Origin of the sequence: Photobacterium carnosum (assembly GCF_002849605.1) — a bacterium.
Classification (GTDB): domain Bacteria; phylum Pseudomonadota; class Gammaproteobacteria; order Enterobacterales; family Vibrionaceae; genus Photobacterium; species Photobacterium carnosum.
Genome location: NZ_NPIB01000015.1, coordinates 1 through 57,671 on the forward strand (window position 1 = coordinate 1; position 57,671 = coordinate 57,671).

At 41.2% G+C, this 57,671-nt stretch carries 47 protein-coding genes, 2 tRNA genes, 2 rRNA genes and 1 riboswitch (1 of these 52 running past the window's edge); of the genes, 22 read left to right on the top strand and 29 right to left on the bottom strand.

The features are described 5' to 3' along the window. The 6 genes from CIK00_RS12510 to tamB all read left to right on the top strand — a co-directional run. A 23S ribosomal RNA gene (locus CIK00_RS12510) occupies positions 1 to 80 on the top strand; the annotation flags it as partial. 137 nt (positions 81 to 217) lie between these two features. Next, positions 218 to 333, top strand: a 5S ribosomal RNA gene (rrf, locus tag CIK00_RS12515). Between the two features lie 69 nt (positions 334 to 402). Further along, positions 403 to 479, top strand: a tRNA-Asp gene (locus tag CIK00_RS12520). A gap of 782 nt (positions 480 to 1,261) precedes the next feature. Continuing rightward, positions 1,262 to 1,366, top strand: a complete 105-nt coding sequence (locus CIK00_RS21540; protein WP_232604051.1) for a DUF1107 family protein — start codon at positions 1,262 to 1,264, stop codon at positions 1,364 to 1,366. Between the two features lie 477 nt (positions 1,367 to 1,843). Next, positions 1,844 to 3,568, top strand: a complete 1,725-nt coding sequence (tamA, locus tag CIK00_RS12530; protein WP_101769189.1) for an autotransporter assembly complex protein TamA — start codon at positions 1,844 to 1,846, stop codon at positions 3,566 to 3,568. Next, positions 3,565 to 7,326, top strand: a complete 3,762-nt coding sequence (gene tamB / locus CIK00_RS12535) for an autotransporter assembly complex protein TamB (protein WP_101769190.1) — start codon at positions 3,565 to 3,567, stop codon at positions 7,324 to 7,326. The genes tamA and tamB overlap by 4 nt, the downstream gene beginning before the upstream one ends. Before the next feature lie 78 nt (positions 7,327 to 7,404). Here the strand turns inward: tamB and CIK00_RS12540 are convergent, their stop codons facing one another. From CIK00_RS12540 to fbp, 3 genes are all read right to left on the bottom strand, one after another. Next, positions 7,405 to 7,788 (bottom strand): rhodanese-like domain-containing protein, encoded by a 384-nt coding sequence (locus CIK00_RS12540; RefSeq protein ID WP_101769191.1) that lies wholly within the window; start codon positions 7,786 to 7,788, stop codon positions 7,405 to 7,407. A gap of 12 nt (positions 7,789 to 7,800) precedes the next feature. After that, positions 7,801 to 8,328: an inorganic diphosphatase gene (ppa, locus tag CIK00_RS12545; protein ID WP_101769192.1), complete on the bottom strand. Its 528-nt coding sequence runs from the start codon at positions 8,326 to 8,328 to the stop codon at positions 7,801 to 7,803. Positions 8,329 to 8,494: 166 nt separating this feature from the next. Beyond that, a complete protein-coding gene (gene fbp, locus CIK00_RS12550) occupies positions 8,495 to 9,505 on the bottom strand; it encodes a class 1 fructose-bisphosphatase (protein ID WP_101769193.1) in 1,011 nt (336 codons plus the stop codon). A 196-nt stretch (positions 9,506 to 9,701) separates the two neighbouring features. Between fbp and mpl the strand changes: the two genes are divergently transcribed. Continuing rightward, entirely contained in the window at positions 9,702 to 11,057 is a 1,356-nt protein-coding gene (gene mpl / locus CIK00_RS12555) for a UDP-N-acetylmuramate:L-alanyl-gamma-D-glutamyl-meso-diaminopimelate ligase (RefSeq protein ID WP_101769194.1), read from the top strand. A gap of 11 nt (positions 11,058 to 11,068) precedes the next feature. After that, a complete protein-coding gene (locus CIK00_RS12560) occupies positions 11,069 to 11,692 on the top strand; it encodes a flavin prenyltransferase UbiX (protein ID WP_101769195.1) in 624 nt (207 codons plus the stop codon). Between the two features lie 107 nt (positions 11,693 to 11,799). Here CIK00_RS12560 and argR read toward each other — a convergent pair whose 3' ends face one another. Beyond that, on the bottom strand, positions 11,800 to 12,270 hold the full coding sequence (gene argR / locus CIK00_RS12565) for a transcriptional regulator ArgR (RefSeq protein WP_101769196.1): 471 nt from the start codon (positions 12,268 to 12,270) through the stop codon (positions 11,800 to 11,802). A gap of 394 nt (positions 12,271 to 12,664) precedes the next feature. Here argR and mdh point away from each other — a divergent pair, with 394 nt between their 5' ends. Further along, the gene (mdh, locus tag CIK00_RS12570) at positions 12,665 to 13,603 is read left to right on the top strand and encodes a malate dehydrogenase (RefSeq protein ID WP_101769197.1); all 939 of its coding nucleotides are present in this window, start codon (positions 12,665 to 12,667) and stop codon (positions 13,601 to 13,603) included. 72 nt (positions 13,604 to 13,675) lie between these two features. Here the strand turns inward: mdh and CIK00_RS12575 are convergent, their stop codons facing one another. Next, positions 13,676 to 13,867, bottom strand: a complete 192-nt coding sequence (locus tag CIK00_RS12575; RefSeq protein ID WP_101769198.1) for a hypothetical protein — start codon at positions 13,865 to 13,867, stop codon at positions 13,676 to 13,678. 148 nt (positions 13,868 to 14,015) lie between these two features. After that, a complete protein-coding gene (gene ispB / locus CIK00_RS12580) occupies positions 14,016 to 14,987 on the bottom strand; it encodes an octaprenyl diphosphate synthase (protein ID WP_101769199.1) in 972 nt (323 codons plus the stop codon). A gap of 278 nt (positions 14,988 to 15,265) precedes the next feature. Between ispB and rplU the strand changes: the two genes are divergently transcribed. The 7 genes from rplU to folA all read left to right on the top strand — a co-directional run bounded on the left by rplU (position 15,266) and on the right by folA (position 20,042). Then, positions 15,266 to 15,577 (top strand): 50S ribosomal protein L21, encoded by a 312-nt coding sequence (gene rplU, locus CIK00_RS12585; protein WP_045028003.1) that lies wholly within the window; start codon positions 15,266 to 15,268, stop codon positions 15,575 to 15,577. Between the two features lie 18 nt (positions 15,578 to 15,595). Beyond that, positions 15,596 to 15,853 (top strand): 50S ribosomal protein L27, encoded by a 258-nt coding sequence (gene rpmA, locus CIK00_RS12590; protein ID WP_036796188.1) that lies wholly within the window; start codon positions 15,596 to 15,598, stop codon positions 15,851 to 15,853. Positions 15,854 to 15,920: 67 nt separating this feature from the next. After that, a complete protein-coding gene (locus CIK00_RS12595; protein ID WP_101769200.1) occupies positions 15,921 to 16,847 on the top strand; it encodes a DMT family transporter in 927 nt (308 codons plus the stop codon). Positions 16,848 to 16,934: 87 nt separating this feature from the next. After that, complete coding sequence (gene cgtA, locus CIK00_RS12600; protein ID WP_101769201.1) at positions 16,935 to 18,110, top strand: Obg family GTPase CgtA; 1,176 nt, start codon at positions 16,935 to 16,937, stop codon at positions 18,108 to 18,110. A gap of 130 nt (positions 18,111 to 18,240) precedes the next feature. Then, entirely contained in the window at positions 18,241 to 19,044 is an 804-nt protein-coding gene (locus tag CIK00_RS12605; protein WP_167388553.1) for a threonine/serine exporter family protein, read from the top strand. Then, positions 19,041 to 19,505: a threonine/serine exporter family protein gene (locus CIK00_RS12610; RefSeq protein WP_101769202.1), complete on the top strand. Its 465-nt coding sequence runs from the start codon at positions 19,041 to 19,043 to the stop codon at positions 19,503 to 19,505. The genes CIK00_RS12605 and CIK00_RS12610 overlap by 4 nt, the downstream gene beginning before the upstream one ends. 51 nt (positions 19,506 to 19,556) lie before the next feature. Beyond that, positions 19,557 to 20,042, top strand: a complete 486-nt coding sequence (gene folA, locus CIK00_RS12615) for a type 3 dihydrofolate reductase (RefSeq protein ID WP_101769203.1) — start codon at positions 19,557 to 19,559, stop codon at positions 20,040 to 20,042. 65 nt (positions 20,043 to 20,107) lie between these two features. Here folA and CIK00_RS12620 read toward each other — a convergent pair whose 3' ends face one another. From CIK00_RS12620 to lptD, 6 genes are all read right to left on the bottom strand, one after another. After that, the gene (locus CIK00_RS12620) at positions 20,108 to 20,926 is read right to left on the bottom strand and encodes a symmetrical bis(5'-nucleosyl)-tetraphosphatase (protein ID WP_101769204.1); all 819 of its coding nucleotides are present in this window, start codon (positions 20,924 to 20,926) and stop codon (positions 20,108 to 20,110) included. 50 nt (positions 20,927 to 20,976) lie between these two features. Next, complete coding sequence (gene apaG / locus CIK00_RS12625) at positions 20,977 to 21,360, bottom strand: Co2+/Mg2+ efflux protein ApaG (RefSeq protein ID WP_101769205.1); 384 nt, start codon at positions 21,358 to 21,360, stop codon at positions 20,977 to 20,979. A gap of 134 nt (positions 21,361 to 21,494) precedes the next feature. Then, complete coding sequence (gene rsmA, locus CIK00_RS12630) at positions 21,495 to 22,316, bottom strand: 16S rRNA (adenine(1518)-N(6)/adenine(1519)-N(6))-dimethyltransferase RsmA (RefSeq protein ID WP_101769206.1); 822 nt, start codon at positions 22,314 to 22,316, stop codon at positions 21,495 to 21,497. After that, complete coding sequence (gene pdxA / locus CIK00_RS12635) at positions 22,313 to 23,305, bottom strand: 4-hydroxythreonine-4-phosphate dehydrogenase PdxA (RefSeq protein ID WP_101769269.1); 993 nt, start codon at positions 23,303 to 23,305, stop codon at positions 22,313 to 22,315. The genes rsmA and pdxA overlap by 4 nt, the downstream gene beginning before the upstream one ends. Positions 23,306 to 23,315: 10 nt before the next feature. Continuing rightward, positions 23,316 to 24,623, bottom strand: coding sequence for a peptidylprolyl isomerase SurA (gene surA / locus CIK00_RS12640; RefSeq protein WP_101769207.1), 1,308 nt, complete (start codon positions 24,621 to 24,623; stop codon positions 23,316 to 23,318). 47 nt (positions 24,624 to 24,670) lie between these two features. Further along, positions 24,671 to 27,070 (bottom strand): LPS assembly protein LptD, encoded by a 2,400-nt coding sequence (lptD, locus tag CIK00_RS12645; RefSeq protein WP_101769208.1) that lies wholly within the window; start codon positions 27,068 to 27,070, stop codon positions 24,671 to 24,673. Positions 27,071 to 27,240: 170 nt separating this feature from the next. On the opposite strand from lptD, the gene djlA reads away from it, so the two are divergent. Continuing rightward, positions 27,241 to 28,086: a co-chaperone DjlA gene (gene djlA / locus CIK00_RS12650; protein ID WP_101769209.1), complete on the top strand. Its 846-nt coding sequence runs from the start codon at positions 27,241 to 27,243 to the stop codon at positions 28,084 to 28,086. Positions 28,087 to 28,165: 79 nt separating this feature from the next. Here the strand turns inward: djlA and CIK00_RS12655 are convergent, their stop codons facing one another. Beyond that, a complete protein-coding gene (locus CIK00_RS12655; RefSeq protein WP_101769210.1) occupies positions 28,166 to 29,119 on the bottom strand; it encodes a D-2-hydroxyacid dehydrogenase in 954 nt (317 codons plus the stop codon). Between the two features lie 552 nt (positions 29,120 to 29,671). Continuing rightward, entirely contained in the window at positions 29,672 to 32,593 is a 2,922-nt protein-coding gene (gene rapA / locus CIK00_RS12665; RefSeq protein WP_101769211.1) for an RNA polymerase-associated protein RapA, read from the bottom strand. 341 nt (positions 32,594 to 32,934) lie between these two features. Here rapA and CIK00_RS12670 point away from each other — a divergent pair, with 341 nt between their 5' ends. Beyond that, the gene (locus CIK00_RS12670; protein ID WP_101769212.1) at positions 32,935 to 34,311 is read left to right on the top strand and encodes a PhoH family protein; all 1,377 of its coding nucleotides are present in this window, start codon (positions 32,935 to 32,937) and stop codon (positions 34,309 to 34,311) included. Positions 34,312 to 34,389: 78 nt separating this feature from the next. Here CIK00_RS12670 and thiQ read toward each other — a convergent pair whose 3' ends face one another. The 8 genes from thiQ to leuA form a co-directional block, all read right to left on the bottom strand. Then, a complete protein-coding gene (gene thiQ / locus CIK00_RS12675) occupies positions 34,390 to 35,112 on the bottom strand; it encodes a thiamine ABC transporter ATP-binding protein (protein ID WP_101769213.1) in 723 nt (240 codons plus the stop codon). After that, positions 35,105 to 36,712: a thiamine/thiamine pyrophosphate ABC transporter permease ThiP gene (thiP, locus tag CIK00_RS12680; protein ID WP_101769214.1), complete on the bottom strand. Its 1,608-nt coding sequence runs from the start codon at positions 36,710 to 36,712 to the stop codon at positions 35,105 to 35,107. Before thiP ends, thiQ begins: the two co-directional genes overlap by 8 nt. A gap of 12 nt (positions 36,713 to 36,724) precedes the next feature. Continuing rightward, complete coding sequence (thiB, locus tag CIK00_RS12685) at positions 36,725 to 37,687, bottom strand: thiamine ABC transporter substrate binding subunit (protein ID WP_101769270.1); 963 nt, start codon at positions 37,685 to 37,687, stop codon at positions 36,725 to 36,727. Positions 37,688 to 37,831: 144 nt separating this feature from the next. Further along, positions 37,832 to 37,948, bottom strand: a riboswitch (TPP riboswitch). A 28-nt stretch (positions 37,949 to 37,976) separates the two neighbouring features. Further along, positions 37,977 to 38,759 carry a DUF547 domain-containing protein gene (locus CIK00_RS12690; RefSeq protein WP_045036351.1) on the bottom strand — a complete coding sequence of 261 codons (783 nt, stop codon included), beginning with the start codon at positions 38,757 to 38,759 and terminating at the stop codon, positions 37,977 to 37,979. Positions 38,760 to 38,887: 128 nt separating this feature from the next. Next, positions 38,888 to 39,490 (bottom strand): 3-isopropylmalate dehydratase small subunit, encoded by a 603-nt coding sequence (gene leuD, locus CIK00_RS12695; protein WP_101769215.1) that lies wholly within the window; start codon positions 39,488 to 39,490, stop codon positions 38,888 to 38,890. Positions 39,491 to 39,503: 13 nt separating this feature from the next. Next, complete coding sequence (gene leuC / locus CIK00_RS12700) at positions 39,504 to 40,946, bottom strand: 3-isopropylmalate dehydratase large subunit (RefSeq protein WP_045036353.1); 1,443 nt, start codon at positions 40,944 to 40,946, stop codon at positions 39,504 to 39,506. Between the two features lie 11 nt (positions 40,947 to 40,957). Continuing rightward, positions 40,958 to 42,046, bottom strand: coding sequence for a 3-isopropylmalate dehydrogenase (leuB, locus tag CIK00_RS12705; protein ID WP_101769216.1), 1,089 nt, complete (start codon positions 42,044 to 42,046; stop codon positions 40,958 to 40,960). Positions 42,047 to 42,102: 56 nt separating this feature from the next. Further along, entirely contained in the window at positions 42,103 to 43,644 is a 1,542-nt protein-coding gene (leuA, locus tag CIK00_RS12710) for a 2-isopropylmalate synthase (protein WP_101769217.1), read from the bottom strand. 732 nt (positions 43,645 to 44,376) lie between these two features. On the opposite strand from leuA, the gene CIK00_RS12715 reads away from it, so the two are divergent. The 3 genes from CIK00_RS12715 (at position 44,377) to ilvN (ending at position 48,747) form a co-directional block, all read left to right on the top strand. Continuing rightward, positions 44,377 to 46,200, top strand: a complete 1,824-nt coding sequence (locus tag CIK00_RS12715; RefSeq protein WP_101769218.1) for an AMP-dependent synthetase/ligase — start codon at positions 44,377 to 44,379, stop codon at positions 46,198 to 46,200. Between the two features lie 331 nt (positions 46,201 to 46,531). Then, entirely contained in the window at positions 46,532 to 48,250 is a 1,719-nt protein-coding gene (locus CIK00_RS12720) for an acetolactate synthase 3 large subunit (RefSeq protein WP_101769219.1), read from the top strand. Further along, on the top strand, positions 48,250 to 48,747 hold the full coding sequence (ilvN, locus tag CIK00_RS12725; RefSeq protein ID WP_101769220.1) for an acetolactate synthase small subunit: 498 nt from the start codon (positions 48,250 to 48,252) through the stop codon (positions 48,745 to 48,747). Before CIK00_RS12720 ends, ilvN begins: the two co-directional genes overlap by 1 nt. 74 nt (positions 48,748 to 48,821) lie before the next feature. Here ilvN and CIK00_RS12730 read toward each other — a convergent pair whose 3' ends face one another. From CIK00_RS12730 to rpsU, 7 genes are all read right to left on the bottom strand, one after another. Continuing rightward, positions 48,822 to 49,445, bottom strand: a complete 624-nt coding sequence (locus CIK00_RS12730; RefSeq protein WP_101769221.1) for an FCD domain-containing protein — start codon at positions 49,443 to 49,445, stop codon at positions 48,822 to 48,824. Positions 49,446 to 49,824: 379 nt separating this feature from the next. Next, positions 49,825 to 51,237, bottom strand: a complete 1,413-nt coding sequence (gene pykF, locus CIK00_RS12735) for a pyruvate kinase PykF (protein WP_101769222.1) — start codon at positions 51,235 to 51,237, stop codon at positions 49,825 to 49,827. A gap of 507 nt (positions 51,238 to 51,744) precedes the next feature. Beyond that, a tRNA-Ile gene (locus tag CIK00_RS12740) sits at positions 51,745 to 51,820 on the bottom strand. 178 nt (positions 51,821 to 51,998) lie between these two features. Beyond that, positions 51,999 to 53,852, bottom strand: coding sequence for an RNA polymerase sigma factor RpoD (gene rpoD, locus CIK00_RS12745; RefSeq protein ID WP_101769223.1), 1,854 nt, complete (start codon positions 53,850 to 53,852; stop codon positions 51,999 to 52,001). 92 nt (positions 53,853 to 53,944) lie between these two features. After that, entirely contained in the window at positions 53,945 to 55,702 is a 1,758-nt protein-coding gene (dnaG, locus tag CIK00_RS12750; RefSeq protein ID WP_101769224.1) for a DNA primase, read from the bottom strand. A gap of 131 nt (positions 55,703 to 55,833) precedes the next feature. Beyond that, positions 55,834 to 56,277: a GatB/YqeY domain-containing protein gene (locus CIK00_RS12755; protein WP_101769225.1), complete on the bottom strand. Its 444-nt coding sequence runs from the start codon at positions 56,275 to 56,277 to the stop codon at positions 55,834 to 55,836. A gap of 31 nt (positions 56,278 to 56,308) precedes the next feature. Further along, entirely contained in the window at positions 56,309 to 56,524 is a 216-nt protein-coding gene (gene rpsU / locus CIK00_RS12760; RefSeq protein WP_005301411.1) for a 30S ribosomal protein S21, read from the bottom strand. A 248-nt stretch (positions 56,525 to 56,772) separates the two neighbouring features. Here rpsU and tsaD point away from each other — a divergent pair, with 248 nt between their 5' ends. Then, positions 56,773 to 57,671 carry the 5' portion of a tRNA (adenosine(37)-N6)-threonylcarbamoyltransferase complex transferase subunit TsaD gene (tsaD, locus tag CIK00_RS12765; RefSeq protein WP_101769226.1) on the top strand. 118 nt of this gene lie beyond the right edge of the window, so 899 of the gene's 1,017 nt are visible here — the first part of the coding sequence; it begins with the start codon at positions 56,773 to 56,775; the stop codon falls past the right edge of the window.

Genomic DNA, 57,671 nt, shown 5'->3' on the forward strand with positions numbered 1-57,671 from the left:
TACAACGTTGATAGGTCAGGTGTGTAAGTGCTGCGAGGCATTGAGCTAACTGATACTAATTGCCCGTGAGGCTTAACCATACAACACCCAAGGGGTTTTTCTTCTCTAAAGAGAAGAGACGGACTCTACAAACGCTTGAATGAGTGTGAGAACAACTAGTCAGATTTTTCCCAGATTGCTATTTATTGCCATAAGGCGATAAATAAAACAGAATTTGCTTGGCGACCATAGCATTATGGACCCACCTGATCCCATGCCGAACTCAGTAGTGAAACGTAATAGCGCCGATGGTAGTGTGGGGTCTCCCCATGTGAGAGTAGGACATTGCCAGGCTTTAATTTCGTTTTTATCTTTTTATAAAGATAGAGACAACAAGTTGCATTTATGCTGAATAGACACTGCGGAGTGGTAGTTCAGTTGGTTAGAATACCGGCCTGTCACGCCGGGGGTCGCGGGTTCGAATCCCGTCCACTCCGCCATTATTGAAGAAACCTGAATCGAAAGATTCAGGTTTTTTTTCGTCTATAGAAAATGGCTATCATAATGCTTATGCCGATCTGGAAAATCAACGGGTTAGGTTAATCTAATCTTTTGAATATATTTTAATGATACATATAGCCGATTTATTAAAGTGATTTTATGTAATACAGATTTTGATTTGCAAGATAGTGCTGTTGGGACCAGCTTCAAGCTTGTTCAATAGGATTAAGTTTAGGGGAATACGGTAGACGTTTAATGTTACTGAGATTATTAAACTGAGTTTCAATATTGTGTTGTTGATATTGATACTGTAATTATTGGCCGTTAATATATCGTTTAGTTAATAATTAGCCGGTATTAAGACTGATTAATTCAGTATGATCAAAATATTATACTAGAACGCGAGTATGAGTTTTGCTATTAGTTAGTGGCCGTTTTATGGGAATATTTTTTAATAAGGGCTATGTTATTGTTATTATGAAATACCTACTGACGATTAGATCCTTAATTAATAACGGCTACCATTAATATTTCTTAAGCAATAAATATAAATTTATTAGTGAATTTATTTATCTTTGTTCGTTACTTGTAACAAGCTATAGAATCGTGTTTTTTAATATTGTCATCACGGACTATGCACTTTTAATCGTAATATTTTACTTAATTCTCAGTTGATTTTATGTGGCAGATTGTTTGCATGTATTTATTAGTAATGACCCCTGTTTTACTTGTTATTATGTGAGGATATCTCAAGTTTATCGTCCTATTCAGGTGGCGAAATTTGTCGATTTTTTTTAAGGGGCGACTTTTTATTAATGGAATTAGTTGTTTTAAATTTGAATATGGGCGTTTGCTTTTACCTAATCGACAGATATTAAAGTGTTAAATCTACTATCTAAAGTGAATCAGGCACTTTCAATTATTATTGTTTAAATGAGGCTGATTTTACTGATAATACAACTACAACGGTAGGTTATGACTAATAAATTTTATGATAATAAGCATGAATCGGAATAAAATAAAACTTAGAGTAGTAATGGGTTTTTATTTTGCGATGCATATTGATAATTTTCATGTCCCTGTTAGGCTATATTTTTATATTATCTGAAAAATAGAGATAATTTAGCTAGAGTTATTTGATGGCTATGTAACACTTTAATTATGTAAGTTGTTTTTATGATCATCAGAAGAGCTGTTCGACTTTAAATAAATGAAACTAATAGAATGTGTTATTAATGATACATATTTGCAGTGAGTTATTTATTATTAATAATATTCGTAGCTATTGTTGGTATAGAGCGGCACCATTTGCCAAAATAGAAAATGTGAATGAATCTAAATTTTCCCAAGAAGCATAATTCGAATGAATAAAGTTTATCAATGGCTAGGTGTTGCATCTTTTGCCTTAGTATTATCAAGTCCGGTAATGGCGGCATCTCTTAAAGTTAAGGGATTAAACAGTAGCCTTGAAGATAATGTAGATGCCTATTTATCGGCTATTTCTAAAAATGACTATAGTAATACCTTACGCTTTCAAGAGCAGGTTAAATCTGAAATCAGTCAAGCATTACAAGCGCTAGGCTATTATCAGCTAACGTATGACTATCAGGTTAAAGGGAGTGGCAAAAAGACGGATATAATTGTTACTGTTGATGCTGGCCCTCGTACTCATATTAGCCAAAGTAATATTATTATTACTGGGGAGGCTAATAATGATCCTGCCTTTGTTTCATTATTAAAAAATAGCGGATTAGGCGTTGGAATGGCGCTTAATCAGGGTAAATATGAAGCCTTAAAATCAGCGTTACAAAGTCTGGCAGTGCGCCGCGGTTACTTTGACGCTGAGCTGAAAAGAAGTGAATTAGGTGTTATTCCTACCCGTAATGAAGCAATTATCACGATAGATTTTGACTCTGGACGCCGTTATACTTTTGGTGATACCAATTTTACAGGGAGTCAAATTAAGGATGAGCGCCTTCGTTCAATGATCCCATATACTAAAAATGAACCTTATTTAGCCTCTAAATTAGGGTTATATAATGAACGCTTATCTAACGTTGGCTGGTTTTCATCTATTTATGTTGGTGGAGATGTTACCAAGCGTAAGGATGATAAAATCCCGATTGAGGTTGCTTTAACTCCTCAAGTTAGAAATCAAATTGAAACGGGTATTGGTTTTTCAACTGATACGGGTCCGCGCTTAAAATTTAATTGGAAAAAACCTTGGGTCACCAGTAATGGTCACAGTTTTTACCTTAAATCCGAGATATCCAAAGAGCAGCCGAAACTTGAGGCTGCCTATAAAATCCCATTAGATGACGTCTTAAATAATTATTATCAAATTGTTGGTGGTATTCGTTACGTTGATAATCACGATACCATTAGTACTCAATTTGGTTTAGGGGTTGAACGCCACTGGAAGTTAACTTCTGGATGGGAGCGTACAGTTTCACTGCATTGGCTTAATGAAAAATATAAGCAGGGTGGTGATGAGAGTGGTACCTTCAATGTCTTCTTGCCAGGGCTTTCCTACAGTAAGAGTCAGTTTACTGGTGGTGTATTCCCAACGTCTGGTAGTAAGTATAATTTTTCCGTGGAATTTGCAGATAAATCGTTAGGTTCAAATACGAGCTTAATTCGTATACAAGCAAAATCGGCATGGATCCGCACCTTAAGTGAAAATCAACGAGGCCTTTTCCGTATTGCGGGAGGAGCTGTACTGGCAGATAACATTCGTGATATTCCACCATCGTTACGCTACTTTATTGGTGGTGATAATAGTATTCGAGGCTATGGCTATGAGTCTATTTCACCGCGTAATGATTTAGGTCGTATGGTCGGTGGCCAATATATGGCGACCAGCAGTATTGAGTACCAATACCGTTTATATGGCGATTGGTGGGGTGCATTATTTTATGATTATGGTTCGACATGGAATGACAACAAACCGGATTGGATGCGAGGTACTGGTTTCGGTGTTCGTTGGGCATCTCCCGTGGGTCCGGTTCGTATTGACTTTGCTTGGGGGCTTGATAAACCCGACAAGGATAAGTTTCAACTTCACTTTTCTTTAGGGCCTGAATTATGATCTGGGTGAAGCGCATATCCCTGACTATTTTAGCAATTTTATTGTTTTTAGTGATCACTATTGCAGTGATCTTATATACCCCAGCAGGGTTGAAATTTGCCAGTTGGGGAGCGCAAAAAGCGTTACCTGCGTTATCTATAGGTGATACTTCAGGCTCTCTATTACGTGGTTTTCAAGTCGATAATGTACGCTATCAAGACAGTAATATGAATTTAGCCGTTAAACAGTTAAATCTAACCTTGGATGATAGCTGTTTATTGACGCCTGAAATTTGTATTTCAGATGTAGGGGTTAATGGTGTTAAGTTTTCAATGCCAACATTGCCGCCAGCCACTGAGCCCGAGCAACCATCAAAACCGGTAACTGAAATCAGTCTGCCTATTCCCATTAAAGTTGATCACGTTACTTTAGATAATATTGATCTTGATATCTTATCGAATAAGGTGAATTGGCAACATTTCTCTACTGCCGCGACGGTTATTGGCAGCCATGTAACGTTAAAGCCGACGGATTGGGATAATATTAAGTTAGCACTTGCTCCTGCGGAAAAGCCTGTAAAATCGAAAGCAAAGCCAAAAGTAAATGTTAAGGCTAAATCTGATGCTACTGTTATCACGTTGCCTGATGTCGTATTACCAATGTCGTTTGATATTGAACGTTTTACTGTTAAAAATTTCGAATTAGAAGGTAAAACACCACAAAAAGTATCTTTACTTGAAGTGATAGCATCAGGAAAAGGGAGTGAAATTAACCTTAAAAAATTACAGCTTGATGCACCACAAGCGAATTTAAACGCGAAGGCACAAGTGACATTAGCGGGTGATTATCCTTTAACACTAAATGCTGATGCTAATATCGCAATGAAGCCGGTTAGTGGTCAAACACTGACGTTAAAAGCGAGTGGTTCATTACAAAAGCTCGTTATTGATGCGCAGCTTAAAGGCAAATTAGACGCTATTGTTAAAGGCAAGTTATCACCGCTAAAGGCTGATTTTCCATTTGATGTGGCAATCTCTAGCCAACATTTACAGTGGCCAATCGATAAGCCGGCTGAATTTACGGTTGATAAGACTATTATTGATGCGAAAGGCAGCTTGAACGGTTTTACATTTAATGCGAAAAGTAACATTAATGGTAAACCGATACCTGCTGTAATGTTTGCGCTTAATGGTAAAGGCGATCTTAATAAGGTTGACCTTTCATCATTAAAAATTAATACCTTGGGTGGTGTTATTTCTGGTAACGCAAAAGCGAGCTGGAAAGATTTAGTTAATTGGAGCGGGCAACTACAATTTTCTGATATTCAACCAGGTTTACAATGGCCAGCAGCGCAAGGCAATGTAAGTGGTAAGCTTGCGACTTCCGGTGGTTTAACCAAGCAAGGTGGTTGGTTTGTTAAATTGCCACAGTTGGCAGTTAACGGCACCATCATGAAACAAGCGTTAACGTTGGTTGGTAAGTTAGACGCATCTGATGCTAATGGTAAAGGTGACTTACTTCGAGTCAATACGCCAGGGCTAACATTAAAACATGGTCCGAATGGAATGGTGGTGAAAGGCCAGCTAGATAAAACATGGAATATGGTTGCTAATATTGATGCACCGAATTTATCTAAATCATTAAAAGGTCTTCATGGTGCTGTTAATGGTAATGTGATGTTATCGGGCAGTATGGCGACTCCGGATATTAAGCTTGATTTACAAGGTAATGATTTAGGTTGGCAACAGTTAGCAAGCTTAGCTTCGTTTGATCTTAAAGGTAATGTGACGCCTTTACCTGATATGAAGGCGGATGTTAGTTTGACCGCTGCGAAAGGTAAATATGGCACAACAACCCTTGATGATCTTAAGATCTTATTTAAAGGTACTGAGCAACAACACAGTTTAAGTGTCAATGTAAAAGGTGAACCTGTTGGTGCTAATATATTGATCAATGGTGACTTTAATAAGAAAACGGGCTGGAAAGGTACATTAGTTAAAGGTGATATTAGTACGCCTTTAGGTGACTGGGTACTTAATCATCCGACCTTAATTCGTTATGATCTTAAAACCGCGATGGCAACTGTTGGTGCGCATTGTTGGCAACAAGGGCAAGCGGGTATTTGCTTAACTAATGATCTTAGTGCCGGAACGTCAGGTCAAGCGCAGTTAGCTATTCGTAAATTTAACTTTGATTTGTTAAAACCGTTCTTACCGCCAGAATTAAAAGTGACGGGTGAACTAGGTGCGAATGTTGACGCTAAATGGTCACCTAAAACAGCGCCTTATCTAAAAGCGAATATCATTATGCCTGCTGGTGGTTTTAGCCAACAGATCAGTAGTGATGAACAACCGCTAACGTTAGGCTGGGATAAAGTGACCGTTAATGCGGATATGCAAGATAATGTATTAAATGCGAATTGGTTAGTTGCGATTAAGAATAATGGTGATTTAAGTGGTCGTGCAAAGATCACTAATCTGCAAGGTGATAAGCAGATCAATGCCAATGTTAAGCTTGATCGTTTTACCCTCGGATTCCTTGAACCGATGATCAAAGATTATCATAAGTTTGATGGTCAAGTTGATACGAACTTAACCGTGACCGGGCCTATCTTACATCCTGCGGTTAATGGCTTATTACAAGTGTCTCAGCTAGAGGCAACGGGACGTAAAGTACCATTAGATATTAAAAATGCAGATATTAAGCTGGCCTTTAATGGTTATAACGCCAATCTGATCGGTAATATTTATACGCCAGATGGACAGTTATTGCTGCGGGGTACTGGTGATTGGCAGAATATGAAGGCTTGGAAAACGAAGCTGAATATTAATGGTAAAGAGTTAAAAGTAAGTGTACCGCCAATGGTTGCATTGAAGGTATCGCCAGATTTAACGATTGAAGCATCACCAACAATGGCTGAAATTACCGGAAAAATCGGTATCCCGTGGGGACGAATTACAGTTAATCAGTTACCTAAATCAGCGGTGAGAGTATCAAAAGATCAAGTGATCTTAAAAGATGACATGCAGCCATTAAAAGAAAAACCGGAAGTACCATTTGATATTAAAACCAATATTTTTGTTCATATTGGTGATGATGTTAAATTGTCTGCATTTGGCTTAAAAGCAAGTTTGTTGGGGGATTTAAATGTCCGCCAAGCAGGTAAAGGACCGATGATTTATGGTGAAGTTAATATTGCTAAAGGATCGTACTATCGCGCACTAGGACAAGAGTTATTGATCCGTAAAGGACAAATTTTGTTTAATGGTCCAGCAGAACAACCTTATCTTTCTATCGAAGCGATTCGTGATCCAGATAATGTTGAAAATGATGTGATTGCTGGTGTACGTGTTACTGGCCCGGCTGATAAACCTGAAGTAAATATCTTCTCAGATCCAGCGATGCCGCAACAAAATGCCTTGTCATATATTCTAACGGGTAAGAATCTTGATTCTGAAAACTCCGATGGTAGTAACAGTGCCATGACAACCGCATTGATTGGTATGGGGTTAGCACAAAGTGGCCAATTAGTCGGTGATGTTGGTGAGGCCGTGGGCGTCAAAGATCTTAGTTTATCAACGTCTGGTGCGGGTGATGATTCGCAAGTGACGATCAGTGGCTATATTGCTCCTGGGTTGCAAGTGAAGTATGGGGTAGGTATTTTTAACCAAGTGGATGAATTTACTTTGCGCTATCGATTATTGCAGAATCTGTATGTTGAAGCTGTTTCTGGTCTTGATCAGACTGTGGATTTACTCTACCAATTTGAATTTAATTAATCACAACCTTGATGCTTTAGCGTCTGTACATTGATAATGAAAGGCCCGATTAGTGATAATCGGGCTTTTTTTATCATGTTATTTTGGGATTGGATGTGGTTGTGTTGCTTTGAGATCTTGATAATTACGCCCATTATATACTGCGGTGTATCCTAGCTCTTGTAACGTTGTTGCTGCTATTTCTGCTCGTCGACCTGATTTACAGTACAGTAAGATCGGTTGATCTTTATCTTTATAGGCCGTCACTATGGTTGCAATATCTTGATAAGGGATATTGATAGCCGAAGTGATATGTCCTTGTGAGAACTCGGTTGGTGTTCTAACGTCGATAATGACATGTGGTTGTTGTTGCTGTAGTTGCCAAAATTGTTGTACAGAAACATTCTGGGCATAACTTATTGGCACTATAGCTGTAAGACTAAGTATGGTTATTAATAATTTATATTTTAGTATGTGCTTCATTGACGTTGATCGCTATTTTTGTGCACGTTCAAATGAGGAGATGATTTCTTCTTTTGCTGCCGCTACATTTTCCCAACCATCAATTTTGACCCACTTGTTAGCTTCTAATTCTTTGTAATGTTCAAAAAAGTGGACTATTTGTGCTTTCAATAAGCTTGGAAGATCATCGATATTCAGAATATGATCATATTCTGAACTGAGTTTGCTATGAGGAACGGCGACAATTTTTGCATCTTCACCTGATTCATCTGTCATTTTTAATACCCCAATAGGACGACAGCGAATCACTGAGCCTGCAAGTAATGGGTATGGGGTTGGCACTAATACATCAACCGGATCGCCATCAAGGGAAAGGGTGTGATTAATATAGCCATAGTTACATGGGTAAAACATCGGTGTTGAGGTGAATCTATCAACAAATATGGCGCCACTGGCTTTATCGACTTCGTATTTGATAGGATCAGCATTGGCTGGAATCTCAATAATCACATTAATATCGTGAGGAAGATCTTGGCCTGCTGTGACTTTATTTAAACTCATGAATAGCCCTCTTTTTGTGTTAATTAAATGTTACATGTATTGAGGTTGTCATTATTTATATTAAACACAACCGCCACCATAACACCGTCGTTGAGGAAATAACGATGGCCGGAGACATTATTGGTTATCTCAAGGTGGTTAATACCACCTTGAATTTTAGTGGTTGTTATTCATCTATTTCGTGAAGGAAGGCTTCTACTTTGTTGACCATATTGGTTGAGCCAACAAAAAAAGGTACCCGTTGATGTAACTCGGTTGGCACGAGATCTAAAATACGTTGTTGGCCATCTGTTGCTCGTCCGCCAGCTTGTTCGATTAATAATGCCATCGGATTACATTCATATAATAGCCGTAATTTCCCATTGGGATAATTGGCAGTACTTGGGTAAAGGTAGATGCCACCTTTTAATAAATTACGATGAAAATCAGCCACTAAAGAGCCGATATAGCGTGATGTGTAGGGGCGGTTATCTTGTGGTACATATTCTTGGCAATATTTTATATATTTTTTAACGCCTAATGGAAAACGAATATAATTGCCTTCGTTGATGGAATAAATATTACCATTAACAGGAATTTGCATATTTTCATGAGAGAGGCAAAATACACCCAATGAGGGATCATAAGTAAAACCATGGACACCATTACCTGTGGTATAAACTAGCATGGTGGATGAACCATAGATAACATAACCCGCGGCGACTTGGCGGTGGCCGGGTTGAAGAAAGTCGGCATCAATGGCTGGTGAGCCTACGGGTGATATACGACGATAAATAGAGAAAATTGTTCCAACGGATACGTTAACATCGATATTAGATGAGCCATCAAGAGGATCCATTAGCACTACATATTTAGCATCTCGGTTTAACTGCCGCTTAAAGCTAACGGCTAGATCTTCTTCTTCACTGGCAATGCCGCACACTTGATCGCGCGCTTCTAATGCGGCTTTGAATTTATCGTTGGCATAAAGGTCGAGTTTTTGTTGTTCTTCACCTTGAATATTTTCTGCGCCAACGGATCCGGTTATATCGGCTAATCCGGCCTTATTGATTTCGCGGTTTACGATTTTAGCCGCTAGTTTTATCGAGCCGAGTAGTGAGGATAGTTCGCCACTGGCATGAGGAAAATCACTCTGCTTCTCGACAATAAATTCACCAAGCGTTCTAATATCGGTCATAAACAATCCTTGCATTATGTTGTCATAAGATGATGTAGGTTCAGTTGTATACTTGTTGGATCTCAATGTGTAATGAGTGCTAATGCCTCACAGTATTTTTTGTTATATAAAGAATTGTATATAAAGATCTTTTTTATGGTAACGAAGTAACGTCAAAGCGTGACATTAATAAAATTTAAGGATGGAAACAGCAGTTATGCATATTCATATTTTAGGTATTTGTGGAACATTTATGGGAGGCGCTGCCACATTAGCGACTCAACTTGGTCATAAAGTGACGGGTTCTGATGCCAATGTATATCCACCAATGAGTACCATGCTTGAGTCTCAAGGTATTGAAATAATTCAAGGATATGATCCTGAACAATTAAAACCAGCGCCTGATTTAGTCGTTATTGGTAATGCCATGAGCCGTGGTAATCCATGTGTTGAATATGTGCTTAATAACAATTTACGTTATACCTCTGGTCCGCAGTGGCTACATGATTATTTATTACAAGATCGCTGGGTAATGGCGGTGGCTGGAACGCATGGTAAAACGACGACGGCAAGTATGTTAGCGTGGGTATTAGATGATTGTGGTTATCAACCGGGCTTTTTAGTAGGCGGAGTACTTGGAAACTTTGGCATTTCTGCTCGCCTAGGTGAAAGTATGTTCTTTGTTGTTGAAGCCGATGAATATGACAGTGCTTTTTTTGATAAACGTTCGAAGTTTGTTCATTACCAACCTCGCACATTGATCATGAATAACCTTGAGTTTGATCATGCTGATATTTTTGATGATCTAAAAGCTATTCAGCGTCAATTCCATCATCTTGTACGAACAGTACCAAGTAATGGACGTATTTTAGCGCCACATGGAGTGAAAAATATCGATGAGACGCTAGCTATGGGATGCTGGAGTGAGTTGGAATATATCGGTGATGATGGCCATTGGCGTGCTGATAAAAAGCTGGCGGATGGCAGTGTGTTTGATGTTTATCTTGATGATCAATTAGTCGGTACTGTTGATTGGGCATTAGTGGGCGATCATAATGTCAATAATGCTTTAATGGCGATTGCAGCAGCTCGACATGTTGGCGTAACGGCAAATTTAGCGTGTGAGGCATTAGCTAAATTTATCAATACTAAGCGTCGATTAGAATATAAAGGCGAGGTTAATGGCATTACGGTTTATGATGATTTCGCTCATCACCCAACGGCTATTGAATTAACATTAGGTGGATTAAGAGCTAAATTGGGTCAGTCTCGTATTCTTGCTGTGCTTGAACCGCGTTCAAATACGATGAAATTAGGGGTCCATAAACACGATTTAGCGCCTGCATTACATGCTGCGGATGAAGTGTTTTTATTTCAACCAGATAATATTCCATGGTCAGTGCAGGAAATTGCCGATCAATGTCCTCAACCTGCATTTTGTAGTGATAATATTGATACGCTGGTGGCGAATATTGTTGAATCAGCTCAATCAGGTGATACGATTTTAGTGATGAGTAATGGTGGTTTTAGTGGCATTCATGACAAATTATTAGCCGCATTAACAGCAAAATAAAGTGAGAAACAATGAAAAATAAACAGATAACATTAGCATGGACGGGTGCGTCTGGTGCTCCTTATGGTTTGCGTTTGCTTGAATGTTTATTGGCGGCAGATTATCAGGTTTATCTGTTGATTTCATCTGCTGCTCGAGTGGTATTAGCCACTGAACATGGACTTAAATTATCAGCAGCTCCTGATACTGCACAACAACAATTAGTCGCACATTTACAGTGTTCAGCTGAAAAATTGGTCGTTTGCGGTAAGGAAGATTGGTTTTCACCGGTAGCATCTGGTTCTGCGGCACCAAAGCAAATGATAATTTGTCCTTGTTCGGCATCGACGTTGGCATCTGTGGCTTATGGTATGTCAAATAACTTGCTTGAACGGGCGGCAGATGTCGTTATCAAAGAACGCGGTCAATTATTACTGGTGATCAGAGAAACGCCATTCTCAAGTATTCATTTAGAAAATATGCTTAAGTTATCGCAACTGGGGGTGACGATTATGCCTGCGGCTCCGGGGTTTTATCATCAACCACAAACCATTGATGATTTGGTTGATTTTATGGTGGCGCGAATATTAGATCATTTAAATATCGAGCAAGGTCTGGTTCCGCGGTGGGGGTATGATCAACGTCAACCATCATAGAAATAGCTGAGTATTTTTAATTAATTGGAATGGTACTAAAACTCAGGGTCTATGTTTCTTGAGCATTTATTTAATGCTCTAACAGTGAGATAGACCCTAATTATTGATTAATTACTATAATCAAATAGATCACATACTGTCTCGTGAAGGTCAGTTGTAGTGATATTATTTGTTGGTGTGATGAAAATAGTATCATCACCAGCGACAACGCCAAGGATCCCTTCCGCTCGGCCTAATGAATCAAGTAAACGAGCAATAACTTGTGCTGCGCCAGGGCCAGTATGAATCACAACTAATGCGCTGTTAAAGCCAATTTCCATCACTAATTCTTTTAATGGACTAGTGATTGTTGGAACGCCAAGTTCAATCGGTAAGCAATACACCATTTCCATTTTGGCATTGCGAGTACGTACCGCGCCGAATTTTGTTAGCATGCGAGAGACTTTTGATTGGTTAATATTATCAAAACCCTGTGCTTTTAATGCCTCAACAATCTCACCTTGAGAACTGAACTTTTCTTCTTTTAAAATTAATTTAAATGCTTTAACTAAACGTTCTTGTTTATCTGAATTTCGCATAAGTAAATATTATCTACAGGGACGAGGTAGACCATTTTTGCATAACCTGTGACTTACTAGCAAACAAAGTGAATCAAAATAAACATGTGAAATCGCATTTTTGGTATAAATAAAAAAATTTATTGCGACGTTTGTCATTGTTTTGCCATAACTAATTGGCTGGAATTAGTTAATAAATAGTAATGATTAAATTTATAATTTATTTGTCTGATAAAAGCATTTTGGTGCATTTTTATGGGATTATGCGTTACTTCGCAAAGCGAGTCGGAGATGATTGTATTTTTTTGGGGCTTAATATAACGTCCATAGATTGTTATTCAGTTACTACTATTATTAACTGGATTAGGTTGTACCCACTTTAATAAATATACTTCTATCGTAAAGGAGAACGAACATGAAAGTTGCTGTAATTGGTGCGGCTGGTGGTATTGGTCAAGCATTAGCATTGCTATTGAAAAACCGTTTACCTGCAGGCTCAGATCTTGCTTTATATGATATAGCGCCAGTAACACCCGGTGTTGCGGCTGATTTAAGCCATATCCCAACACCTGTAGCAATTAAAGGGTATTGTGGGGATGATCCAACACCAGCGTTAGAAGGGGCTGATGTTGTGCTTATTTCTGCAGGTGTTGCACGTAAACCTGGAATGGATCGTGCCGATTTATTTAATGTTAATGCAGGTATCGTAAAATCATTAGCTGAAAAAATCGCAGTGGTATGTCCACAAGCATGTGTCGGTATTATTACAAATCCAGTCAATACCACGGTTGCAATTGCTGCTGATGTACTCAAAAAAGCAGGTGTGTACGATAAGCGTAAATTATTTGGTATTACAACTCTTGATGTGATCCGTTCTGAAACGTTTGTTGCAGAACTTAAAGGCGTTTCACCGTGTGATATTCGCGTTCCCGTTATTGGTGGTCACTCGGGTGTGACTATTTTGCCATTATTATCGCAAGTTGAAGGCGTAAGTTTTACTGAAGATGAAGTAAAAGCATTAACTCCACGTATTCAAAATGCAGGAACTGAAGTTGTGGAAGCTAAGGCGGGTGGTGGCTCTGCAACGTTATCTATGGGCCAAGCGGCATGTCGTTTTGGTTTAGCGATGGTACGTGCGCTGCAAGGTGAGCAAGGTGTGGTTGAATGTGCTTACGTTGAGGGTGATGGCAAGCATACACGTTTCTTCGCCCAACCTGTTTTGCTAGGTAAAAACGGTATTGAAGAAGTAATGGACTATGGCAAACTAAGTGCGTTTGAACAAAATGCATTAGAAAGCATGCTTGATACATTACGTGCAGATATCATTCTTGGTGAAGAGTTTGCCGTAAAATAAGTAGATATAATTTTTAGAATAAAAAAGCGGCCTAATTAAAGCTGCTTTTTTATATTCGTAATTTTGTGAATATCAATAATAACGATCACAACCACTATGCAGTTGAGGTTGCTCAATAAGATCTTCAATATTAATTGACTGCAATTGATGATCTTGGCGGCGCTCAATGATCACCGCGTGGTGCTGATGATCTATGCCGATCACCTTTCCTACCCCGTGATGAGATTCTACCCACATCCCCGTTGTTAAATGATTAATATCCATGATCACCTTCTTGGTCAATAACATATAATATATCGATGGTAGTGATAGTATAGATCATGGTTGATCGTGGTATAGCTTATGTTTATTTTGGCTTATTAGGCATAAAAAAACCTGCCATAAAGACAGGTTTTTTATAAATTGGAGGGGGTTATTTTTTTCGTTGTACTGCCATGTGCGCGAGTGTAATTAATGCTTGTTTGTAAGCTGAATCAGCAATAGGAGCCAGAGCCGCAATGGCTTTCTGTGCTTCTTGTTCTGCGCGTTGTTGGGTGTACTCTAATGAGCCGTGTTGACGCATACAAGCCAAAATAGCATCAAGTTTATCCATGCCATTAGCATGCACAATAGCTTCACGAATCATTGTTGCTTGGGCTTGATCGCCATGATGCATAGCATGCAGTAAAGGTAACGTAGGTTTTCCTTCCGCAAGATCATCGCCGACATTCTTGCCCATTTCTTTGCCATCGGCAATATAGTCAAGTACATCGTCAATGAGTTGGAAAGCAGTGCCTAAATAGCGACCATACTCTTGCAATGCAATTTCAACCTCAGTTGATGCATCAGCAATAATTGCTGCAATTTGAGTTGACGCCTCAAATAAACGGGCTGTTTTTGAGTAAATCACCTGCATATAGCTAGTTTCGGATGTGTCAGGATCATTACAGTTCATTAACTGTAACACCTCACCCTCGGCGATCACATTGGTTGCCTCACTCATGATATCAAGGATCCTTAAGGATCTTAGGCTTGTCATCATCTGAAATGAGCGCGTATAAATGTAGTCACCGACTAACACACTAGCGGCGTTCCCAAAAGCGGCGTTTGCAGTTTCTTTGCCTCGACGCATATCTGATTCATCAACCACGTCATCATGAAGCAATGTGGCAGTATGAATAAATTCAACAAAAGCAGCGGCTGTGATGTGTTTATCACCGTCATAGCCAAGTGCACGTGCTGCTAATACAGCGAGCATGGGGCGAATACGTTTTCCACCACTGTTTACAATGTAGAATCCGAGTTGATTAATAAGGGCGACATCTGAGTTCAGTTGTGCCTGTATCTTCGCGTCGACTTCCGCCATATCGTTGGCGGTGAGCGCTTGGATAGCTTTAAAATCCATTATACGTCCAGCAAGATTGTTAGCCGCGTAGGGCGGAAAATATTTTGAATTGATATGTGAATCTTACACTAAAATAACCATATCGTCATAACCTCAAATACAGCTATTTCAAACAGTTTTTGTGTTGGGTAGCTTTTCACCAATTTTCTTTCGAGAATGGCTTGCCACTAAGTCTCTTTTCGCGTAACATTCGCGCCCTATTGATGACAAGATTAAACGCATACCCATTGCCCATTTTAGACGTGGCAAATGGCCTGTGCGGAGAAGCGGAGTAAGACATGTACGCTGTTTTCCAAAGTGGTGGTAAACAACACCGTGTAAGCGAAGGCCAAACCTTACGCTTAGAAAAACTAGATGCTGAAACTGGCGCTAGCATTGAATTTGACTCAGTACTTTTAGTAGCTAATGGCGAAGAAGTATCTGTAGGCGCACCATTTGTAACTGGCGGTAAAGTAACTGCTGAAGTTGTTACTCACGGTCGTGGCGATAAGATTAAAATCGTTAAGTTCCGTCGTCGTAAGCACTCTCGTAAGCAAATGGGCCACCGTCAGTGGTTCACTGAAGTCAAAATTACTGGCATCAGCGCTTAATAACAGGAGAATTTAAAGATGGCACATAAAAAAGCTGGCGGTTCTACTAATAACGGCCGTGATTCAGAAAGTAAACGCCTAGGTGTTAAGCGTTTTGGTGGCGAGTCTGTTTTAGCAGGCAACATCATCGTTCGTCAACGTGGTACTAAGTTCCACGCGGGCACAAACGTTGGCCTAGGTAAAGACCACACTCTATTCGCTCTATCTGACGGTAAAGTGAAGTTTGAAGTTAAAGGTCCTAAAAACCGTAAATTCGTATCTATCGACGCTGAATAATTTTCAGATTCGACACGAATATTAAAGCCCTGCCTTTTTGGCGGGGCTTTTTATATCTGGAGGGTTTATGATTGATCGCAGCCCTATGATTGGTTTTTTTCTTGCAATGACAACCGCCGTTTTTTGGGGCGCTTTACCGATTGCAATGAAACAAGCCGTAGAAGTGATGGATCCTTTTACGATTGTTTGGTACCGCTTTATTGTCGCGGCATTTGGCTTAGGCCTTTTTTTAATGTGGCGTAAGAAATTACCAATAATATCAAATCTTGGGCGCATGGGTTGTGTGGTGTTAATCATCGGCAGCTTAGGTCTTGCAGGGAACTTTGTGCTGTATAACAGCTCATTGAAATATTTAAACTCTCACGTTGTACAAGTTCTTATCCAATTAGCGCCAGTGATGCTGTTAGTATCGAGTGCTTGGGTATTTAAAGAAAAATTAGGTCGGCATCAAGTTGTGGGTGTAATTGCTCTGATTGGTGGTTTGATCTTATTCTTTAATGAACGGCTTATTGAGCTGTTTACCAGTTTTTCTGGCTATACTGTAGGTGTTAGCTTTGCTGTTACTGCCGCGTTAGTGTGGGTCGTTTATGGTCTGGCCCAGAAGTGGCTATTACGGCAATTTTCATCAGCACAAATATTACTGATGATTTATGTTATCTGTGCTGTAATACTGACCCCAATGGCACAACCACAACAAATTTTCGCAATGGATAACCGCCAATTAGGGATGTTGTTATTCTGTTGTATTAATACGCTTGTTGGCTATGGTGCATTTGCAGAAGCAATGTCACGTTGGCAAGCATCACAAGTGAGTGCAGTGATCACACTGGCTCCTTTGTTTACGATATTATTTGTCGATCTTGCGAGTTTGGCTTGGCCACAATATGTTACGACAGCCTCTTTGAATATATGGGGTTATCTCGGTGCTATAGTTGTGGTAGGTGGCGCTGTTTGTTGTGCTATAGGCCATAAGTTTATTAGCCCAAGCAAATAGTCAAGGTCCATGAAATAATTACTACGCGGTGATATGTGCTAAATTCCCTCATCGCAGTATGTTAAACGCCACAGTGCGGAGAAAAAAATGAAGTTTATAGATGAAGCGGTTATTCGCGCCGATGCCGGTGATGGCGGTAATGGTGTAGTAAGTTTTCGTACTGAAAAGTACATTCCTCGTGGCGGCCCTGATGGCGGCGACGGTGGCGACGGCGGTGATGTTTATCTTTACGCCGATGAAAACTTCAATACACTAATTGATTACCGTTTTGAACGTTTCCATGCCGCTGAACGCGGTGAAAATGGCCGAGGCGGTAACTGTACCGGTAAACGCGGTGAGGATGAAGTATTAACAGTACCTGTAGGTACACGTGCTATCGATGAAGATACTGGCGAAGTAATTGCCGATCTAACTGATCATGGTATGAAAGTGATGGTTGCTAAGGGCGGTTTCCACGGTCTAGGTAACACCCGCTTTAAATCATCTGTAAACCGTGCACCACGTCAAAAGAGTATGGGTAGTAAAGGTGAAATTCGCCATTTACGCCTAGAATTACTACTTTTGGCTGATGTAGGTATGCTAGGTCTACCTAATGCAGGTAAATCTACGTTTATTCGCGCTGTATCATCGGCTAAGCCGAAAGTAGCGGATTACCCATTTACTACCCTTGTTCCAAGCTTAGGTGTGGTACGTGTTAATGCTGAGCGTAGTTTCGTTGTTGCAGATATTCCTGGTCTAATTGAAGGTGCTGCTGACGGTGCTGGCTTAGGTATTCGTTTCTTGAAACACCTTGAGCGTTGTCGTGTGTTATTACACATGATTGATCTGTTACCTGCTGATGGTTCTGATCCAGTAGAAAATGCATTTACGATCATTAATGAGCTTGAGCAATACAGTGATAAACTGGGTAACAAGCCGCGTTGGATTGTATTTAACAAAGCTGATCTTCTTGATGAAGAACAAGCACAACAAAAGATCAATGAAGTTCTTGAAGCATTAGCATGGGAAGGACAGCATTACAGCATTTCTGCTCTTAACCGTGTTGGTACTAAAGAATTAACTTATGATCTGATGATTGCTATCGATGCACTGCCTCGTATTAAGTACGAAATTGAAGAGCAGAAAGCCGATAAAGTTGACTTTAAGTGGGATGATTACCACGCTGAACAAATTAAGAAAGTTCAGGATGAAGACGACAATGATGATGATTGGGATGATTGGAATGAAGATGATTACGATGTAGAAATCATCTATAAACCATAAACCATTATCGTGCAATATGCGAAAGAAGCCATACCATTGAGGTGTGGCTTTTTTTTGTGCTTAATCAACACCTATGAGACTGGTTTCGGTATGCTAGTTATTCTGAATTGTTTTTTATAATGGATTGTAAATGGATATCGACATGGAGCGCGTATTACTACCGTTAAGTGAAGCTCAGCAACGGAAAGTGACTCGATTGGCAATAGAGGCGGGCCAGCGGTTATTACAACATGGCGCTGAGAGCTCTGTTATTACAGATGTTACCCGTCGATTGGGTTTAGCTCTCGGTGTAGAATATGTTGAAGTGTCATTGTCAGCCAGTTCGATGGTGATCAGTACTCGTCATTTAGGTTGTTGTATTACCACCACTCGACGATGCCAAGACGGTGGTATCAACATGCAAATAGTGACCGATATTCAGCGTATCTGTATTCTTGTTGAGCGGGGATTATTGGATGGTAATGACGTTCAACACCGCTTAGAAAACCTCAAAATACAGCGTTATAATCGTTGGATAGTAGTGGTTATGATCGGCTTATCATGTGCCGCATTTAGCCGTTTAGCGGGAGGGGATTGGCCAGTATTTTTACTCACTTTTTGCGCCTCATCTGTGGGGATGTATGTCCGCCAACAAATAGCCAGTTATCACTTTAATCCACTGTTAAATTTTGGTGTTACCGCGTTTGTAACCACCTTAATTTCAGGCCTTGGCGAAGTGTATAATATAGGTGCCCAACCCTTTTTAGCGATGGCTTCATCGGTACTAATGTTAGTGCCTGGTTTTCCATTAATTAATGCCGTAGCTGACATGGTAAAAGGCTTTCCAAGTATGGGATTAGCCCGTTGGACGATGGCAACATTATTGACCTTATCGACCTGTATAGGGATTATTGCCGCGATGAACATACTGGGTGTGTGGGGGTGGTTACTATGACATTAATGTTGGCATTACTGAATGATATGTTACTGGCGATGATCCCTGCATTAGGGTTTGCATTGGTATTTAATGTTCCCCAAAAAGCCTTGAAATATTGTGCTATTGGTGGGGCTATTGGCCATGGGACTCAGTTTTTATTAATGCATTGGGGGCTTTCGATCGAATGGTCAACCCTTGCCGCTGCAACTTTAGTCGGCATGATCGGTGTTCATTGGTCACATCGTTTTTTAGCTCACCCGAAAGTGTTTACGGTTGCTGCGTTGATCCCTATGGTACCAGGGGTATTTGCCTTTAAAGCCATGATTGCCATTGTTGAAATTAATCACCGTGGCTTTTCGCTAGCTTTATGGGGATTGATGATTGATAACGTACTGAAAGCGGTATTTATTGTGGCGGCATTAGCAATTGGGTTAGCTATGCCGGGGTTATTATTCTATCGTCATCGTCCTGTGGTATAACTACGATAGAATGACAAGACGAATACTGGCAACGTAAATGGAGATGCAAAAATGAAGATCAGTATGATCGCCGCAATGGCTCACAAACGGATCATTGGTAAAAACAATAGTATGCCATGGCATTTACCTGCTGATTTTGTATGGTTTAAACGTTGTACGCTAGGTAAACCAATAGTGATGGGGCGTAAAACCTTTGAATCGATTGGTCGGCCATTACCGGGGCGATTAAATATCGTGATCAGCCGTAATCTTAATTTTAGTGCCGATGGTGTCACTGTCGTTAGTGATATGACAGCTGCAAAATTAGCCGCTGGTGATGCACCTGAGCTAATGATCATTGGTGGCGGTAGTATTTATCAGGCGTGTTTACCTATAGCGGATAGATTATATTTAACCTTTATTGATGCCGATATTGATGGCGGTGATACGCAATTTCCTGAGTGGAATGATCATTGGCATCGCGTTGAAAGCCAGCATTATGATGCCGATGACAAAAATGCGTATGCGATGGAGTTTGTGATCTTAGAGCGATCATAGCTGAAATCGTTTTGTTGATACCATGAATGCCGACAAATGATTGTCGGCATTTTTATAATTACTGATCAGGCGTAGAGTGGACACTCTGTCACAAATCGTTGTCCATCTTCCCAGCGTAGCATGGTTAAGCTATTGCCCCATACGCAACCAGTGTCTAAACCAATACAGTGTTCATCCTGATGACCCATCAATGCTGCCCAATGGCCAAAGACAATGGTTTTTCCTAATGGTTGATCTCGTTTAACGTCAAACCAAGGGATTAGATTACCGACAGTGGGATCGTTGGGTTGTACTTTGCAGTGCATATCCAATCTGCCTTGAGGATCGCAAAATCGCATTCTCGTAAAGCTGTTGATCGTAAATCGTAGCCGTTCTAAGCGCGAAAGATCCTCTTGCCACCAATCAGGACCATCACCATACATGTTTTTTAGCAGCCACAAGTAATCATCAGACTGAAGTAATTGTTCAACTTCTTGAGCATATTGACGTGCTTGTTCAAGTGTCCATTGTGGTGTGATACCGGCATGCACCATCACCAGCGGATAGTGAGGATGCTCGGCTAGTAGTGGCTGGTGGCGTAACCAGTTAAGTAATTCTGGTCCGTCTTCTGCAGTGAAAATTTGATGAATATTATCACTTTTTTTAGCGCGTGCGGGTTGATGTGATACCGCTAATAAATGCAGATCATGATTGCCCAATATTACCGTGGCATGATCACCTAATGCTTTCACAAAGCGTAATGTTTCTAAAGATTCTGGTCCGCGCGCAACCAGATCGCCAGCAAGCCATAAATGATCATTAAGGGGATCGAAATTAGCTTGCGCCAGTAATTTTTTTAAATCGGGTAAACAGCCTTGAATATCACCGACAAGATAAGTCGCCATGGTGCTCCCATTATTAATACGTTAATTAATATGAAATTAATCGTATTAGGTTAATGAAGAATGTTCGGTATTGCTAGTCGAAATGGTGCAATCTCAACTTTAAATACATTACCCGTATCATCTTCCATAGTGTATTGACCCTGCATAACACCAACGGGCGTTTCGATGACGGTGCCACTGGTATAAGTGAACTCATCTGCAGCATTAATATGTGGTTGTTGACCGATAACGCCATCGCCTTCAATAACCATTTTTTTATTATTAGCATCAGTGATTAACCAATACCGCTTAAGTAAATGGGCGTTGCCTCGACCTAAATTTTTGATGGTGATGGTGTATGAAAAGACATAGCGTTGCAGTTCAGGTTGTGATTGTTCTGTAAGATAATGGCTTATAATGTGGCATTTAATCGTGGGGGGAGATGAGAGACTCACTGGCAATATCCTTTGCTGATGATTTATTCTCATTTTAGTATTGTTAGCTGATAAATAAAGAAAACCCTGCCTAACACGTGACATGTTACACAGGGTTCTGATGTTATGTGCGCAGTTGTTAATGCGCGATAACGTTATTGCTCTTCTTTTTGGAAATTAACGTCAAGCCAATTCGCCATAGCAACAAATTGTTCAACCGTAATGTTTTCAGGGCGATGACCAGGGTTAACGCCTAGCGCTTCAAGTTGCTCTGGAGTGAACAAGCCTTTGTAACAGTTACGAATTGTTTTACGACGCTGGTTGAAGCCTTCACGACACACACGATCTAACCATTTACGGTTAGTACATGGGAACGGTAATACTTCATATGGTGTTAAACGTACTACGGCAGAATCTACTTTTGGTGCTGGTACAAAAGATTCTGGCGGCACTTCAAGTACAGGCATCACTTTACAGTAATACTGTGCCATCACCGTTAGACGACCATAAGCCTTACTACCTGGACCTGCCGCTAGACGATTAACCACTTCTTTTTGAAGCATAAAGTGCATATCTAATACGTCTTTATGGAACTCAAAAATGTGGAACATCAACGGGGTTGAGATGTTATAAGGCAAGTTACCGAAGATACGCAGCTTGTTATTCGGTTGAATAAGTTGCGTAAAATCGAAGCGCATTGCATCGCCTTCATGGATCGTTAGTTTTGAGGCAAGATCGGGGTGGTTGCGTAAACGCTCTGCCAAATCTCGGTCAAGTTCGATAACAGTAAAGTTATCAACTAACTTGCCAACATATTCAGTGATTGCACCAAGGCCGGGGCCAATTTCTACCAAGTTTTGGCCTGGTAAAGGGTTAATCGCTGACACAATGCCATCAATAATGTATGGGTCTTTTAAAAAGTTTTGGCCAAAGCGCTTACGCGCGCGGTGACCTAAGTGGACTTGATCGCTGCTCATGCTTGTTTTTCTACCAATTCGAGGGCGTGGGATAGCGCTGTCCGAAGGCTACCTATGTCTGCTTGCCCAGTACCTGCGAGTTCCAGTGCGGTACCATGATCTACTGAAGTTCTGATAAAGGGAAGTCCCAACGTAATGTTGACAGATTTACCGAAGCCTTTGTATTTTAGCACCGGTAACCCTTGATCGTGATACATGGCTAATACCGCATCGGCATTAGCTAAATATTTTTCTTGAAAGATGGTATCAGCCGGTAACGGCCCGATAAGATCCATACCTTCTTGTTGACGTAGTTGCTCTAATGTTGGAGTAATGGTGTTAATTTCTTCCATTCCCAAACAGCCATCTTCACCTGCATGAGGATTGAGCCCACAAACATAAATTTTTGGGAATTCAATGCCAAATTTAGTGACTAAGTCGGCGTGCAAGATACGAATAACTTGTTTGAGCCGAGGTTCTGTAATGGCCTTTGCGACACAGTTTAAAGGAATATGGGTTGTTACTAAAGCAACGCGTAAACCTTCAGTTGCGAGCATCATAACAACTTGCGCTGTATTTGATTGCTGCGCAAAAAACTCAGTGTGACCACTAAAAGAAACCCCAGCGCGGTTGATTATCCCTTTATGAACGGGGCCGGTAACAACCGCTGCGAATTCACCATTCATACAGCCTAAGGCTGCACGCTCTAGTGTCGCTAATACATAGAGACCATTTTGCTCGTTAAGTTGCCCGGAGACAACCTTAACAGCACTATCAACCTGAACCACTGTCATGGTGCCTGCTTGATGTGGCTGAGTGGTTAGCTCGGGTTGATAAGGTAAAATGGTTAAAGGTAAACCTAATTGAGCCGCACGTTCTACCATAACCTGAGCATCAGCACAAATGACAAGTTGGTGCGGCCAGTGTTGTTGGCACAAGGCAATGACTAAATCAGGGCCAATTCCGGCCGGTTCACCAGGGGTGATGACAATCCGTTGTATGTTAGTCATATGCTTGTTATTAGCCATTATTTACCTTATTCATTTGTTCGATATATGCACCCGCACGTAGGTCTTGTAACCAGGTTTGTGCTTCTTCATTAAACTTACGATTAAATAGGATTTGAGCCGCACGATTTTTTAATGCCGCTTCAGTACGATCGACATTACGACGACCTTCTACTTCAACAATGTGCCAGCCAAACTGTGATTTAAACGGTTGGCTAATTTTATCTATCGGTAATGTTTCTACTTCTTTTTCAAAAGCTGGTGCATAGATTGACGGTACTTGCCAGCCTAATTGGCCACCATTCACCGCAGAACCAGGATCTGCGCTGTATTGTTTTGCTGCTGCTGCAAATGATTCTTTGCCGCTAATGATTTTTTGACGAATCGTTTCTAGTTCACGTTTTGCAGCCGCGTCACTGAGAATAACCGAGGTTTTAATTAAAATATGGCGTGCTTTTACTTCAACTACAGAAACTGTTGGCATGCCTTTAACGTTATTAATTTTTAAAATATGGTAACCAACACCACTACGGAAAGGACCGATGACACTGTCTTTGCTACTGGTTTTAATTTGGTCAGCAAAAATCGTTGGCATTTCTTCTTTGCTCATCCAGCCCCATTCGCCACCTTTCAGTGCTTTAGGGCCTTTTGAATAACGGTAAGCCAATTCAGCAAAATTAGCGCCTTTTTTTAGCTCGGCATAAATTTTATCCGCTTCTTGTTTGGCTTTTTCGCGGGTGGCTTTATCTGCATCGTCATCAACGGCAATTTGAATCTGACTGATGTTATATTGCACATTTTGTTGGGTTTGTTTTGCTAATTGCGCTGCTAGGTTGTCTACTTCCTGAGGAAGAATATTCACTCGCTTACGAACAATAATAGTGCGTGCTTCAGAGGCTAGCATATCGTTACGTAATTGTTCACGGAACATAGGGTAGCTAATACCCGCACTGGCTAAATCTTGACGCAATTGCGCTACGGTCATTTTACGTTGTTTAGCAACATCAGCAACTGCTTGATCTAGTTGGCTTTCATCAATTCGTAAACCCAGTTGTTTCGCTTGTTGGATCTGCAAATTCTCCATAATCAATTTATCCATCACTTGCTGACGTAAAATATTGTTAGGAGGCAGTTGTTGGCCTGCTGCTTCAGCATTAAGATGAACGGTTTTCAGCATTGCATTAACGTCACTTTGTAAAATAACGCCATCATTAACTGTGGTTACAATTTGATTTAATTCTTGCAGTTGGGGAGCCGCAACTGCTGTTGCAGTCATACCCATTAGCATTACGCTTAGCGCCGAATACTTCCACTTTTTCATTTATAGTCCGTCATGTTGAGTGGCGATATGTATTATCGCCACGATCATTAATTTTTAAGTGTGAATGGGTCTGCATAACCCAGAATATTGCCGCCATCATCTGAAGCTTGACCAATTGGTCGCGCACCTTGAAGTCCAAGGAGACTAAACGAGAAACTAACATTGCTGTCGTATTCGGTAAAATCCTGGTTCAATGGATCTTTTGCATAGCGATTATAGCTTAAACCTATCATCCAACATGCAGAGCGGTAAACTAAACCTACACGGCTCTCTAGCATTTTATTGACATTCATATCTTGGAAATAATCCGCGGTAATATCAATGTTGTCGTTAATAGGGAAACCTGCAGATAAGCCTAATTGTGAAATACCGTCACGTTTACCATTAACTTCAACATTAGGATTCTCAACATATTTAGTTAAGTAACTACTTGATACATAGCGATAACTTGGCTGAACAAAAACTCGTCCATTACGGTATTCAACCGCAGTACTGCCTTGCTGAACCTCATTTTCACTTGAGTCATATTGCATTGAACTTTTGAAGAACAAATTATCGTCAAGGTTAAATTCAGTTTCTAGTGCCGTTGCAGAATAACTTTTTGCTTCAGTGCCATCAGCGATGGGTTTATCAATATAGAAAATTTGACCCAATGAAAGGGTAAAACGTTCCTTAAAGTTTGCATCATAGTAACGCGTTGTGGCACCGACCGTAAATTGGTTCGCTGGTGCGATGTAATCATGACCACTATATGTTCTATCACTAAACAGGCCATAATAGTCTTGTTGTAAACGGGTTGAGTCGTAGCCACCACCGTTATAATTAACCGGGTTATAGATGCCACTTTGGTCAACATTTTTAACGTATAAATATTGTAACTGTGGCTCTAAGCTTTGGGTGTAATGTTCGCCCATAATTGAGGTGTCACGCTCAAAATACAAGCTACTGTTGACTCTAAACTCAGGCACCGTACGATTAGCTGTTTTATCGAGAGTACTTAATTTTGAATTTTCATTAACATCAAATTGTTGGTTGTAATGGGCATACCTTAATTTAGCTTGGGTGGTGACAGACCACCAAGGCGTTGCATATGGCAAAGTTAATGTTGGATCAAAGGTAACCCGATCAGCCGTTGGTTTAGATCTATCATCGGTATCAAATTTACTGATACTCATCGGTAAACTAAAATCTAAACCATAAGGAAGATCAGATTTATAGTAGGTGCTCGATAGTTGGGGCATTAAACGGTATTGCGTGCCTTGACCACTTTCAGTTAGTGGTTGGAAGTCACGCACCATTAAGTTGGTGTCCCAATTATCATTACGATAAGCCAACGATGCTGTTTGTAGCAGGTTATTATCTTCACGTTGACCAATTATAGAGTCAACGTCATCAAAATATTTAGCATCACTGACTTTGCTGTAATCAATGTTCAGTAACCAGTTTTCATCGATAATACCGCTGTGTGTCCATTGGAAACCCCAGCGTTTATCATAGTCTTGATGTTTTTTATCGTGGCCTAAATATTCACCGATCACTTTACCTTGACCGAAATCAGATAGGTAACGAAATTCAGAGGTTAACTGTAATCCTCTGTGGTTCATATACTTGGGGGTGAACGTTAAATCGTAATTGGGTGCTATGTTCCAGTAAAAAGGTGTTTCTAGCTCCATACCGTTTTTCGAACCGTAGCTAATTGACGGATATAGAAAACCAGTAAGACGTTGATCAGTAACTGGAACACGTAACCACGGTAGATAAAAAACAGGTACATCAAGCACTTCAAAACGGGCGTTATACAGATCGGCAAATGGTGAGTCACCATCACGTTCTAGGCTGCCAGCGGCAAAACGCCAACTTTTATCCTTACTTGGACAGGTTGTATATGTGCCGTCTTTCATCTTATAAAATTGAGTGCCATCAACATTACGACGTTCAATTAATTTAGCGTCACCACGGCCAGCCTGACAGGTCATTTGATAGACCGCATCATTCATTTGGGCATCTTTAGTATCAAGGTCGCTGGTTAAGCTTTTGGCATCAATATCCATGCTACCATCTTGATAGAAAACATTGCCGTTAGCGGTCACAATGTTGGTAGGTTGTTGCAAGGTCGCTTTATCAGCAACAATCGTTCGCGTACCTTGTTTTACGATCACATCACCTGAATATACAGCTGCTGTATTTTGTTGTGCTTCAACACGGTCAGCACTGATATGGATGGGTTCATTATTGGTGTCTTGTTTGCGATCTTTTTCCGGGATGCAGACACCACGTACCATCGCAATTGGATTTTTGTTACCATTAATTGCATTATTAGCTGGATCAGCAATATTTTTTGGGGTGTGAGTATCACCGTTTGTAGGGGTAATATCAGCAGCCATTGCAGGGCCATATAGGGCTAAGCTAATCATGGTGGCTAGTAAACTGTGAGAGGTAAGTGACATCTAATTCAACATTCCTGTATCAATTTGGTGCAAGGCGAATTGTTGCGCTTTTTACAAGCATTCCCGACAAATGACAGCTATCATAATGCAAATTTAACGCGACGGCATCTTTTCAGCGCATGCTGTTGGGTAAACAGTGAAAAAATTAACGAACTACCAGAGAGTATAGAATGCAGAGAACAGGTATATGGGGAAAAATTTTCGGTGCTCTACTGGGATTATTGTTTGGCCCTAAATATATAGGTTTTTTAATTGGCTTATTTATTGGTCATCAATTTGATAAAGCGTATGCCCGCAAAAGGAATGGTGGTTTTAGCGGTTTTGGTGGTAAAAATGCCACTAATGCTGAGCGTCAAGCTGAGTTCTTTAATGCTTGTTTTGCTACCATGGGACACATGGCGAAGGCCAAAGGTCGCGTAACTGAAAATGAAATTCGTGTTGCCAGTACGATCATGGATCGAATGGGGCTACAAGGTGAATCTCGTCGCCAAGCACAAAATGCATTCCGTGAAGGAAAAGAAGATAACTTCCCTCTAGAAGAAACCCTTAACCGCGTTCGTAGTCGTGCTGGACGTGCTGATTTATTACAGTTTTTCTTAGAGCTTCAAATTCAAGCGGCGTTCGCTGACGGTGAATTACATCCTAGAGAGCGTGAGTTATTGCATGTAATTGCACGTTATCTTGGTTTCTCTGAAGCCCAATTAGAGCAACGTTTACAAATGCAAGAAGCCGCATTCCGTTTTCAACAAGGCGGTTATCATCAGCAGCAAGGCGGTAGTTTTAAAGCGCCACCCACTCGTGACCAATTAGCCGATGCGTTTAACGTGTTAGGTGTTAATGATGAAGCATCAGCACAAGAAGTGAAACGTGCTTACCGTAAACAAATGAATGAACACCATCCGGATAAATTGGCAGCAAAAGGTTTACCACCAGAAATGATGGAAATCGCTAAGCAAAAAACCCAAGAGCTACAAGCTGCTTATGATTTGATCCGTAAAGAAAAAGGCTTTAAATAGTCAACTAACGGAAACAATGATTGAACTGTAATAAAAAAAGCGAGCGTAATGCTCGCTTTTTTGTGGCTGAAAATTGAGATTAAAGCTGATTTTTATGGGTGCCTTGATGGAAGCTATTAATATTATCAATCAATTGATTCACTAATGTTTGAATGGCTGAGTCTGATCCCCACGCCACATGGGGCGTTAAAATTAGGTTTGGCAACTGACAATGAGCGATTAATGGGTTTGACGGCAATGCAGGCTCAGTTGTAAATACATCGATACCCGCACCCGCTATTTGGCATGAGAGTAGCGCATCCACTAAGGCTTGTTCGTTAATCAGACCGCCACGGCTGGTATTAATAATAATTGCGCTTGATTTCATCAGTGCTAATTGTGGCGCTGCAATCATATTCTTAGTGGTTGGCGTCAGTGGGCAATGAAGACTAATGATGTCAGCTTCCCGCAGCACTTGCTCAAATGGATGGTAGCCATCACGGCATTGGGTTGCCCCTGCATGTTCGGCAAATAGAACGTTCATTCCGAGGGCTTTAGCAACCGTTGCAACGGCTTGACCTAAACTGCCTTTACCCATGATCCCTAAGGTTGATCCTGCGACATCAGTAATGGAATGCGTGAAAAAACAAAATTGTTGCTGACGTTGCCATTCACCGTTAGTGATGTCTTGTTGATAGCCAGCAAGATTGCGTTTGAGGGCAAAGATCATCGCGATAACATGTTCTGGTACCGAGCGAGTGGCATAGCCTTGAATATTGGCGACTTTGATATTGTGATTGCGACAATAGTCGAGATCAACATTGTTGGTGCCTGTTGCGGCAATAGCGATAAATTTAAGTTGTGGTAACTTGGCCAGAACCTGACTATTGAGGACAACTTTATTGGTGATTGCAATGGTCGCGAGTTGTAGGCGCTCAATCACTTGTGATGGTGTAGTTGTAGCGTGTTGATGCCATTGGTGACAAAAAGTTGGGCGAGGAATACTAATGTGTGCAGGTATGGTTCCATGATCAAGAAAAACGATGGTTTCCATGGGTCATCTCAATAAACAATGAATACAAGCTTTACGCTAACATTCATTGTTATAGATGCCTACGACCTATGGGTAAATTGTTTGCGTTGGCGCTTGTGGGTAAAACTCACACGGTGCAAAACGATGTATTGGCTTATCAGTTTTAGGGCGAGTAAAGGTTAGCTCTGCTGCGTGTAATAACAGTCGCGGTGATGTCGTAATTGATTCAGCATTGGCATAGAAGTTATCACCTGAAATGGGGTGTCCTAACGCAAATACACTGTCATGGTGCTCAGGTTGACGACCGGGATTAGATAATAAACCTGAAGGTTTGTTGACTGCGATAATATCGTTAGAGAGTATCTAACTAAGGATCGGCTGGTGGATTATAGTTCAATACTGGCAATGGTTTAATGATGCGCTCATCGGTGAGAGTGAAAAATTTGGTCAGCAGACTAATATGAATATATTAAAAGTGGTATGTCTATAATGTTATAGCCATAAAAAAGCCGCCGATTAAATGTAGTAAACATATAATTGGCGGCTGAATTTTTATGATGAGAACGTTAGTAATTAGTTATGGCTAACAACAATTAAACGTAATGAATCAAGTTGAATTTGCGCTTTGGCGATGTAATCGGTCAAATCTGAAATTTGGGATTCAATTAACTCTAACTCGTCATCACGAATGTTAGGGTTGACGGCTTTTAATGCCAGTAAACGTTGATGTTCAGCTTGTAATGTGGCTTCCATCTCGGATTGTGCTTGGCTACGAACGGTGACTAATTCTTTGTCAATTTCGCGTTCAGCATGGGCAATTAAAGTATGGATCTCTTTTTGAACTGAGTTAACCAATTTGCTGCTCAAATGGCGGTTAATTGGGCTTAACTGACGGTTAAAACTTTCAAACTCAACATTGGCAGAAAGGTTATTACCTTTACTATCAAGTAGAATACGAATCGGTGTTTTCGGTAAGAAACGTCCAATACCTGATTGTTTTGGTGCTTGTGCATCAACCACGTAAATCAGTTCTAATAACAATGTACCGACAGGCAGCGCTTTGTTTTTCAGTAATGAAACCGCAGTCGTACCAACACCTTCACTTAATAATAATTCGATACCACCTTGAATCATTGGGTGTTCCCAGCTGATAAAGTGCAAATCTTCGCGTGACAGTGCAGTGTTACGATCAAAAGTAATGGTGCAACCGTCATAAGGTAAGCCCGGGTAGCTTGCAACCATCATATGTTCTGATGGTGTTACTACAATTGCATTTTCACCTTTATCGTCTTGGTTAAGACCGATAGTATCAAACAAGCCTAGTGCGAAAGAGATTAAGTTGGTATCGCCATCTTTACTGCTGATCTGCTCCACTAACTGTTGAGCAGCTTCGCCGCCGTTAGAGTGGATTTCCAGTAATCGGTCGCGACCTTGCTCAAGTTTGCCTTTCAGTTCGTTATGTAGCGCAGCGCTTTGAGTGATCACCGCTTCTAGTGCGTCACTGTCTTGCTTCTCACTGGCAAGTAGCGTGATTAATTCTTCACATACTGCTTCATAAACCGGACGGCCTGTTGGGCAGGTTTCTTCAAAGGCATTTAAGCCTTCGTTAAACCAACGTGCCAATAAAGCTTGTGAGGTACCTTCAAGATGCGGTACGTGGATTTCGATTTCACGTTGCTGACCGATACGATCTAAACGACCAATACGTTGTTCTAGCAAGTCAGGGTTGCTCGGTAAATCGAACATCACTAATTGGTTAGCAAATTGGAAGTTACGACCTTCTGAACCAATCTCTGAACAGATTAATACTTGAGCGCCACTTTCTTCCTGAGCAAAATATGCTGCCGCTTTATCACGTTCAATGATTGACATCCCTTCATGGAATACGGTGGCACGAATACCTTCACGCTCACGCAGGGCTTGTTCTAGTGTTAATGCAGTTTGAGCACGAGAACAGATCACCAATACTTTCTCATTACGATTGGCTTTTAGCATATCTAACAGCCAGTTAATGCGAGGATCAAAGTTCCACCATGTGGCTGATTCACCCTCAAAGTCTTGATAGATATCTTCAGGATAAAGCAGTTTAATTGCTTTTTCGTTAATGCTTAGTTTGCCTGACATCATGCCAGCAACACGCATTGCAGTGCTGTATTGATTTGGCATCGGCAATGGGTACATATTAAGGTGACGTTTAGGGAAACCTTTGATCGCTGAACGGGTGTTACGGAATAACACGCGGCCAGTACCATGACGATCCATTAAGTTACGGATCAATTCGTGACGTGCTTCAAGTGCTTCTGCGTCGTCGGCTGTAACTGCATTTTCAATCGCAGTGATCATTGGTTCAACATTCTGACCTGCAAGCAATTCGATTAGGGTTTGCTTAGCATCGCTATCAAGTTTTTTACCTGCAAGTAATTGAGATACAGCATCGGCAATGGGTTCGTATAGACGCTCTTCTTCAACAAAGGCTTCATAATCGTAAAAGCGATCAGGGTCTAATAAGCGTAGGCGAGCAAAGTGGCTTTCACGGCCTAATTGTTCAGGCGTTGCAGTTAGCAGTAATACGCCAGGGGTTTTTTCAGCAATCGCTTCAACGACTTGGTATTGACGGCTTGGACGCTCTTCACTCCACTCAAGGTGATGCGCTTCATCAACAATGAGTAGATCCCAATCTGCATCTAATGCTTGTTCAAAGCGACGACGGCTTTTACGCAGAAAATTAAGTGAACATAATACAAATTGTGCAGTATCAAATGGATTAGCAGCATCCGCCAAAGATTCAACGCAACGCTCTTCATCAAAAATAGAAAAGTGAAGGTTAAAGCGACGCATCATTTCTACAAGCCATTGGTGCTGTAGGGTTTCAGGGACTAAAATTAGAATACGTTCAGCACGGCCAGATAGTACCTGCTGGTGGATGATCATGCCCGCTTCAATGGTTTTACCTAAACCTACTTCATCAGCTAAAAGCACTCGTGGTGCATAACGGCGACCGACTTCATGAGCAATGTAAAGCTGGTGTGGAATTAAGCCTGCACGCATGCCACATAAGCCACGTAATGGACTTTTTAGTTGTTCGTATTGATTTTTTAGCGCGCGGTAACGTAATGCAAATCGATCCATACGATCGATTTGACCTGCAAATAATTTATCTTGCGGTTTATTAAAGCGGATTTGATGGCTTAAAAATATTTCACGTAACGCGACATCGCTTTCTTCGGTATCTATACGGGTACCGATATAAGTGATAATTCCTTTATCCTCTTCGATCGCTTCAACTTTTAACGACCAGCCTTCGTGGCTTTCAATCACATCACCAACATTGAACATTACACGGGTAACTGGTGCATCATGTCGAGCGTATAAACGGTTTTCATCTGATGCTGGAAACATCAAGCTAACAGTACGTGGCTCAATAGCGACGACTGTGCCCAAACCTAAATCACTTTCTGTATCACTGATCCAACGTTGACCCAAAGCAAATGGCATAGTGCTAAAAACCTTCTAATTATTTGATATAAAGGAAAATGTTATAATTCGCGTTGTCAGTTTATCGTCTATTTTAAAACTAAATGCATAGATGAATAATATGACATACGCATAATTCAAAATGGGGGAGTCATGTTACTGCATGATGTGATTAAGGTCACGGTGAAAGTGTGTAAAAGAAGCGTGAGTATTAATGTCATTTTAGTTTAATCAATAGATGCTTTAATTGTTATGAACGCTGATCGTTATAAATACGGTAATTAACACAAACGTTAATTTTGACGTAAGCTAAAAGAGTGATAGCCAAGTTTATTGTTGTTCGCCCTACCAAGGAGGTGCTTATGGACAATGCCGAACGGAAACTGTTTGTACTTGATACAAATATTCTGCTTCATGAACCTCTCGCTATCTTTTCTTTTCAGGAGCATGACGTCGTGATCCCGATGACGGTACTGGAAGAATTAGATCGTATTAAAGACAGTAAGCGTGATGTTTCACGTGATGCGCGGGTTGCTATTCGCGCCCTTGAAAATATCTTTCACGATGCGACCCCTGAACAAATTTCAGCGGGTATTCCTTTTAATGATCAGATTCCACATAACGGCACGATCGCTATTTTTGCTGATTATGAAGTCAAACAAACGGTACATGCCTTTAGTGATAAAGCAGGTGATAACCGTATTCTTAATAGTGTTCTTTTCCTTCAGCAAAAATATGCCCCTAGAAGCGTAGTATTAGTCACCAAAGATATCAATATGCGCTTACGAGCCAAAGGGGCTGGGGTGTTGAATGTTGATGATTACCGTTCCGATCAATTGATTGATGATGTTGCTTTACTCAGCAAAGGTTTTCACCGTTATAACGGTAATTTCTGGGACAATGTCGCTGAGTGTCATTCTGAAAATCGTGGTCGTGCAACCTTACATACGTTACCGAAAGAGTTATTTGATAACCCATATCTTAATCAATATCTATTGGATGACAGTGAGGATTTTGCTGCACGAATTAAAGCCATGGATGGTGAAGACGTCACCATTAAAGACATTAGTTATGACCGCTTAATGCATCGTCAAGCATGGGGTATACAGCCTAAAAATATTTATCAAGGTATGGCGTTGGATGCAATGCTTGATCCTAGCATTGATTTGGTGATTTTAACGGGGCCTGCGGGTTGTGGTAAAACCATTTTAGCGATGGCGGCAGCGTTAGAACAGGTGATTGAAAAAGGGATGTATGACAAGATCATTGTTACGCGTAATACCCCTGAAATCGCAGAATCTATTGGTTTTCTACCCGGCACTGAAGAAGAAAAAATGTTGCCGTGGTTGGCGGCAGTAACCGATACCATGGAAGCGTTACATAAACATGATGTGTGTACTGATGGTTCAATGAAATACATTTTTGACAAAGCCAATATTCAATTTAAATCAATTAACTTTATGCGCGGTCGTTCAATTCAAAATGCATTTGTATTGCTCGATGAGTGTCAGAACCTAACCGCATCACAGATTAAAACCATTATTACCCGTTGTGGTGAGGGAACTAAGTTGGTGTGCTCGGGTAACTTGGCGCAAATTGATTCCAATTATCTATCACCAGTAACATCAGGATTAACTTACATTGTTGAACGGTTTAAACACTTTGAGGGTAGCGCCAATATTTATATTAATGGTGTGGTGCGAAGTCGTTTAGCAGAATTTGCGGAAGAAAATCTTTAAGTTCACCGTTGTTGTTTTAATAATATAAGCCGAGCTCTAAGGATAAAATATTGAGATCGGCTTTGTTTATGGTCGTTATTACGTTAAGCCTAAGTAATGACGTAAGTCTGGTTGTTGGGGGTGGTTTAATAGTGCATTAGTCTCCCCAAATGCTTTCACTTCTCCGTTATCAATAAAAATGCATTTATTGGCGATTTTTTTAGCATCATCAGGGCTATGAGTGATCATTAATACGGTAATGGCTTGCTGCTGAGCCAGTTGCTGTACCAGTTGTAGCATGTCGTTACGCAATGCAGGATCAAGCGCCGAAAACGGTTCATCAAGCAGTAATAAAGGCCGTTGTCGAATTAAACAGCGCGCTAATGCCACCCGTTGCCGCTGCCCGCCTGATAGTTGCTCGGGCAGGCGGGGTAAATACGTCGTTAACCCCACTTTTTCCGCTGCATCATGTACCTGTTGGCGTTGCTGTGGACTCAATTTAAGACGAGGATCAACGCCAAGAGCGATATTTTCATAGACCGTTAAATGCGGAAATAAATTATGCTCTTGAAACAGCATTGATAAGGGGCGTTGAGCAGGATCAAGCGTAATAATTGATTGCTGGTGGATACGAATATCACCACTATCAGGCTGTAAAAATCCCGCAATAAGCGCCAATAAGGTACTTTTCCCCGCACCACTTGGACCGATTAACGCCGCAATATCACCTTGTTGAAGGGTAAAGTTAAAGCTTAACGGCATAGGGTGTTCATGCTGGTGTTGAGGTTGATAGGTATAACATAATTGGTTTATATCAAGCATGGTGTTTGCCTTTGGTTCGCCGAGGCTGGAAGCAATATTCAATCGCGCTGAATAAACCTAAGCTGAGTAATAACAATAATAATGCAGCCACAGCAGCACCATCCATGCGATAGCTACCCATTAATTGGAATAAATACAGCGGTAATGTTTGAAAATCTTGACTACCGAACAAAGCAATTGCACCGAGATCACCCAGCGATAATACCAAGCTGATAGCCAATGACTGTGCGATAGGCTTACGCAGTGCTCGCCATTCTACAAGCCGTAATCGAGACCAACCACGCATGCCTAAACTATGACATAACATATTGTATTGTTGAGCAATATGCAGCATTGGTTGGCTAAGGGTTTTGATCACATAAGGCAATGCCATTAATGCATTAACCCCCACAACAACCCAAAAAGCAGCGCCATAGGCATCGGTGTATTGACGCAGTAATAAGAAAATACCCGTACTTAATACTAGCCCTGGAGTAACTAAAATAATGGTGCCAATAATTTCGATACTATCGGCACTAAAACGTTGTTTATTCAAGCGTAATTGTCGACTCGCGAGTAAGATCATCACCCCAAAAACAAACGCTAAGCTACATGCCATGACCGCAATTTCAAGTGAATTAGCGACTGCATGCCACAGTGCAGGTTGTTGTAATAACTGCGGTAATTGACGGTTTAATCCAGCAACAAAAACTGCAATAATTGGCGGGATCACCAGTAATATTGCAGCCACGATCCAACTCCAATCCCACCATTTTGCACGCCAATTATCTTGATAATTAACCACATTTTTATCCACAGAGGCACTAAAGGTTGCTAATGGTTTGGCAAAGCGATGGCTCAGTAACACTAATCCGCCACAAAGTAACATCTGCCATAGCGCTAAAATCGCACCAGTTGCAAGATCGAAGTCGTAGCGAATTGCTTGGTAAATCGCAAGTTCAATGGTGGTTGATTTAGGGCCGCCACCCAGTGACATGATCACCGCAAAACTGGTAAAGCACAGCATGAAAATAAGCCCCGCTACATGGGGTAATTGTTGGCGTAGTCGAGGCCAAGCGACAAGTTTAAATTTATGCCAACCAGTAATGCCTAAATGGGCGGCTAATTGGTGCTGTTCATGAGGGATTGATTCTAAACTTTGGAGTAAAAATCGCACGGCTAATGGTAAGTTGAGAAACACATGCGCCAGCAAAATGCCGCTTAAACCATAAATATTGAGTCGGGGTAATCCGAGCCAGCTTAATCCATGACTAATGATGCCGCTTTTACCGTAGATCGCTAATAAGCCAAACACCGCCACTAATACAGGCATCACTAGCGTCATAGCAAACAAACGTAATAACAGTTGTTTACCTATAAAATTGCGTCGTGATAGTGCGTAAGCAATCGCAATTGCAGGCACAATACTGAGTAAAGTAGACAGCAAGGCTTGGTAAAAACTAAATCGCGTCACATGACGTAGATAAGGATCATGCCATAAGCTACTCAGTTGCCATTGTCCAGCATGAAGTATAAGGCTGGTGATCGCAGCGATCACCAGTAATAAAATAAGCCCGACACTTAATAGTCCGGGCAATAATTGAGTTACACGTTTATTCACAGCGGTATGCCATTATTGGGTCAGCGCTTGCTGCCATTCTCGAATCCATGCTTTACGCTTGTGAGCCACTTCATCAGCACTAAATTCTAATGCTTTATCTGGCACCGTTAATTGATTAAATGCGGCGGGCAGTGGTTGTTTGGTGACAGGATACATCCAGTTGTGGGTCGCAATTTGAGATTGAAACCCATCACTGACAATGAACTGCATAAACTGATCAGCCAGTTTAGGATGCGGGCTGTTTTTCATTTTGGCTGCGACTTCAACTTGCATGTAATGGCCTTCTTTAAAGTTAGCCGCTTTATACTGGTTTTTGTGCTCTTCCATAATGTGATAAGCCGGCGAGGTGGTGTATGACAACACCATATCGGCTTCACCATCAAGGAACATGCTGTAAGCTTCTGACCAGCCCTTTGTTACTGTTACTGTGTGTTTAGCAAGTTGTTGCCATGCGGCAGTCGCTTTATCACCGTACACTGATTTTATCCATAACATCAGCCCTTGACCTGGGGTTGAGGTGCGCGGATCTTGGTAGATCACACTGATATTTTGGTCGTTAACCAGTGCTTTTAAACTGGTTGGCGGGTGGGGTAATTTGGTGCTGTCATAAACAAACGCAAAGTAGCCGTAATCGTAAGGAATAAAGGTATCGTCGTGCCAGCCTTTTGGAAGGGTGAGTTTACTAAGATCAACATGTTGCTTGGCTAATAACCCGGTTTGTTTGGCTTCGGTCATGAGGTTGTTATCAAGCCCTAACAGAATATCAGCTTTACTGCTGTTACCTTCTAAACGGACTCTATTTAAAATAGAAACGCCATCTTCTAACGAAACAAAGTTAACCTTGCAACCATCACATTGGGCTTCAAAGGCTTTTTTGATGATCGGCCCAGGTCCCCACTCTGATGAAAACGAGCTGTAGGTATAAACATTAAGGGTGTTATCGGCGGCAAAAACGTTACTTGAGAGTAACGACATTGATATTAACGGTAAAAGTGTATAACGGATTTTCACTATGCGCTCCTGATGTCAGCATCCTGCAAACAAAATAAAGAGAGAGAGCGGCACAGGCTTGAGAGGTTTTAGTATCATGCTGTAATAGCAGATTGGCAGTGGTGAAATACCAGTGCGTTTCTCAATTCCTACGCCAGCATTACCTGGTTCAGGTTCAATGGGTTCTGCTATATCAATCAAGATAATAACAACAATCTCAGCCTAATGGCTCCCCAATGAGAACGCGAGTATTGTACCCGTAACTAGCGTTAAGTTATAGCTTCTGATTTAACAACCAGTTGTAATCAAATTTGATGTTATCGCCATTGATTTTTTTATGCAGTCGATAATGATTTATATGCTGTAATAAAGCCTGTCTATTACCAAAATCAACGCTATACCAGTCATAAATTGATGATAAGGTCGTTTGCTTTGAGTTGGTATGTACCCCTTTATTACTATTAATAAAACGGCTGGCGGCAGTATTCAGTTGCTGCTCAAGTTGATGGCTGTCAAAGACTTGAGGTAGTAAGTCAGGGCACCCTAAGCTGGCACAATTGACCGCATAATGAATACGAGGATCGCGCCAGATCGGACGTAATATACGATGTTCTATGTCATTTAAACTTAGGGTTTTCTTCATGATAGTAACAATGGGTTGATCCCATGGACCAAAACTGAAAAAACCACCGAGTTTAGTAATTGAGGTGAGTGGATAATTATCAAGGATCAATTGAACGGTAAGGGCATTATAAAGATTAACCCAATAAGCAAACTGAACATTACGATTATATTGGCGCGGATCAAGCTGGCTTAGTTGATAAATGTAAGTATGTAATTTTTGTTTATCGGCAGGAGTCACTGCGCTGTAACGAAATAGGGTTTGGTGTGGTTCTACAACCAGATATTTATTTAATAACTGTTGCCATTGCTGATGATCAATATCCTGTTGATTGGTGGTAACTTGATCTTGCCAATAAGGCAGTAGATTGGCCTTTGGTGCTGCGAAAATATTCAGTGACCAGAAAATGAGTAACAAGCTCAACATTATGCGCATAAATAACCTGTTTATAAAGATAAGAGAAAGATCAAGACCGTTATGGTGCTGGGTTTATTGCAGTGTAAAGAGTGAGGCTATAAATCAACGCCCGTTTACTCACAGGCGTTTTTTATTGAACAGATGACCTAAGAAAGATAAGTGGGAATATTCGCCTCATACTCAGTAATTTTAGTTTGGTGTTGTAGGGTTAAGCCGATGTTGTCTAATCCGTTTAACAAGCAATGACGACGAAATTCGTCAATTTCAAATGGATATTGTTTGTTATTGGCATTTACTGTCATCGCTTTTAGATCAACGGTGATCTCAGCGCCGACGGTTGTTTCTACAAATTCAAATAATTCATCAACCTGTTGATCGGTAAGACGAACAGGGATCATTTGGTTATTGATCGAATTGCCATAAAAAATATCAGCAAAACTGGGGGCGATCATCACTTTAATGCCGTAATCAGCAAGGGCCCACGGAGCATGTTCACGTGATGATCCACAGCCGAAGTTTTCTCGTGCCAGTAAAATGGTTGCACCTTGGTAGCGAGGGGCATTCATTATAAAATCGGGATTAGGTTGTTGGCCGCCATCATCTAAAAAGCGCCAGTCATGAAATAAATGTTGTCCAAATCCAGTACGGGTTACTTTTTGAAGAAACTGTTTTGGAATAATGGCATCGGTATCAATATTGGCGGTATTTAACGGTACTATCAATCCTGTATGCTGAGTAAAGCCTGTCATAGTTATGTCCTTATTATGCCGATAGCGGCTCAAGTTGACGAATATCGACAAAGTGTCCTGCACATGCCGCCGCCGCAGCCATTGCTGGGCTGACTAAGTGGGTACGACCATCTCGGCCCTGACGACCTTCAAAGTTACGGTTACTGGTGGATGCGCATCGCTCTTGGGGGCCTAAGCGATCATTATTCATTGCAAGACACATAGAGCATCCCGGTAGTCGCCATTCAAAACCTGCCTCAATAAAGATCTTATCAAGGCCTTCTTGTTCTGCTTGAGCTTTGACTTGCTCAGAACCAGGTACGACTAAGGCTTGGACGTTAGCTGCGACCTTGCGGCCTTTGGCAATCGCGGCGGCTGCACGTATATCTTCGATGCGAGAGTTGGTACAAGAACCGATAAAGACTTTATCGACAGCATAATCAGACAATGATTTATGTGGTTCTAGTCCCATGTAAGCCAAGGCTTTTCTAGCCGATTTTTGCTCTACTAAATCACTGAAACTTTCAGGGGCTGGGATCGGCTCATCAACGGCAATCACTTGACCGGGGTTGGTGCCCCACGTGACTTGCGGTTTTATTGTGGTGGCATCTAAAGTGACGATAGCATCAAATTCTGCGTTGTTATCACTGGCGAGGGTTTGCCAATAAGTGATGGCTGCGTCTAAATCGGCACCTTGAGGCGAAAATTTACGGCCTTTAATATAATCAAAAGTGGTTTGGTCTGGAGCAATTAAGCCTGCTTTAGCACCCAATTCAATCGCCATATTACACACCGTCATACGACCTTCCATCGTCAGATCCGTGATCGCTTCACCACAGAATTCCACCACATAGCCAGTGCCTCCAGCAGCGGTAGTTTTACCGATAATCGCTAACACGATGTCTTTTGCGGTAATGCCCGCTGCTACTTTTCCTTTGACTTCAATTTTCATGGTTTTAGCGCGAGATTGTTTAAGAGTTTGGGTCGCTAACACATGTTCAACTTCAGAGGTGCCGATACCAAATGCGAGTGCCCCAAAAGCGCCGTGTGTCGCGGTATGTGAGTCCCCACAAACAATGGTCATTCCGGGCAAGGTAATACCGAGTTCTGGCCCCATAACATGGACAATACCTTGATATTTATGATTCAGATCGTAAAGGGTAACCCCAAAGTCAGCACAATTTTTTGCCAGTGTTTCCATCTGAATTCGCGCCATTTCACCTGATGCGTTGATATCTTTGGTTTGAGTGGAAACGTTATGATCCATGGTGGCAAAAGTTTTATTTACTTGGCGAACTTGACGACCTTGTTCGCGCAGCCCATCAAATGCCTGTGGTGAGGTCACTTCATGCACTAAATGACGATCAATATATAAGATTGGGTTTTCGCCAGCCGCTGCTACCACCACATGGGCGTCATAGACTTTTTGATAAAGCGTCTTGGCTGATGTTGCCGTTGACGGAGTGTTATTCGACATTATGCTGTTCCTTATGCATGTTGAATATAGGCGGCGATTTTGTCACCCATTTCGCTGGTGGTCAGGGCGATGTTATTACCCGCCAAATCTGCCGTTAGTTGCCCCGCTTCTAGTGCTTGCGCTACCGCTTTTTCTATTGCACTAGCCGCATCTTCTTCACCAAGGCTATACCGTAACATCAAGGCTGCTGATAGAATTTGGGCAATGGGGTTAGCACTATTTTTACCTGCGATATCAGGCGCTGAACCGCCGGCTGGTTCATAGAGACCAAATTTTTGTTGGTTTAAACTTGCAGATGGCAACATGCCCATTGAGCCGGTGATCATGGCGCATTCATCGGAAATAATGTCGCCGAAGATATTGGAACATAGCATCACATCAAACTGCGATGGATCTTTGATAAGTTGCATGGTGGCGTTATCAATGTACATGTGGTTCAAGCTAACATCAGGATAATCCGCGGCTACTTCTTCGACCACTTGACGCCATAATATAGAGCTTTGTAGTACATTGGCTTTATCGATGGAGCAGACTTTCTTACGGCGTAAACGCGCAGATTCAAAGGCTATTTTAGCAATGCGCTTAATTTCATAGCGGTGATAAATTTCAGTATCAAAGGCTTTTTCTTGTGCGCCTTCGCCTTCACGACCTTTGGGCTCGCCAAAGTAAATACCGCCAGTGAGTTCACGTACAACGGTAATATCAAACCCTCGCCCAGAAATATCAGCTCGTAGAGGGGAAAAGTGTTCTAGGCCACGGTGGATTTGTGCCGGACGTAAGTTACAAAACAATTCAAAGTGCTTACGCAGCGGTAAGAGTGCGCCACGCTCAGGTTGATCATTAGGGGCGAGGTGTTCCCATTTAGGGCCACCGACAGAGCCAAATAATACCGCATCAGCGGCTTCACAGCCTTTTAGGGTGATGGACGGTAAGGGACAACCATGATTATCAATCGCAATACCACCAACATCGAACTGATGACACTCAAGAGTTATATCAAATTGCTGTTGGACGGCGGCCAAGACTTTGTGCGCTTGTTGCATCACTTCGGGGCCAATACCGTCACCGGGTAGTACTGCTATATTATATGAACCTGCCATGGTGGGTGCTCTCCATAATGTACTAAAAATAAAATTAAATTCGTCAATGAATAACGTTAGTGGTTATGTTGTTGTTTTATCGTTGCTATTTGATCGGCTCGATAAATACTATTGATAACGTGGATCAGAGCCTGACCCGACGCTTCAACAATATCTGTCGCAAGACCCGTGCCGTGGTATTTACGGCCTTTGTAATGAGCAATGATATCCGCTTGGCCTAAACCATCTTCCCCTTCCCCTTTGGCGGTAAGATCAAACTTGTCTAATACAATCTCATATCCAGTTAGGCGGTAGATGCATTGATATAAGGCATCTACCGGACCATTACCGACAGCGGCTTCACATTTTTCTTCATCACCACATTGAAGCTTAATGCTGGTGGTTGCCATTACGCTGCCAGATTGGACGCTTAAATAGTTTATTTTGAAAAAGTCATCTTCATCACGCAGATTAGAAAAATGCATTAAGGCTTCAAGATCATAATCAAATACTTGGCCTTTACGATCGGCAAGGCTAAGGAAATCCGCATACAGTTTATCAAGGTCATATTCATGTTCAGTGTAGCCGAGGGTGTCCATATGACTTTTCACCGCAGCACGGCCAGAACGACTGGTCAGATTTAATGCCTGATTTTTAAGGCCAATTGACGTTGGGGTCATGATTTCGTAGGTATTTTTATTTTTTAGCATGCCGTCTTGGTGAATGCCTGACGAGTGGCTAAAAGCGTTACTGCCTACAATGGCTTTATTGGCTTGAATCGGCATATTACATAACTGACTAACCATTTTGCTGGTGCGGTGGATTTCGTCATGTTTGATATTAGTGTGGACCCCCAATAGTGATTGACGGGTTTTAATTATCATTGCTATTTCTTCAAGGGCGCAATTACCAGCTCGTTCACCTAAGCCGTTAATCGTCCCTTCGACTTGGCGGGCGCCTGCTTGAATAGCAGCCATTGAATTGGCGACTGACATGCCGAGATCATCATGACAATGCACGGAGATGATGGCTTTATCGATATTCGGTACGCGATTAAAAAGTTGGGTGATAATGCCACCAAATTCACTTGGCAGGGTATAGCCAACAGTATCGGGAATATTAATCGTATTTGCGCCCGTTTTAATCGCGGCTTCCACCATTTTGCAGAGGTTATCAATCGGAGTTCGTCCTGCATCTTCACATGAGAACTCAACATCATCAGTGTATTTACGCGCCCGTTTAACCGCGGCGATCCCCATTTGTATTACGTCATCATAGCTGCGGCGTAGTTTATCTTGTACGTGGACGGTAGAGGTTGAAATAAAAGTATGGATACGAAATGCTTCAGCTGCCTTTAATGATTCAGCGGCAACATCAATGTCTTTTTCAACTGCGCGCGCTAAGGCACATATTCGACTTTGTTTGATGTGGGTTGCGATGGTTTGTACTGATTCAAAGTCACCGGGGGATGACACCGGAAAACCCGCTTCGATAACATCGACACCTAAGCGTTCAAGAGCATAAGCAATTTGTAATTTTTCTTTGACGGTTAGGCTGGCTGATAAAGCCTGTTCACCGTCACGTAAAGTAGTATCAAACATAATGACCTGATTGTTCATCGTGACATCCTTTTACTTTTATATGTGGGCCTGTATAAGGCTACGTTCCGCATTCACTTGCGCTGGTCAAAATATGAAAAACCCGCGCTTGCTTGCGCGGGTTTTGAAATCTTTAGTGGTGTTTTCCACTTGATAGCAACCCGCGTGATTACGTCACGATGAGGAGTAAAGTTAAGAGGAGATAGAAAGGTGTTTTCATTTCATTAAAGATTCAAATAAATGTTGTTAACAAATGAATATCAAATAGACGGGCTCTAGGTCAACCAAAAATTGTATTTTTTTTATACTTTAAGTAAAGATTAAGGAAGGGAGACTAAAAATTTAGCGTGAGAGTTATGTCGTACCGATCCATTTTATGATGAATGTAGATGTTACGAATGCCTCTTCAGGTATTCGTGATCTTCTTTTAGAAGATAGAGTTAATACAACACTGCACGTTATTTTGAAATTAGTGTTATAAATCAATGTAGTATTGGTGATCTTTAATCTCCATCTTACTACGTAGATTATTTATGTTCTTTTTCTGTAATGAAACCATGTTATTTATAGATCCTTACACTTTTAGTGTTTATTTAAAAAGTCATTGAAGACAATAAGTAAGCAGGTATAGAGTGATCTAGATCGTCAGAAGCTATAATTTAATACGCATTATAGTTGGCTTTTTAAAGGCTGAATTGTAGACTGCATATCTCAAATCAGCTTACAAGTGTAAGCTAAAAAAATAGAGTACTTATGGCACAACATGATTTCCATATTGTTCACCGTATTCGTCAGCAAATTGCGCGCTTAGGCGACAGTCCTGCTTTACGTCATCAAGTTGATGGCGAGTGGCAAGATATTAGCTGGAATAATTTTGGTGAAAAAATTCAACAGTTGGCGTTAGCGTTATTAAATCAAGGTTTAGCTGTACAAGATAAAGTGGGTATTTTTGCTAATAATATGCCACGTTGGACTATTGCTGACTTTGCTTCGCTATATAATCGCTGTGTTACGGTGCCTATTTATCCAACCAATACACCTCAGCAGTCGGTATATGTTATTAACGATGCTAATGTCAAAGTGCTGTTTGTGGGTGAGCAAGCACAATTAAACATTGCGGTTTCTATTGCTGATCAGTGTCCGAATTTAGAGCGTATAGTTGCGCTAACTGATGATGTTGAATTACCCCAACATCCTTTGGTTTGTCATTATGTCGACTTTTTAAAGACTGCTAGTTTAGAACACCAAGTAGAGCTTGATACTCGTCTTGGTGATTTAGCGATGGATGATTTATTAACGCTGATTTATACCTCTGGTACGACAGGTACGCCTAAAGGGGTGATGCTTGATTATTCTAATGTTGCTTCACAAATTATTGCTCACGATGAACGATTAGCATTAGATGAAGGAGATACTTCACTGTGTTTCTTACCACTATCACACGTATTTGAACGTGCTTGGACATTCTATGTCTTGCACCGTGGTGTAATTAACTGCTATTTGTCTGATACTAATAAGCTTAAAGAAGCGTTAGTGACGGTGAAGCCTAATTATATGTCAGCAGTGCCACGTGTGTATGAGAAAATATACTCTGGTGTGCATGAGAAAGTCGCTCGAGCGCCATTTCATCGAAAGATGATTTTTACTTGGGCTGTGAATATAGGCGCAAGAATGTCGCTGGCTCGTCAACAATGCCGAGAACCATCATGGTTATTACAAAAAAGTTATAACCTTGCCGATAAAATGGTGCTGTCTAAATTACGTGCGGTACTGGGTGGTAATATTAAGTGTATGCCATGTGGTGGTGCTAAATTAGATGAAGGGATTGGACGTTTTTTCCATGCTATAGGCGTTAACGTTAAGTTAGGTTATGGCATGACAGAAACAACGGCAACAGTATCTTGCTGGGATGATCGTTGTTACAACCCTGATTCTATTGGTATGCCAATGCCTGGTGCTGAAGTTAAAATTGGTAAAGATAATGAAATTCTAGTACGTGGTCCGATGGTGATGCGCGGCTATTACAATATGCCTGAAGAGACGGCGAATAACTTTACTGATGATGGTTTTCTCAAAACTGGTGATGCAGGTTATATTGATGAGCAAGGTAATTTGTTTATTACTGATCGCATTAAAGAGCTAATGAAAACGTCTGGTGGTAAATATATTGCCCCTCAAGTGATTGAAGGTGCGATTGGTAAAGATCATCTGATTGAACAAATTGCCGTTATAGCTGACACCCGTAAATTCGTATCAGCATTAATTGTACCGTGTTTTGAAACACTAGAAGAACATGCGCGCGAGCTTAATATTAAATATAAAGACCGTATGGAATTGATTAAACATAGTCAAATTGTTGAGTTAATTGAAAATCGCGTAATTGAGTTGCAGAAAGACTTGGCACGTTTCGAACAAGTGAAAAAATTCACGTTATTGCCTAAATCATTTTCAATGGATAAAGGTGAATTAACACCAACGCAAAAACTACGTCGTAAAGTGATTCAAGATCGTTATCACAAAGAAATTGAACATATGTACGAAGAAAGCCATAAAAAGGCCCAACAAAAAGACGACTAAGATGTTTTTTGCTTAGATTTAAGAAAGAAGCCTTTAAGGCTTCTTTTTTTATGTCTATTACATAGTGATATGTGCTGATCCCTAGTCTAATACTAGTGGTTGGTAGTGATCTGTTAATAAATGGTTATATAAAGAATCGGTAATACCCATCACGTTAGATAAAAAAGGTAAATTCCTATTTTTCTCTAGTAATGAATGATGCAAAAGCGTTAAAGTTGTTGCGGTTATTCACGTTTATTATTGCAACTGTGATCAACGCAGCATGATTTGTCATGTTTTTTATTAGGCTAAAAATAAGCCCTAACTATGTTTATTGATCTGGAGACAAAATATGGAAATGTTGTCTGGCGCAGAGATGATCGTTCGTTCGATGATCGATCAAGGCGTTAAGCATATCTTCGGTTATCCGGGAGGTTCAGTACTTGATATTTATGATGCATTGCATGAGAAAAGTGATATTGAACATGTGTTAGTTCGTCATGAACAAGCGGCGGTGCACATGGCTGATGGTTATGCTAGAGCAACAGGGGATGTTGGTGTTGTTCTTGTCACATCCGGCCCTGGAGCAACCAATGCGATCACTGGTATTGCTACCGCTTATATGGACTCGATTCCACTTGTTGTATTGTCAGGCCAAGTAATGAGTAACTTGATTGGTAATGATGCCTTTCAAGAATGCGATATGGTTGGTATTTCACGCCCGGTCGTAAAGCATAGCTTTCTGGTAACTAAACCTGAAGATATCCCTACCATTATTAAAAAAGCGTTTTATATCGCCGCTAGTGGCCGCCCTGGACCTGTTGTAGTTGATATTCCTAAAGATATGCTTAACCCAGCAGAAACCTACCCATATCAGTATCCTGAGTCGATAGCATTACGTTCTTATAATCCCACGACGCAAGGCCATAAAGGTCAAATAAAACGGGGTGTAAAAGCCTTATTAAGCGCCAAACAACCTGTGCTCTATGTCGGTGGTGGGGCGGTTATGTCTGATTGTAGTGAACAATTAATGGCATTAGCGGAAATCTTACATCTTCCTGTGGTTAATACTTTAATGGGGTTGGGTGCTTTTCCTGGGACGCATGAGCAATGTTTGGGTATGTTAGGTATGCATGGTACCTATGAAGCTAATATGGCAATGCATAATGCCGATCTTATTTTTGGGCTCGGGGTTAGATTTGATGATCGTACTACTAATAATCTTGAGAAATATTGCCCTAATGCGACCATCATGCACATCGATATTGATCCGTCATCGATATCAAAAACTGTCGCCGTGGATATTCCAATTGTCGGCTCAGCAGATACTGTACTTACCAGTATGCTTAAATTGATTAATGAGCAAGATAGTTGTGATAGTAAAGATATTTTGCAACCGTGGTGGCAACAAATATCAACGTGGCGTCAACGTCAATGTCTACGTTATGACACCACTACCGACCGCATCAAGCCGCAACAAGTGATTGAATCGTTATATCGCCTTACTGATGGTGATGCGTATGTCACCTCAGATGTGGGCCAGCATCAGATGTTTGCTGCCTTATATTATCCGTTTGATAAACCTCGACGTTGGATTAATTCTGGCGGTCTTGGCACCATGGGATTTGGCTTACCTGCGGCAATGGGGGTTAAATTTGCATTACCGAATGCAGAGGTTGTGTGTGTGACAGGAGATGGCAGTATTCAAATGAATATTCAAGAACTGTCGACGGCATTGCAATACGATATTCCGGTAAAAATAATCAACCTTAATAATCGTTTTCTAGGCATGGTAAAGCAATGGCAAGATATGATTTATCAAGGTCGCCATTCTCAGTCTTATATGGATTCTGTGCCTGATTTTGCCGCGATCGCTGAAGCTTATGGGCATGTAGGGGTTCGTATTTCTGATCCTAAGTTACTTGATCAGCAATTAGAACAAGCATTGGCATTGAAAGATAAATTGGTTTTTATTGATATTAGTATTGATGAAACAGAGCATGTTTATCCGATGTTGATCCGTGGTGGTGCCATGAGTGATATGTGGTTAAGTAAAACGGAGCGAACTTAATGCGTAGAATTATTTCAGTATTACTTGAAAACCAGCCAGGGGCACTTTCACGGGTGGTGGGATTATTTTCTCAGCGAGGCTATAACATTGAATCATTAACGGTAGCACCAACAGATGATCCTACTTTGTCTCGGTTAAATATTACCACTCATGTTGAAGATGAAGCTGCGTATGAGCAAATTGAAAAGCAACTGCATAAATTAATTGATATTTTAAAAGTCAGTAACGTGACAGCCTCTGATCATATTGAACGGGAGTTGATGTTAGTAAAAGTAAAAGCCAGTGGTTTTGCGCGAGCAGAAGTGAAACGTACCGCTGATATTTTTAGAGGCTTAATTGTCGATGTCACCAGTCAGATTTATACCATTCAAGTGACAGGAACGGGTGAAAAATTAGATGCGTTTTTAGCTGCGGTGGGTGAGGCGACTGATATTATTGAAGTAGCACGCAGTGGTGTGGTTGGTCTTGCTCGTGGTGAACGCGCTTTAAAAGTATAACATGAGATATGAGACAAAAAACCCATGACATAATAAATGTGGCATGGGTTTATTATTGAATTATGTGGGTAAAACTAGAGATAAGGGCTCACAGAACTGACCGCATTTTTTGAGTGCTCATTCATTATTTTTTGTGCCAGCTCAATATCACGATCCAATACTGCTTTCATTAACGCTTCATGTTCACCGCTATCATGATAGCGATTTTCACTATCACGAGATTGACTTAACCAAATATGACGATAGCGTTTAAGTTGTTCGTAGATATCAAGGTAAAGATCCAGTAATACGGGTGAATTACTGCCTGATAAAATAGCAATATGAAAATCGCCATGGCGCTGTTCCCATTCAGAGAGGTCAGCGTTATCAGAGGTTGGATTAAGGCGGCTTAATTTATGGTAGCTAGTAAGAATATTGAGTTCCCAAGCTTCATCGCCTTGTAAAATGGCTTTTTTTAATAATTCGTGTGAAATTAAGTGGTGAGCATTAAAAAGGTCTGTTAGTTCTTCCACTGAAACTGGCGCTACCCAGCAACCTTTTTGTGGTGCAAATTTAACATATTTTTTCCACGATAATTGGACTAAAGCTTCACGAATAGGGGACGCACCAACTTGATAATGTTCTTTCAAATCGGCAACAACAAGTTTTTGTCCGGGAGTCAATTTGCCAAGTAAAATATCTTGTCGTATGACCTCCATGATTTTATTCGTTTGCGTAGGACTGGACACAGTTTCCCTCTTTGTTGTTATATTTATTCGACGTTATACAGATCTAACCTTTGGTTGAGGTTATTGGTTTTTTAGTATTTATTGATAAGGAGTATAACTGGCTTTGTTTATTGCTTAAACATTAAAGAGAAGGATAAGCAATGATTAAAATAGATTGGCACTGGGAATGTAACAACGGTAGGTCATTGATTTATAAAATAGTGATGTTAGATAGATTTATCAAGCATTGATTTATAAATATTGTCGATGATCAGGATAAAGTAGAGGTGTAAGCGTGTTACGAATAAGAAAATATAGACAAATAAAAAGGGAGCCTAAGCTCCCTTTTTTAATATCTGTTTACGAACAATTATAGAACGTGAACAGATGCAGTATTTGTTGTGCCTGAAGCAACAAGTGCACCAGAAACCATTACTACGATATCGCCTTTAGCGCCAATGCCAGATTCTAATGCTAGTTCTTTACCGCGTAGGTAGAATGCATCAGTACTGTCAATTGAATCAACAACAACAGGTGTAACACCTTTAGAAAGACATAGCTGTGCTGCTGTCTTAGTATTAGTTGTTACAGCAAGAATACGTGCTGTTGGGAAGTACTTACGGATTGAACGAGCAGATTTACCTGCTTCAGTTGCAACAATGATCAGTGGAGCGTTTAGCTTCTCTGCTGTGTCAACTGCGCCTTTACATACCGCTTCAGTGATACGTAAACGTGGGCTATCTAGACGTGAACCTAGCTCAGCTTTAAGTACTTTATCTGTACGTTCACAGATTTTCGCCATGATAGTTACAGCTTCGATTGGGTATTTACCCTTAGCTGATTCACCAGAAAGCATTACTGCGTCAGTACCATCCATGATTGCGTTAGCAACATCACCCGCTTCTGCGCGTGTTGGACGTGGGTTCTTGATCATTGAATCAAGCATTTGTGTTGCAGTGATAACAACTTTACGAGCGCGATTACACTTCTCGATCATCATCTTTTGAGCAAAGATAACTTCTTCAACTGGAATCTCAACACCAAGGTCGCCACGAGCAACCATGATACCGTCAGATGCTTCAAGAATAGAGTCAAAGTTATCAACACCTTCTTGGTTTTCGATCTTAGAGATAATTTGAATGTTAGCGCCGCCGTTTGCCGCTAATAGTGCACGGATTTCTAGTACGTCTTCAGCCTTACGGATGAAAGATGCAGCAACGAAATCAACGCCTTGCTCACAACCAAATTTAAGGTCAGCTTTATCTTTTTCAGCAAGAGCTGGAAGTTTTACAGAAACGCCAGGAAGGTTAACACCTTTGTTTTCGCCTAGGTCACCGCTGTTAAGTACTTTACACTTAACGTCAGTTTCTGTTGTTCCCAACACTTCCATCTCAATTAGACCGTCGTCTACTAGGATAATGTTGCCTTTTACTAAATCTTTAGCAAAACCAGGGTAAGTCACTGCCACACAGTCTTGGTTGCCGATTACAGATGTATCTGTTGTAAAAGTGAAATCTTGACCAGCTACTAGAGTGAAGTCATTACCACCTTCTAGTTTGATAGTACGAATCTCAGGACCTTTAGTATCTAGCAAGATAGCTAGTTCTTTGCCTGTGTTAGCCATAACTTCACGTAAATTCGTGATACGCTGACCGTGTTCTTCAAAGTCACCGTGTGAGAAGTTAAGGCGCATTACGTTCATACCAGCGTTAGCTAGTTTAGTAAGCATTTCTACAGATTCAGTTTTCGGTCCAATCGTACATACGATCTTGGTCTTTTTCATTGAGGATACTCTCCGGACGAACTATTTACCCAAGGGAAAATTAACATTAGTCATTATTAGGTAATCAACATATGGTTGTTATCGAATAGTGAATAATGAAGAAATAAAAAACGCTTTAAAGATTACTTTAAAAAAGCGTTAGTGCGTTTTTTTAAAGTTCATATTTAGGTGATCTTAAGTGGTATTGAATATAGTGCTGTTGTTATGAACAAATAGATAAATGCCTCTGCAGCATTGATTATAACCCTAATATTCAAGCGCAGAATTATAGCAGATATTCCATCATTTAGCACCCTGAGATATAGCTGTTCATTATTGATTTTATGTATGACATAAAAATGATGATTATGTGGGAAAATAAAAATAAAGCTTTGCTATTTATCAAGTGTCAGTAGGTTAATGATATTTTTTGTCGTGGTAGCAACATAGAGAGTAACAGGATATTTTTATTTCATGGATCTGAAACGGAAAAAAGCTGAAGTAAAAATACTTCAGCTTTTTCGAATTTGGTGGCCCCTCCCAGACTTGAACTGGGGACCAAGCGATTATGAGTCGCGTGCTCTAACCACTGAGCTAAGGGGCCATATGCGACGAATTATAGGGGATGGTGTCGCACTTGTCTAGTGATTAACACTAAGAAATTGTTTGCTTTTTCGACAGTTAGAAAAAATAAATGCGTTATTTAACGTTTGATCGCTTTATTGCACATAATAAAAAAGCGAGCTCAAGGCTCGCTTTTTTTATAGCGTTATTGCGTTTTCTTATTCGTCTAGGAAACTACGAAGTACATCTGAACGGCTTGGGTGACGTAATTTACGTAACGCCTTCGCTTCGATCTGACGGATACGCTCACGAGTAACATCAAATTGCTTGCCTACTTCTTCTAACGTGTGGTCGGTATTCATATCGATACCAAAACGCATACGAAGTACTTTTGCTTCACGCGGTGTTAACCCAGCAAGTACATCGTTAGTTGCTGCACGCAAGTTAGTTGCAGTTGCAGCATCCATTGGAAGTTGAAGTGTTGTATCTTCAATAAAATCACCAAGGTGTGAATCTTCATCATCACCGATAGGTGTTTCCATTGAGATTGGCTCTTTAGCAATCTTCAGTACTTTGCGGATCTTGTCTTCCGGCATTTGCATGCGTTCAGCCAATTCTTCAGGTAACGGCTCACGACCCATCTCTTGAAGCATCTGACGTGAGATACGGTTCAATTTGTTGATGGTTTCAATCATGTGCACAGGAATACGAATAGTACGTGCCTGGTCAGCGATTGAACGAGTGATTGCCTGACGGATCCACCATGTTGCGTACGTTGAAAATTTGTAACCACGACGGTATTCAAATTTATCAACAGCTTTCATTAGACCGATGTTACCTTCTTGGATCAGATCCAAGAACTGTAGTCCACGGTTGGTGTACTTTTTCGCGATAGAGATAACAAGACGCAAGTTTGCTTCAACCATCTCTTTTTTCGCACGGCGCGCTTTCGCTTCACCGATTGACATACGACGGCTGATGTCTTTGATACGCTCAATAGACAGACCCGTTTCTTGTTCAAGTATGCGTAGCTTTAACGATGAACGACGAAGATCTTCTTCATAGTTCTTTAAACGATCAGCATAAGGCTTGCCTGAGTTAAGTGCGGTGTCAATCCAATCGCTGTTTGATTCATTACCTGCAAATAAGCTAATGAATGTTTTCTTTGGCATTTTACTGTTATCAACACACATACGCATGATAAGACGCTCGTTAGTACGAACCTTATCCATAGAGTTACGTAGTGAGCTAACTAGACGATCAAATTGCTTTGGAATCAGACGGAATTGCTTGAAGATCTCTGACAATTCTTCAACAGCAATTTCGGTTGTAGCATGTTGACGACCGTTAGTGTCAATGGCTAATGCCATTTTTTCATAGGAGTGACGAAGTTCTAAGAACTTTTCACGCGCTAATTCTGGGTCGATGCTACCATCGTCTTCTTCTTCATCTTCCGCATCGTCGTCGCTGTCACCGTCTTCAAGATCTTTATCTTCATCTTCAAGATCGGTTTCGCTTAGCTCTGAGCCAATGTGTGTTGCTGTTGGTGCTGCGGTAGCTTCTTCGTTTGGATCAACGAAGCCTGAAATGATATCAGTTAGACGAAGTTCATCGGCTTCAACTTTGTCAAACTGCTCAAGTAAATGAGCGATTGCTGAAGGGTATTCAGCAACTGAGCATTGAACTTGGTTAATACCATCTTCAATGCGTTTTGCGATATCAATTTCGCCTTCGCGAGTAAGTAGTTCAACTGTACCCATTTCACGCATGTACATACGTACTGGGTCTGTTGTGCGACCGATCTCGCTTTCTACGCTTGATAATGCTTGCGCCGCTGCTTCAATGGCGTCTTCGTCGGCATTATCTTCAGTCATCATGAGTTCATCGGCATCTGGGGCAGTTTCAACTACCTTAATACCCATGTCATTAATCATTTGAATAATGTCTTCAACCTGATCAGAATCAACAATATCTTCTGGTAGGTGGTCATTTACTTCGGCGTAGGTCAGATAGCCTTGTTCCTTGCCTTTAGCAACAAGTAACTTTAGCTGTGACTGCGGATTTTGCTCCATAGACGGTATCCAACTTCGGGTCTGAGTGATAATTTAGTATGCAGAGTTGCAAACCAGTCATTATAACAAATTTCTTAATTGTTGACTACTTATTAGGCAGGACGATCCAGTAATAAGGATTGTAATTCCTGCTTTTCTTCGACTGATAAGCCGACAGTTCTTGATTTAGTCTGCAACTGTTCAATTTGTTGATTAACGCATTGAATAATAATTTTATCCATTGCGTCTAAAAATACATCGAGGCTGTTGTCTTCATCATTTGACAACGGTAGCTCCCACGCGGCAAGCCGTGCCATCATGGCTTCGTTTTTGGTGCCACGCCAATATTCTAAAAGCTGTCCAGTGCTAATATTGGGATTGTTTCGGCATTTATCAACTATTGAGAGTAATAAATTTAATCCAGCGAGCTCAATACCCGTAAATGCGTCCATATCAAATTCAAGCTGTTGCACAAAGTGCGGGCGCTGAATCAGCAATGCAATAACTTCTCGCATTGGCGTACGCTTAATTTGTATTTGGCCGACAGCTTTAGTGATTTGACCATGTTTTGATAGTAGCTGTTGTAATTGTGTTTCATCGGGTAAACCGAGCTTTTTGCCTAGCAGCTCACGTAAGTATAGTCGTAGAGTACCACCTGGTACTTTATCAATTAAGGGAACAGCGAGCGTGGTTAGCTTCGCTTTGCCTTCACGACTACTGGTATCAATTTGGAGCATTAAGCTGTTAAACAAAAATTCAGACAACGTTGTAGCGCTATTAAGACGTTGTTCAAATTGTGCTTTTCCTTCGGCTCGAATACAAGAATCAGGGTCTTCGCCATCAGGTAAAAACATAAATTTTAATTGGCGGCCATCGGTTAAGAAGGGCAATGCTTGTTCCATTGCTCGCCAAGCTGCTTCTCGTCCAGCACGGTCACCATCATAACAACACACGACTGTACTGGTTTGACGGAACAGGCTTTGAACATGATCGCCTGTCGTCGCTGTCCCCAACGATGCTACCGCATAATCGATCCCAAATTGGGCCAACGCCACGACATCCATGTAGCCTTCAACCACCATGATTTTTTCAGGTTCACGATGGGTTTGTAATACTTCATATAAACCATAAAGCTCACGGCCTTTATGAAAAATATCAGTTTCTGGTGAGTTAAGATATTTAGGGGTACCATCGCCTAATACTCGACCACCAAAACCAATTACACGTCCACGACGATCATGGATCGGAAACATCACTCGTCCACGAAAGCGATCATAACGACGACCTTGGTCGTTTTCGATCAGCATTCCTGTATTAACAAGTGCTTTTTGCGATTCATTATCCCGCCCAAAGCGAGTACGTACCATGTCCCATTGATCTGGGATAAAACCGATATTGAATTTTTTTACAATATCGCCAGATAAACCACGACCTTTGAGGTAATCAACGGCAATCTGAGCGTCTTGTGCCCGTAATTGCGATTGATAAAACTGTGATACTTGGCCCATGAGTTCATAGTAATTACGTTTATCAGCGGCTTTGGGGCCACGAGGTGCATTGGTGCCATCGTTTTCACGTGGAACTTCTAAACCTAATTGTGAGGCTAGTTCTTCAATAGCATCGACAAACTCTAACCGATCATACTCCATCACGAAATCAAGTACGTTGCCATGAACGCCGCACCCAAAACAATGATAGAACTGTTTTTCTTGGCTTACCGAAAAAGAGGGGGTTTTTTCATTATGAAAGGGGCAGCAGGCACCAAAATTCTTACCTTGCTTTTTGAGTTTTACACGCGCGTCAATAACATCGACAATGTCGTGTCGAGAGATTAAATCATCAATAAATGAACGCGGTATTTTTCCTGACATAACAAAGCAAACAACCTAGAGTAAACAAAAAGAGTGTAACGGTTAGACCGTTAAAAATGAGGATTGTCAGATACAAACAAGCCGCGCATTCTAAAAGAATAGCACGGCTTGTTGCAGAATAAGAGGAGTGATTAACCTAGCTTGATTTTCACCAGCTTGCTAACAATCCCCATATCGGCACGACCCTGAATCTGCGGTTTCAGTACGCCCATAACCTTGCCCATATCTTGCATGTTGACAGCGCCTGTTGCAGTAATAGCATCATCCAGCAAAGCAGAGACTTCATCTTCACTTAACGGTTGAGGCATAAATTCTGCTAGAACACTGATTTCAGCATGTTCAATATCAGCAAGATCTTGACGGCCTGCAGCTTCATATTGGGCTACAGAGTCACGACGTTGCTTTACCATTTTGGTCAAAACTGCTAACACGTCATCATCGGAAAGAATAATTCTTTCGTCAACTTCACGTTGTTTAATTGCAGAAAGTACCAAACGGATAGCGCCAAGACGAGGTTTATTTCTCGCCTTCATCGCCGCGATTTGTTCGCCTTTAAGACGTTCAATAAGAGTCATTACGCGATCCTTCTGTTTTATAATCTAACGATTAGTACAGACGAACACGACGCGCGTTTTCGCGAGCCAATTTTTTCAGGTGACGCTTAACTGCCGCTGCTTTAGCACGCTTACGTACAGTTGTTGGCTTTTCGAAGTGCTCACGACGACGAACTTCAGAAAGGATACCTGCTTTTTCGCAAGAGCGTTTGAAACGACGTAGTGCTACGTCAAACGGTTCGTTTTCACGTACTTTGATTACTGGCATGTAATACTCACCTCAGAGTGATTCGGTTTAATACTGACGTCAAATGTCAGATGATTAAAATGGTGCGAAATTCTAATCTGATTTGGGGGTATTTGTAAAGCATTCTACGCCTATGAACTGGTTAATTTGTGTTAACAGCGGTAACATGGCACTTAATTACCCCTTTAAAAACCCGTATGAACTGTCGGTTGTTATTGAAAATAGACTGATTTTTTATATTGGCTCTCCGAATAGTAATAGAGGCTGTTATGCGAATATTAGGCATTGAGACCTCCTGTGATGAAACAGGTATCGCAATTTTTGATGATGAAAAAGGTTTATTGGCACATGAACTTTACAGTCAAGTAAAGTTACATGCCGATTATGGCGGTGTGGTGCCTGAGTTAGCATCGCGCGATCACGTTAAAAAAACCATTCCCTTAATCATTGCGACATTAGCGGCTGCGGGGTTAACGCCAGAAGATCTTGATGGTGTTGCTTACACGGCTGGGCCTGGTCTTGTTGGTGCGTTATTGGTCGGCGCGACCATCGGTCGTAGCTTGGCGTATGCATGGGATTTACCTGCGGTTGCTGTGCACCACATGGAAGGCCATTTATTGGCTCCGATGTTGGAAGATAATCCACCGGAATTTCCTTTTGTAGCATTGCTGGTTTCTGGCGGACATACCATGATGGTAGATGTGCGTGGAATTGGTGATTACAAGATCCTGGGTGAGTCAGTTGATGATGCCGCGGGTGAAGCCTTTGATAAGACGGCTAAAATGATGGGCTTAGATTACCCAGGCGGTCCACGACTGTCCAAAATGGCTGAACAGGGCACTCCGGGGAGATTTAAGTTCCCGCGTCCAATGACAGACCGCCCAGGGCTTGATTTTAGTTTTTCAGGTTTGAAAACATTTGCGGCGAATACGATTCGTGGCAATGATGATGATCCACAAACTCGGGCTGATATTGCGTATGCGTTCCAAGATGCTGTGGTGGATACGTTGGCAATTAAATGTAAGCGTGCACTAAAGCAAACGGGCTATAAGCGCCTAGTGATTGCCGGTGGTGTAAGTGCTAATCAAGCGTTACGTCAACAGCTTGAAACCATGATGAAAGGTATGCATGGTCAAGTGTTTTATCCGCGAACTGAGTTTTGTACGGA

What these genes read in the sequence shown, in the direction of transcription:
- rpsU (WP_005301411.1), bottom strand. Translation starts at nt 56,524, where the DNA reads ATGCCAGTAATCAAAGTACGTGAAAACGAACCGTTTGACGTAGCACTA.
- CIK00_RS12595 (WP_101769200.1), top strand. Translation starts at nt 15,921, where the DNA reads ATGATTGATCGCAGCCCTATGATTGGTTTTTTTCTTGCAATGACAACC.
- ispB (WP_101769199.1), bottom strand. Translation starts at nt 14,987, where the DNA reads ATGGATTTTAAAGCTATCCAAGCGCTCACCGCCAACGATATGGCGGAA.
- dnaG (WP_101769224.1), bottom strand. Translation starts at nt 55,702, where the DNA reads ATGTCAGGAAAAATACCGCGTTCATTTATTGATGATTTAATCTCTCGA.
- ppa (WP_101769192.1), bottom strand. Translation starts at nt 8,328, where the DNA reads ATGAGTTTAAATAAAGTCACAGCAGGCCAAGATCTTCCTCACGATATT.
- pdxA (WP_101769269.1), bottom strand. Translation starts at nt 23,305, where the DNA reads ATGACTAACATACAACGGATTGTCATCACCCCTGGTGAACCGGCCGGA.
- CIK00_RS12540 (WP_101769191.1), bottom strand. Translation starts at nt 7,788, where the DNA reads ATGAAGCACATACTAAAATATAAATTATTAATAACCATACTTAGTCTT.
- CIK00_RS12655 (WP_101769210.1), bottom strand. Translation starts at nt 29,119, where the DNA reads ATGGAAACCATCGTTTTTCTTGATCATGGAACCATACCTGCACACATT.
- leuC (WP_045036353.1), bottom strand. Translation starts at nt 40,946, where the DNA reads ATGTCGAATAACACTCCGTCAACGGCAACATCAGCCAAGACGCTTTAT.
- djlA (WP_101769209.1), top strand. Translation starts at nt 27,241, where the DNA reads ATGCAGAGAACAGGTATATGGGGAAAAATTTTCGGTGCTCTACTGGGA.
- rplU (WP_045028003.1), top strand. Translation starts at nt 15,266, where the DNA reads ATGTACGCTGTTTTCCAAAGTGGTGGTAAACAACACCGTGTAAGCGAA.
- rsmA (WP_101769206.1), bottom strand. Translation starts at nt 22,316, where the DNA reads ATGAGCAGCGATCAAGTCCACTTAGGTCACCGCGCGCGTAAGCGCTTT.
- CIK00_RS12670 (WP_101769212.1), top strand. Translation starts at nt 32,935, where the DNA reads ATGGACAATGCCGAACGGAAACTGTTTGTACTTGATACAAATATTCTG.
- ilvN (WP_101769220.1), top strand. Translation starts at nt 48,250, where the DNA reads ATGCGTAGAATTATTTCAGTATTACTTGAAAACCAGCCAGGGGCACTT.
- CIK00_RS12730 (WP_101769221.1), bottom strand. Translation starts at nt 49,445, where the DNA reads ATGGAGGTCATACGACAAGATATTTTACTTGGCAAATTGACTCCCGGA.
- tamA (WP_101769189.1), top strand. Translation starts at nt 1,844, where the DNA reads ATGAATAAAGTTTATCAATGGCTAGGTGTTGCATCTTTTGCCTTAGTA.
- CIK00_RS12690 (WP_045036351.1), bottom strand. Translation starts at nt 38,759, where the DNA reads ATGCGCATAATGTTGAGCTTGTTACTCATTTTCTGGTCACTGAATATT.
- tamB (WP_101769190.1), top strand. Translation starts at nt 3,565, where the DNA reads ATGATCTGGGTGAAGCGCATATCCCTGACTATTTTAGCAATTTTATTG.
- thiB (WP_101769270.1), bottom strand. Translation starts at nt 37,687, where the DNA reads ATGTCGTTACTCTCAAGTAACGTTTTTGCCGCCGATAACACCCTTAAT.
- mdh (WP_101769197.1), top strand. Translation starts at nt 12,665, where the DNA reads ATGAAAGTTGCTGTAATTGGTGCGGCTGGTGGTATTGGTCAAGCATTA.
- CIK00_RS12620 (WP_101769204.1), bottom strand. Translation starts at nt 20,926, where the DNA reads ATGGCGACTTATCTTGTCGGTGATATTCAAGGCTGTTTACCCGATTTA.
- CIK00_RS12715 (WP_101769218.1), top strand. Translation starts at nt 44,377, where the DNA reads ATGGCACAACATGATTTCCATATTGTTCACCGTATTCGTCAGCAAATT.
- rpoD (WP_101769223.1), bottom strand. Translation starts at nt 53,852, where the DNA reads ATGGAGCAAAATCCGCAGTCACAGCTAAAGTTACTTGTTGCTAAAGGC.
- CIK00_RS12605 (WP_167388553.1), top strand. Translation starts at nt 18,241, where the DNA reads ATGGATATCGACATGGAGCGCGTATTACTACCGTTAAGTGAAGCTCAG.
- CIK00_RS12610 (WP_101769202.1), top strand. Translation starts at nt 19,041, where the DNA reads ATGACATTAATGTTGGCATTACTGAATGATATGTTACTGGCGATGATC.
- rpmA (WP_036796188.1), top strand. Translation starts at nt 15,596, where the DNA reads ATGGCACATAAAAAAGCTGGCGGTTCTACTAATAACGGCCGTGATTCA.
- cgtA (WP_101769201.1), top strand. Translation starts at nt 16,935, where the DNA reads ATGAAGTTTATAGATGAAGCGGTTATTCGCGCCGATGCCGGTGATGGC.
- thiQ (WP_101769213.1), bottom strand. Translation starts at nt 35,112, where the DNA reads ATGCTTGATATAAACCAATTATGTTATACCTATCAACCTCAACACCAG.
- fbp (WP_101769193.1), bottom strand. Translation starts at nt 9,505, where the DNA reads ATGACCGATATTAGAACGCTTGGTGAATTTATTGTCGAGAAGCAGAGT.
- folA (WP_101769203.1), top strand. Translation starts at nt 19,557, where the DNA reads ATGAAGATCAGTATGATCGCCGCAATGGCTCACAAACGGATCATTGGT.
- CIK00_RS12720 (WP_101769219.1), top strand. Translation starts at nt 46,532, where the DNA reads ATGGAAATGTTGTCTGGCGCAGAGATGATCGTTCGTTCGATGATCGAT.
- CIK00_RS12755 (WP_101769225.1), bottom strand. Translation starts at nt 56,277, where the DNA reads ATGACTCTTATTGAACGTCTTAAAGGCGAACAAATCGCGGCGATGAAG.
- surA (WP_101769207.1), bottom strand. Translation starts at nt 24,623, where the DNA reads ATGAAAAAGTGGAAGTATTCGGCGCTAAGCGTAATGCTAATGGGTATG.
- CIK00_RS12575 (WP_101769198.1), bottom strand. Translation starts at nt 13,867, where the DNA reads ATGGATATTAATCATTTAACAACGGGGATGTGGGTAGAATCTCATCAC.
- leuA (WP_101769217.1), bottom strand. Translation starts at nt 43,644, where the DNA reads ATGAACAATCAGGTCATTATGTTTGATACTACTTTACGTGACGGTGAA.
- mpl (WP_101769194.1), top strand. Translation starts at nt 9,702, where the DNA reads ATGCATATTCATATTTTAGGTATTTGTGGAACATTTATGGGAGGCGCT.
- CIK00_RS12560 (WP_101769195.1), top strand. Translation starts at nt 11,069, where the DNA reads ATGAAAAATAAACAGATAACATTAGCATGGACGGGTGCGTCTGGTGCT.
- leuD (WP_101769215.1), bottom strand. Translation starts at nt 39,490, where the DNA reads ATGACAGGCTTTACTCAGCATACAGGATTGATAGTACCGTTAAATACC.
- argR (WP_101769196.1), bottom strand. Translation starts at nt 12,270, where the DNA reads ATGCGAAATTCAGATAAACAAGAACGTTTAGTTAAAGCATTTAAATTA.
- lptD (WP_101769208.1), bottom strand. Translation starts at nt 27,070, where the DNA reads ATGTCACTTACCTCTCACAGTTTACTAGCCACCATGATTAGCTTAGCC.
- rapA (WP_101769211.1), bottom strand. Translation starts at nt 32,593, where the DNA reads ATGCCATTTGCTTTGGGTCAACGTTGGATCAGTGATACAGAAAGTGAT.
- pykF (WP_101769222.1), bottom strand. Translation starts at nt 51,237, where the DNA reads ATGAAAAAGACCAAGATCGTATGTACGATTGGACCGAAAACTGAATCT.
- leuB (WP_101769216.1), bottom strand. Translation starts at nt 42,046, where the DNA reads ATGGCAGGTTCATATAATATAGCAGTACTACCCGGTGACGGTATTGGC.